Origin of the sequence: methanotrophic endosymbiont of Bathymodiolus puteoserpentis (Logatchev) (assembly GCF_900128525.1) — a bacterium.
In the GTDB taxonomy this organism is placed as follows: domain Bacteria; phylum Pseudomonadota; class Gammaproteobacteria; order Methylococcales; family Methylomonadaceae; genus Methyloprofundus.
Genome location: NZ_FQTQ01000049.1, coordinates 1 through 44,087, shown reverse-complemented (window position 1 = coordinate 44,087; position 44,087 = coordinate 1). Strand labels below are relative to the sequence as shown.

The following is a 44,087-nucleotide window of genomic DNA, read 5'->3' as shown; positions in this document are numbered from 1 at the left end:
AGATTACCAAACAAGCTTGGCGGTTCTTAAAAAACAATTTCCTAAAGAAAAGCGCCACATGGCTCTTTGAGCGCAAGCTCCGACCTGTTTTGATGGCATATCTGTAATAAAATGTCGGACACCGTTAATCTAGAATAGGCAGCGAAAGCTATAAACCATAAGTAACTGCTTTGCTAGTTTTAAGTGTAACCTTTATTTATTTTTAAACTGCGCAGCTTTAAGATTATGTCGATCAAGTAGGCGATAAAACTCTGTCCGATTACGTTTTGCTAATTTAGCTGCTTGAGTGACGCTACCATTGGCTAGTTGTAGTAGTTTGACTAAATATTCACGCTCAAAATTCTTTTTCGCATCATTAAAACTAAGTGATAATTTTTGTTTTTCACGCAAAGCTTTTTCAACTAAATTAACGGGAACTATTGGCGTTGTCGCAAAAGTACAAATATGCTCGATGACATTTTTCAATTGCCGGACATTACCTGGCCAATCATAGGCAATTAATTGTTCCATAGCTTCAGTAGAAAAACCTTTAGCCACTGACTCCATCTGGGTATCATTATGCGTAATAAAATAACTTGCCAACAGAGGAATGTCCTCTAGCCTTTCTGTTAGCCGAGGCAGCATTAGAGTCACTACATTAAGCCGGTAGTAAAGATCTAACCGAAATAAATTATTAGCAGTCATGTCTTGCAAGTCTTGATGGCTAGCAGAAATCACTCTAACATCTACTGCTATAGTTTTATTAGCACCAACGGGGCGGATCTCACCTTCTTGCAAAGCACGTAATAACTTCACCTGAAACGCTGCAGACATATCGCCAATTTCATCAAGAAATAAAGTCCCTCTATCAGCTATTTCAAAGAGACCTTTCCGTGCCGCTGATGCCCCAGAAAATGCCCCTTTCTGATGCCCAAAAAGTTCTGACTCAAGTAAGTCTTCAGGTATTGCACTACAGTTTACTGCAACAAATTCTTGGTCTCTACGCGAACCGGCCTTATGAATCGCTTGAGCAATCAGTTCTTTACCTGTGCCACTTTCGCCTTGTATATAGACGCTGACATTGGTTTGGGCAACACGCTCAACTTCATCCAATAGGTTTTCCATCATAACGCTACGAGTGATAATATTTGCTCGCCAAGCTGTCTCTCCCTCTATGCTTCGCCTATGATCGACTCGTATATTTAACGCCAAAGCTTTAGTCACTAATTCAATCAACTCCTCCTTAACAAAGGGTTTAGTAAGAAAACCAAAAACGCCTTGGTGAGTTGCTGCAACCGCCTCTTTAATAGTGCCATGGGCAGTAAGAATAATAACGGGTAAAGCTGGATACTGCTGTTGAATATGACTAAAGAGTGCCATGCCATCCATTTCACCCATTCTTAAATCAGTAATAACCAAGCGAGGACGATAGCTTGGCAATAATGCAACGGCTTCCTCCGCACTTTCAGCTTTTTTTATCTCAAGCCCTAATGAGCGTAAACGTAAAGCCGTTAATTGCAATAAACTGGTGTCATCATCGACGACTAAAACTTTCTGTCCTTGAAAATTATTTTTTATAACTTGGTTCATAGTCTAATTTTTTATTGATACTGCTTTCTATGGCTTTAAGTGCTTGAATTTTTGAACTTAACTCTATTAGTTGGTCCTGTGCTATTGTCATTTGTTCTTGTGTTATTGCCAATTGCTCTTCTGACTTTTTGAGCTTATTACGCAAGCGGCGATTTTGATTGTACTGCTCTTTCATACTCTCCAGTACTTTAATTTGCACTGTATTTAACCATTGCAACTGCAACCCCACACTCTGCTGAGTCTGTATCGCACCCAGTATCGCTATGGCTTCTCTAAGCTGCACGCAACTAAAATCACTATTCAAGGCATAGACCAAAACCCAGGCAACTTGCCAGTCTGGATTCTGGTCATATTCTAACCTTAACTCCTCGCAAGCAAGTGCTTTTTGTTTTTGATTCAATACAAAATATTGCTGAGTACGCTTCAGTAAATCATACACCTGCCCCTGCTTAATTCTTCTCACGGCATCATAGGGTTGCTCTTGGTCAGTAGACACGACTGATTCCGGTGGCTGAAATAAATTCTTAAAATAAGGCTGGCATCCTTGAAGAGTAAAAACAAAACTGAAAAGAATATATTTAGCTAATCGTGACATCACAAGCGTCCTGTTTTTGCGGTAAATGTAAAAGAAATCGCGCGCCACAGTATTCATTACTTGCAGGCAGTAGCTTAACCTCACCCTTATGCGCATCGAGATAGTATTTTACTAAAGAAAGGCCTAGGCCTGTGCCTTTTATTTGCCATATCTGCGGTGAATTCCCTTGATAAAAGTCTTCAAAAATAAAAGGCTCTACCTCCTTAGCTATACCAGGACCTTGATCTTCAATCAGCAATTGAACAACATTATTATGCACAAATAAACTTATACCAATCTTGCCATTTTGAGGAGAAAATTTAAGCGCATTAGAGAAAAGGTTACTAATAATAATTTCTAGCTTGTCATAATCTGCGCATATATGCGTTATACCAAGATGACTTTGTACGTGAATTTTTTTACTCCTTAAAGGCAGCTGATATTCATTAAGACAACGCTCAATCAATTTAGCCACATCAAAAGTCGAAAGATTCAAATCAATTTGAGACACCATCGTTTGTTGATACTCTAATAAATTATCAATTAAATCATTTAGAGTGATATTACTTAAATGCATTAACTGAATAATCTCTTGCTGCTCTGTGTTCAACTCACCAACAACATTTTCAGACAATAAATCTGTTCCTTCTTTTAATGTTGCCAACGGCGTTTTAAGCTCATGCGAAATGGTACGCATAAATTGCAATTTTTCATGCTCCAGCTGATTTAGCCGTTTACGTAACCACTCCAAATGTACGCCTAACTCAGTTAAATCTTTAGGCCCACCAATAGCAATTGGCTGCTCAAACCCTTCTTCTCCTAAATGACGGATTGCAAGTGCTATATTTTTAATGGGCCGAGTTAATAAATAAACAAAAGCAAGAGCAAGCAACAACGCCATGGAAATGCTAACAACCGTTGAAACAATCAAATGCTCATGAACTCTACCGGCAAGATCAGATAAAGCACGCGCCTCAATACCAACTTGCTGTTCGCCTGCTGCAACAAGCTCTCTTGCTTGATTGCTTAGTTGATCAAATTTTTTAAGGTGTACATTTACTAAATTAGCTCGATCCTTAACACTATGTAAGATGTCTTGATTAAGCGCACTCTCTGCTTGTAATAATTCAGCTACCTGAATATTAAAATCCACACCTAAACTCAACTCTTGGAGGATACCTATAAGCTCCAAAAAAGAATGGCGGTGCTGTTGATAAGATTCAAAAATAGTCGCATCATTGAGCACCTCAAACTGCCTGATACTTTGCTCCATTAAGATTAACCGGTTGAGCGTAGTTCGACTAATTTCCGCCGCCTGCACCGTTTGCACCAAAGCCTTCTGGCTTTTTACGGTGTAGTTACTGAGCTCACTCATGGTATAAATAATAGCGACCACTAGCGGCAAAGCGACTATAACAAAACTGATTAAAGCCCACTCCCGCAAAGAGCCATAAATAACGCCTCTACATTTAGCCGGTGCTTTTGCCTCTTTTTTTGAACCCATTTTACTCATAGATATTAGGCTTACTAATCATTATAACCCCCACCCTTTTTAATATAGGGCGCATAAAAACTTTAAGGGCAACTTTATATCATAACAAAATAAAGGTTATAGCAAGACCTCTAATCAAATTTACTGCCAATTTTCTGAGCCCCATTTCAGCCTAAAAGCCTAAGCAATAAACATCCCATAAAACCTGATACTTTAGATGGTTATTGAGTTTTGCTTCCTACGTCAGTCAGTCTCTAGGCAATATCGCTTATAAACAGGTAAAATATACTCTGTTTTTAAATTATATTTACGTGAAAAATATGCGTTTCTCTGCTTACTATAAATTACCATTATTTATTGCATTAAACTTACTGATATCGCCCTTATTCGCTGCTGATATCAGCGTTAATATTGACCGTAACCCTGTTAATTTAAATGAGTCATTTCAAATTATTTTTAGTGCAACCGAACAACCAGATGGCGACCCTGACTTTACGCCATTAGAAAAAGACTTCGAAATTTTAAATCAATCTCAGCAGCAATCGACCCAAATCATTAATCTTAAAATGACTAAGTCTATGCAATGGGTTTTAACAGTAATGGCAAAGCATACTGGAACTCTAATGGTTCCTGCTATTAAATTCGGGCAAGATAGTAGTCAATTTGCCGCTCTCGTCGTCAACGAAGTAGAGGTAACAGCGCGTGCTAATGACGATTTATTCCTGCAAGTAGAAGTCGACAAGACTAAGCCTTATATTCAAGAACAGGTTATTTATACCTTAAAACTATACCGTAAAGTTAATATCTCTCAAGCCACCCTAACTGAGCCTCAATTACCTGATGCGGTGATCGAAAAGCTAGGCGAAGATAAAAGCTATAACAGCCAATATCAAGGTGATAGCTATATAGTTACCGAACGTAAATATGCTATTTTCCCGCAAAAAAGTGAAACGATGTATATTGAACCTCTGACGTTAACTGCTGATGTCATTGTCGCTAGTCAACGGCGCTACAATGGCTTTTTTAACCGGCAAAATACTCGCACTCAGCGAGTTAGCTCTAAAGCGATTACCTTAAAGGTACAAGCTAAACCAGCCGCAGCATCAGGTAAATACTGGCTACCTGCAGAACAAGTTTATTTAGAAGAAAAATGGTCAGCCGATACCGCACAAATAAAAGTAGGTGAGCCGATTACTCGCACACTAAGCTTACTTGTTAAGGGTACAACGCAAAGCGCTCTACCTGAATTATATGTTGATAATATGCCCGCTAATTTAAAAGCCTACCCTGACCAACCTACTTTAAAAGAAACGGCTAAAGACAACAGTATGATTGCCTACAGGGAAGAAAAAATTGCATTGATTCCAAGTATTGCGGGCACTTACACTTTACCAGCGATTGAAATTCCTTGGTGGAATACAGCAACTCAAACAATGGAAGTTGCACGTATTGCTGAACAGACAATGACTGCAATTGCAACTTCTGGCACTAATAATTCTCTAACACCCACGCCAAAAACAGCAACCAAAGTTGCTGCCCCAATAACCGCAGATAAGTCCCCCACAGCAGAAAAAATAACAAATCCAGAGCATAAATCGGTATGGTTTTGGTTAACTATATTTTTTGCTGGGGCGTGGCTAGTGACGTTAATTTACTTTTTACCCAGAAACAGCAAAAAAATGCAAAAAGTTACTCACTTAGCAGCACATGAAGAGGCTGGAGCTATAGATAAAATATTAAAAAAAGCCTGTCAAAATAATGCGCCAGACCAAGCTAAAGAAGCATTAATTCAATGGGGGCGCGAGCAATTCAGCCAATCCAGCTTGACCAAAATAGCTGAACAATGTGCCCCCGCATTACAACGTGAAATTTTAGTCTTGAATGGAGTTTTGTATGGCGGGAAAAACGAGGAATGGCAAGGCGATGCATTGTGGGCAGCTTTTAAAAAAAATCAGCCGAAAACAACCAAACAAACAATAGAAAAAGAGGCTCTTCCTTCTTTATTTAAAATCTAGTAGCCTGCCTATATGAAGCTTGCATAATACGAGATACTCGTATTATGCAAGCTCCCTGAATTGGATTAACGGCTACCGTTTTAACACGGGACATATTAATGACTGAGTGTCTCATCTTAAAATAATAGCCGAATTAATCCTTTAGCTTGCTATTCAGTTTCCGACTTCTGGTCGCGCTGTAATAGATTTTGTACTGCACTTAGGGGAGCTAGGCCATCATATAGTACATGATATGTTTGCTCAGTTATCGGCATATCAATACCATGTTTCTTAGCTAACCTGTAGGTTGCTCTTGCCGCTGCAATACCCTCAACTTCCTGCCCAATATCTTGTATTGCTTGCTCTCGCGTTTTACCTTGGCCTAAAGCCAAGCCAAAACGACGATTACGTGACTGATTATCAGTACAAGTTAGAATTAAATCCCCTAGCCCCGACAAGCCCATTAAAGTTTCCTGCTGCCCACCTAAAACCGTATTAAGCCGAATAATTTCAGCAATCCCCCGCGTAACTAAAGCTGCTCGGGTGTTTGCACCAAAGCCTATGCCATCAGCAATACCAGCGGCAATAGCAAGAACATTTTTTACTGCCCCACCCACTTGGACGCTGATAATATCGGTCGTTGTATAAGTGCGAAAACGAGGACTGTGCATCAATGCTGCAAGCTCATCAGAAAAGGCTTGTTGAGTTGAGGCAATGGTCACGGCCGTAGGTAAATCTGCTGCGACTTCTTTAGCAAAAGAAGGACCTGATAAGACCGCAGCTGGCATTTCAGACGAGAATACATCAGCTACTGTCTGGTGCAATAATTCACCCGTTTCTGGATTAAAACCTTTAGTTGCCCAAGCAATTTTCACAGCCTTAGAAACAAACGGCTTTATTTTAAGTAATGTATCCTTAAATGCATGACTAGGTACCGATATTAAAATAATATCGCTAAATTGCGCAGCTAATTTTAGGTCATCAGTGACCTGTAGTGGATCAGGGAAAGACAAACCAGCAAGATAACGTTTATTTTGTCTATCTCGCGTCAAATCTTGAATATGTTCAGGGTGATGTCCCCAAAGCATTGTTTGATTACCATTTCTAGCCGCTTGAATGGCCAATGCGGTGCCCCAAGATCCGGCGCCAAAAACACTAATTTTGCTGGTCATATTGAATTATTAATTTAAAGTTTTAGAGCCTTCTGCTTGCTGAGCTTGCTGTAAATGTTGTGCATATAAAGCATCAAAATTAACGGGTGCTAATAATAACTGTGGAAAGCCCCCTTTAGCCACTAAATCCGAAACGACTTCACGAACATAAGGGAATAAAATATTAGGACAGAAACTACCCACCATAGGACCCATTTCTGCATCAGTAAAACCCGCTAATGAAAAGATTCCAGCCTGTGTTGCTTCAACTAGGTAAGCAACTGTTTCTCCCGTTTTTACCGTCACCGTCACGGTAATAGATACTTCAAACATTGAGTCTTCTAATGGGGTAGCATTGGTAGCTAAATTGAAATCTACAGCTGGCTCCCATTTTTCAGTAAACAGTTTCGGTGAAGCAGGAGATTCAAAAGAAACATCTTTAGTGTAAATTTTTTGAATGGAAAATTGTTTTTCTTGTGCTTGGTTTTCTTCAGCCATGATCTTTTAAAGTAGTGTATGTGAAAGTTAGGTTTATTTTTTACTAGTGACGACAGGGAGTTTATTTTCTTCCCAAGACTGCATACCGCCTGTCATTAAGAAAACATTTTCAAAGCCTAGTTTTGTTAAGGTCGAGCAAGCTGAAGCAGAGCGCGTACCCGTATGACAAACAACAATGACATCGTCTTTTTTGTATAATTCGATTTTTTTAAGTTGTTTTTCTATGCTGCTAAGCGGGATATGAATCGCCCCCGAAATATGGCCTTTTTTAAATTCATTCGCTTCACGTACATCAATAATAATCGGATTTCCAGAGTTTAACTTGGCCACCGTCAGCATAGGAGAAATAGTTTGATACTTACGCGTGCTGGACTCAATAATATCTTGGATCAAGAAAAAGGTAACAGCAAAAAAAGCGGTGACAAGCATCCAATGGTTGGAAGCAAATTCGATATATTGGTCTATCATGAGTCTTTATTGGGAAGTTAGAATTAAAAATAAGGTCGGCATAGATATTGTACCGATATATTTACTTACATTCAGCACAAAAAATCTCACGCATCATTTCAATAAGTTTAAGCATACGCGGGTCATCTATATAATAGAATACGCGGTTTGCATCTTTTTTAAAGCCTAAAATGTCTTTTTCTCTTAAAATAGAAAGATGCTGTGAAATATTACTTTGACTGGTTCCAACTTTTTCCACAATATCTTGTACACTAATCGCTTCAGTCCCCAGTACACAAAGGATTTTTAAGCGCAGTGGGTGCGACATTGCTTTTAAGCATCGAGCCGCTCGTTCTATATCGGCATCAGCGTATATGTTATGGTTATCTATAGTTTCCATTTAGATATATTTCCTGTTTAACAAATGATGATTTTTATACCCAATAATAGAAAGCTAAGTTAACAGTCCATTAGGGCATACATATGTACTACTATTGTACATTAGAAAACGCTAAACAATAGCAAAATCCACTCTATTCAGCAATGATTATTATTCGTAACAAAAACACAGCACCATTCCCTTACTAAAATTAACTTAATTTAGAGCTTCCGTGGAGATTAACATGATAAAACCAAAACCTCTCATATTATTAATTCTCGATGGCTTTGGCCTAAGAAAAGAGACCGAATATAATGCAATTGCTCAAGCAAACACACCGTGCTGGGACAGCCTACAAAAAAAATTCCCAATGACTCAGCTCGACTGCTCTGGGCGTATTGTTGGCTTACCTAATAAGCAAATGGGTAATTCTGAGGTCGGTCATATGCATATAGGCGCAGGCCGCTATGTGCCACAGGATTTTTCTCGTGTTAGTGATGCCATTGAAGATGGTAGCTTTTTCACCAACCCCGCCCTATGCTTAGCCGTTGATAACGCCTTAACCAACAATAGTACGCTGCATATTCTAGGTCTATTATCCGAAGGTGGTGTGCATAGCCATATCAATCATATTCTGGCAATGCTGGAACTTGCGGCACAAAAAGGCTTAAAAAATGTCGTCATACACGCTATTTTAGACGGCCGTGATGTTGCCCCAAAAAGTGCAGAAACCGCTTTAAAATGCTTGCAAGATAAAATAAATCAATTAGGTGTTGGTCGTATTGCATCCATTATTGGCCGTTTTTATGCAATGGACCGAGACACTCGCTGGGAACGCGTACAAAAAGCTTATAAATTAATTGTTTTGGGCGAAGGAGAATATACCGAAACCTCTGCATTACAAGCTTTACAAGCCAGTTATCAACGCGATGAAAACGATGAGTTTATTGAGCCAACCGTTATTCTTGATGCGCAAGGTAAAGCGACCGTTTTAGCTGAAAATGACTCTATAGTCTTTATGAATTTCCGTGCTGATCGTGCCAGAGAAATTAGTCAAGCAATTACTGATACTGATTTTTCTGGATTTGAGCGCAGGCATGTAGGCCACCAAGGTATTTTTGTCACCTTAACCGAATATCATGAGAAATTTACTTATCCAGTTGCATTTCCATCAGTAGAAATAAAAAACACCCTAGGTGAGGTCTTAGCTCAACAAGGTTTATTGCAATTACGTTTAGCAGAAACTGAAAAATATGCTCACGTTACTTTTTTTATGAACGGTGGTGTTGACCAACCTAATATAGGTGAAGACCGCATTTTAGTACCCTCCCCTAAAGTAAAAACCTATGATTTGCAGCCAGAAATGCATGCTGCCCAAGTAACCGAGCATTTAGTCAATGCCATTACTGAACAAAAATATGATGTGATTATTTGTAATTATGCTAACTGTGATATGGTCGGTCATACGGGTAAATGGGAGGCCGCACTTAAAGCCGTGGAAACTGTAGACCATGCACTTGCCAGCATCGTTACTGCCTTAGAAAAAGTAGGAGGGCAAATGCTACTGACTGCTGATCATGGCAATATCGAGCAAATGCGTGATGCACAAGGTGGCCCACAAACAGCGCATACCACTAATCCCGTCCCTTTAGTTTATGTCGGGGGCAATAAAGCGTTAGCTGATGGTGGCAGTTTAAAAGACTTAGCGCCAACTATGCTGGCGATTTTAGGCATAAAGCAGCCGCCTGAAATGAATGGAAAATCGTTACTTAACTGATGCCTTTAGGTACTACCATTAAGTTCTATAGATATATACTTCGCGCGGTCACGACTGCACGAAGTATAACTCGCACACAATAGATTGAGGGAGGACTTTTAGTCAGTGATTTTTAAAAAAACTATACCTAAAAGTTCTCCTCACAAGTAGTCTTTCTAATTAATCATTCTAAAATAACACCTGTAACTACTGAGTTGACATTAATATATGCACGTGAAAATTATCCTACTTTTATTTTTGCTATATAGCGTTACCTTAAGTAGCGCTGCCAATAACAAAGATAAAGAATTACATCAAGTCCAGAGTAAAATTAAAACAGTTACAGGTCATTTATCACGCTTAAAAAAACAACAGGGCAGTGCAAATAAAGAATTAAAGCGCATAGAAAAACAATATGGGGAAATTTCACGTACTGTTCGACAACTAAACAAACAAGTTAAACAAAAACAACAACGTATTAATAAAATACAAAAAGAATTAAAAACCCAAAATCACTGGCTAAGTACACAAAAATCGCACTTAGCTGGACAAGTGAAAGCTGCCTATGCATTAGGTCGTCAAGAAAAATTAAAGCTTCTGCTGAACCAAAAGGACGGTAGTCGTTCTAACCGTATAATGATGTATTATCAATATTTTAACACTGCGCGACTGGATAAATTGCAGCGTATCAACAATAGCCTAGCGCTTTTAACGGCATTAGAACAAGAAAAACAAAAAGAAATGCAAGAAGTTGAAGATTTAACAAACAAAAACAAACAACAACAAGCTCAGCTAAAAGCAACCTCAAAAAAACGTAAAGCCCTGTTAATTAAAATCAAAAAAGACTACCAGAGCAATGCCTCGCAATTATCCAAATTAAAAAAGAATGAACAGAAATTAAAAAGGCTTATTACGACACTGCAGCAAGACCTACGAGATACCGAGTTACCCGAGCGAAGCAAGCAGCTCTTTCATACCTTAAAAGGGACACTGCCTTGGCCAATAACAGGTAAAATCATTAAATCCTTCGGCAGTCAACGTTCCGATAGTCAATGGGATGGTGTTTTAATCAAAGCAAAAGAAGGAAAACCAGTACAAGCCATTGCTCATGGCCAGGTGATTTTTGCTAATTGGTTCAAAGGCTATGGCTTATTAGCCATCGTTAAACATGATAAAAACTATATGAGCTTATATGCCTTCAATCAAAGCCTGTATAAAGAAAAAGGTGATTGGGTCGAGGCAGGAGACATTCTAGCAACAGTTGGGAAAAGTGGTGGCCGCGAGACTGCTAGCTTATACTTCGAAATACGTAAAAAAGATAAGCCGCTTAACCCTAAAAAGTGGTGTAAAAAGCGCTAAGCTTCTATTATTAAGAGCGTCACTAAAGTTTAAACAAATAAAAACAACAGAATTTTTACATTACTTGTCTTTATATTGATATAAAATATATCGGAACTAGAATTCATTTGGAAGTTATATAACGGAGTTTAAAACGCGTGGTTAATAAAAAAAATATTTTTATATTATTTATAGGTTGTTTTCTAGGCATCTTTCTTTCGACTGCTGGCACAGTATTCGCAGATAAAGATGCTGAGTCACAAACAGTCACTTTACCTTTTGAAGAACTGAGAACATTTACCGAAATTTTCGGACGTATCAAACAAGATTATGTTGAAGAGGTCTCCGATAAAGATTTATTAGAAAATGCCATCCGTGGCATGCTAGTCGGCTTAGATCCGCATTCTAGCTATTTAAATACAGAAGAATACCAAGAATTAAAAGTCGGCACGACAGGCCGCTTTGGTGGTTTAGGCATCCAAGTAACGATGGAAGATGGTTTTGTTAAAGTTATCTCGCCTATAGACGAAACTCCCGCACAGCGTGCTGGCATTCAGTCAGGCGACCTCATTATAAAACTAGATGAAAAGCCAGTAAAAGGTATGACTCTGACCGAAGCTGTCAAAATAATGCGTGGTGAAGTGGGTAGCGACATTATATTAACTATAGTACGTAAAGGTAAGGAAGCGCCTTTTAACGTAACCTTAACTCGAGATATTATCAAAGTAAAAAGTGTCCGCAGCCGCACTTTAGAAGATGGCTTTGGTTATGTGCGTATCAGCAGCTTTCAATCACCGACAGGTGCTGCCGTTAAAAAAGCAATTCAAGAGCTTAAAGCAGCGAATGGCGGCTCCTTAAAAGGTATGGTTCTCGATTTACGTAATAATCCTGGTGGCGTTTTAGATGGCGCAGTCTCAGTTAGCGATACCTTTTTAAATTCAGGTAAAATTGTCTATACAGAGGGGCGTATTAAAAACTCACAAATGGAGTTTAATGCCACCCCAGGTGATGAATTAGATGGCGCTCCCCTAGTTGTGCTTATTAACGCTGGGTCGGCCTCTGCATCTGAGATTGTCGCAGGTGCCTTACAAGACCATAAACGTGCAATTATTATGGGTACTAAATCATTTGGCAAAGGTTCAGTACAAACCATTTTACCTACCGGTAATGGTGGCGCAGTTAAAATCACTACAGCACGCTATTACACGCCATCAGGCCGCTCTATTCAGGCAACCGGCATAGAACCTGATATTGCACTCGATCGTCTTAAATTAGAGGCACTAGAAGCCGCTAAATTTACGCCTGTTAAAGAAGCCGATTTATCGGGCCATTTAGAAAATGGAAATAAAAAGAAAGACGATAAAAAGGCAACTAAGAAAACAGAAAAATCAGAAGATAAGACAGGCGTTGATATTCGCGACTACCCTTTAAACGAGGCACTTAACCTATTAAAAGGGATTGCCATTTTCAAGTAAGTCTTGAGCTATTATTGTTTATGAAAAACTCAGTTAGCCCAATAAAAACTTGTTTCTATTGGGTGCTGAGTTTTTTTATGCTTGCTAGTTTTAATGTGCAGGCTAAAGAACAAGCAAAAATCGCCCTGATTATCGATGATATGGGCATACAAAAAGATCTTAGCTTAAGTGCTCTGCAGTTGCCTGGTGCGGTAACTTACTCATTTTTACCCTTTACGGCACATACCCAGGCTTTAGCTAATGTAGCTCACCAGAAAGGTAAAGAGCTAATGTTACATGTACCTATGCAGGCAATAGAACCCAAAGAGCGAGAAATACACGAACTAAGTTCAAATATGAGCAGTAGAGCATTTGAACGCTTATTTATTAATCAGTTACAAAATATTCCCTATATTGCTGGTATAAATAATCATAAAGGCAGCTTGTTAACCCAAAATTATTCAGCCATGACCCATATAATGCAGCTAATTAAAGTGCAATACGGTACTGCTCTATTTTTTGTGGATAGTAAAACTGCGACCGCAAGCGTTGCTCAAAAAGCAGCCACTGACTTTGGCTTAGCCGCGCTAGGAAGAGATATTTTTTTAGATCACGATGACCCAAGTCAAATAGAAATTAGACGCCAATTTAGAAAGCTAATTGCTCTAGCCTTACGTAATGGCAGTGCTTTAGGCATCGCTCATCCGCGCATCAATACTTTAGCCGTACTGCAAGATGAACTGCATAAAATTGCAGCTTATAATGTGCAGTTAGTTCCGGTTTCTGAGCTAGCATTTACAGCTCGCAAGATAATGCCAACAATTAAGCACACTAAAGCATCTCCGTTAATCAAGCTTAAAGCAGAACCAGCACAACCCGAATTGGGTGAGTACGATATATTCTAAAAATCAATATATAGTAGACCGAACTGTAACTTCTCATTTTTATCAGACACTAAAGCGTGTTGTAGAATGCGCTAAGGAACAAAGCGCATCACATAAACGATGCGCTTTCTATTGTCAGCACATCCTACGCCATGACGTGAATGTCTTAAATACCTGTAGATAATGAGAGGTTACTTTATTACGCGACAGACTCTTGATAATCGACGGAAAAATCCTCCATAGAAGTAATAATTCCTTGCGCATCCTCTTGGTCATTTAACTCAAAACTACTAACGCCAACACGGCTCAGATAAAAGACCTGGTCGCGCATAAAATCACCGCTAACGCGAATATCACCGGTAAAGCCAAAGCGACTGCGTAATAATCGCGCCTGCGTAAAGGCACGCCCATCTGTAAAAACAGGTATATGCAATTCAATCAGCTGAAAATGTTTTAAATCACCAACTATATCTTCAACTGCCGTATCAGACTCTAAACGTAAACCCAGCGCACCTTTTTGACTGATAAGCTTAGCCTTTTCTTTACGCCAACGAGATTGTGAAACAATATTAAAATCTGCATTCAGTGGTGCATCATCAGCGATAAATACCCAACTATCTTGAGTCACTTGTTTGTCTTTAATGAGTTGCATAGACTCTCTCCTTAAATGGATTCATGCCAACACGTCGGTAAGTTGCCAGAAAAGCCTCATCTTCATTAAGACGCTGCTCAAGATACACTTCCAATAGTTTTACTACCACCGGTGTAATCTCTTCTTTTCTAACAGCAGGCCCTAAACGATCACCAATAGCGGCATCATTTTCTGATGAGCCACCTAAAGTGACTTGATACCATTCCTCGCCTTTCTTATCTAACCCTAAAATACCGATATGTCCTACACTTTGATGCGCACAGCCATTCATACAGCCCGAGATATTAATTTTTATTTCGCCTAAATCATGTACATAATCAATAGAATCTAAACTATCATTAATTTCTTGCGCAACACCAATTGAACCTGCTAGCGCTAATGAACAATAATCTAAACCAGGGCAACAAATCATATCCGTCGCCTTGCCGATATTAGGTGTCGCTAACTTCAAGCTGACTAATTTTTGCCATAAAACAAATAAATCTGCCTGCTTAATATCTGCCAAAACTAAATTCTGCCGATGTGTTGTGCGCACCATGCCAAAGCTGTATTCATCCGCTAAAGCGGCAATTGCATCAAGCTGCACATCAGAGCAATCACCTGGTGGATTATCAGGCGCTTTTAAAGAAATATAAACCGCACGGTAGCCGTCTATTTTATGTTCAGCTGTATTATGTTTAATCCACGTAGCAAAACGCTCATCATTCGCCAAATGCTCGGTATAACTCGTATCCTGTGCTGCCTCTGCCTGGTAAGCAGGTAATGCAAACTGTGCTTGCATCGCCATAATTCGCTCGGCAGGAATAGCCAATTTATCTTTAATTAAAGCCCATTCCGCATCCACTTGCTTGCTAAATTCAGCTAATCCAGTTTCTCTGACTAAAATTTTAATTCGCGCTTTATACTTATTATCACGCCGCCCCTTTAAATTATAAACGCGCACAATAGCTTCTAGATAAGAGAGTAAATGCTCTTTTTCCAGAAAAGGCTTAATCATTTGCCCAACCACAGGCGTACGGCCTAAACCGCCACCGACAAATACTTTAAAACCAACAATACCCTGTTCATTTTCGACTAAATGCAAGCCTATATCATGAAATTGTGTTGCTGCACGGTCAAGTTTCGCGCCACTGACTGCAATCTTAAATTTACGCGGTAAATAAGCAAACTCTGGATGCAAAATAGTCCATTGACGGATAATTTCGCAATAAGGCCGCGGATCCTCTATTTCATCTTTACAGACACCCGCTAACTGATCCGAGGTGGTATTCCTTAGGCAGTTACCACTGGTTTGAATAGCATGCATTTGTACACTTGCTAACTCTTCAAGAATATCCGGCACTCTTTCTAATTCAGGCCAGTTAAATTGAATATTTTGGCGGGTTGTGAAATGGCAATAGCCTTTATCATAATCACGCGCAATAGACGCTAGTTTTCTAACTTGCTGACTAGACAGTAAGCCATAAGGGCCAGCGACACGTAATAAGGGCGCATGCGTTTGAATATAAACACCATTCATTAAACGTAATGCACGGTATTTATCCTCAGGAATTTCACCTTTTAAAAAACGCTCAGTTTGATCACGAAACTGAGTAACGCGTTCATCAATGATCGTTTGATCTTTATCGGTATATTGATACATAGATATATAGGCGGGTTGAGCTGAAACTTTTATGATATACCGCCAGCGATTAAATGACAAAGTTAATTGGTTAATGATATTATTGGCGGTTGAGTTTCACCATACTTAAAAAATCATAAAAATAATTTAAAATTAAGGGCTAGGGGGTCGTTTTGTTACGCTTATTATTCATTTTTGCAGCGCTGTTAGGCATGCCACAGTTAGCAATGGCCGAAGAAGCTATTACTAACTTAGGGTTAACCGGAACCGAGCGCGGTATTTATACTGTTCTGATCTTTATCATCGCCTATGGCTTTGTTATGGCAGAAGAATTCACGGGGTTACGTAAATCTAAGCCCGTTATTATTGCTGCAGCCGTTATTTGGGCGCACGCGGCTGTTTTAGCCGCTGAAGCAGGCGTTTCTACTGAAGCGTTACACGAAGCATTTGAGTTCAACCTAAAAGAATATGCAGCATTAATGCTATTCTTATTAGTGGCCATGACTTATATCAACGCTATGGCCGAACGTAATGTATTCGAAGCTTTACGTTCGTGGATGGTTAGAAAACAATTCGGTTATAGACAGTTGTTTTTAATTACCGGGATCGTTACCTTCTTCTTATCTGCGATTGCCGATAACTTAACAGCGGCTTTATTAGTGGGTGCGGTAGTCTTAGCGGTTGGTAAAGACAACGAAAAATTTATTGCCATTGGCTTTGTTAACTTAGTTGTTGCAGCTAATGCTGGTGGTGCTTTCAGCCCATTTGGCGATATTACGACGCTGATGGTGTGGCAAGCAGGCTATGCAGAATTCTTTGATTTCTTTAATTTATTTATTCCATCTGTTGTTAACTATGCAGTACCTGCTGCCATTATGTACCTTGCCGTACCTGATGAGCAACCACCGGTAACAAATGAAGCAGCCGTGGTATTAAAGCCCGGTGCTGTGCAAATCTGTATCCTGTTCGTATTAACAATTGTTACTGCCGTTAGCTTTAAACAAGTACTACATTTGCCACCTTTTATGGGCATGATGGCTGGCTTAGGTGTTCTGATGGTTTATGGCTATAGACTACAAACACTTTATAAATCAAATACAGATGATGACCAACATAGTTCTTTTGATATTTTTGATAAAGTTCGTGATGCCGAGTGGGATACTTTGTTCTTCTTCTTCGGTGTGGTTTTTGCGGTCGGTGGTTTAGGTTATATCGGCTACCTAGAACTATTATCTGAAGGTATGTATGGTGGACTAGGACAAACAACAGCGAACATCCTTGTCGGGGTAATGTCTGCTATTGTTGATAATATCCCAGTCATGTTTGCGGTATTAAGCATGAACTTAGATATGGACCTATATCAATGGCTATTAGTGACTTTAACGGCAGGCACAGGTGGGTCTATGTTGTCTGTAGGTTCTGCGGCAGGTGTTGCTTTAATGGGCGCATCTAAGCATAAATATACATTCTTTAGCCACTTAAAATGGACACCTGTTATTGCTATAGGTTATGTCGCCAGTATTTTTGTTCATTACTTAATTAATAGCTAAAAATTAGTGCTAACAGTTTGCAACTGATTGCTTTAACAAAGGGTCGTAGAATGCAAGTTCTACGACCCTTTTTTTATGCCATAATACCTTTGAGAGAGGAACTTTTAACCGAGACATAACTACCTTATACCGCATCTCCCACTAAACCTAGCCTAGTATTTACTAGCCAGTACAGTTTATGTAGAGTATGCACCGCTTACCTTGCACCACCCGAAGGTACAATACATACCTAAAGTGTAAGCCCGAAACTTATAAACAATCTCTGGATATTTATGCCTGAACACAGCTGGAAACAAGCTTTCTCTGCCTATTTACAACCACGCGTACTGGGAATGTCATTCCTTGGCTTTTCTGCCGGCCTGCCTTTTTTATTGGTTTTTTCAACCTTATCCGCTTGGTTACGCGATGCCGGCATCACCTTATCTGTTATCGGTTTTTTTAGCTGGGTAGGTGTCACCTATTCAATCAAAGTAGTCTGGGCACCTGTTGTCGATAGCTTAAAACTCCCTTTCTTGACACATTTGCTGGGTAAGCGTCGCAGTTGGATGCTGCTTGCCCAAGTCGGTATTGCTGCCGGTTTAATGACCTTGGCAGAATTAAACCCCCAAACACAAATTGAATTAATAGCAGGAGTTGCAGTATTTATTGCTTTTTGCTCAGCAACACAAGATATTGTTATTGATGCTTACCGCATTGAAGCCATTCAACCTGAATATCAAGCAGCCATGGCAGCCATGTATGTATTTGGCTATCGCGTTGCACTATTGGCTTCAGGCGCGGGTGCTTTTTATATTGCTGATTTTATTGGCTGGAATGCGGCTTACTCAGCGATGGCTTTGCTGATGTTTATTGGTATTATAACAACCATGCTCATTCGTGAGCCAAAACACAAGCAAGATGCGAAGATAAAGGTGCTAGAACATAAAATTGAGACTAGCTTAGGTATTCACGAGAAAAAAAGCCTACTAGCAAGGTTGGGCAGTTGGTTTTCTGATGCCGTTATCAGCCCTTTTGCAGAGTTTTTTATCCGCAATGGCAAACTAGGTATCTGGATTTTAAGCTTAATTGCGCTATATAAAATGAGCGACATCACTATGGGAGTGATGGCCAACCCCTTCTATTTAGATTTAGGCTTTAGTAAACAAGAAATAGCTAATGTAAGTAAGGTCTTTGGCTTTTTCATGACCATCTTTGGCGCGTCATTAGGTGGGATTTTAGTGATTCGTTATGGCCTTATGAGGCCGCTTTTGCTAGGAGCTATACTAGTCGCTGCCACTAATTTATTATTTGTGCTTTTAGCATTATCAGAACCAAATCTTAAGCTTTTAGCCTTAGTTATCAGCGCTGACAACTTAAGTGGTGGCATTGCAACTTCTGTATTTATAGCTTATTTATCCAGCTTAACTAATAGCGCTTACACAGCCACACAATACGCACTATTTAGCTCGTTAATGACTTTACCCGCCAAATTATTGGGAGGCTTATCTGGCTTGATTGTTGATGGCTATGGCTATGATATGTTTTTTCTCTATGCCTCTTGTGCAGGCTTACCAGCGATCATATTAGTAATACATTTAATGCGCCTGCAGCCTAAACAGGAACAATAAAACGAGAGGTAATTTTTTGTGAGAGAGGCTTTAGCCCGCTAATGCCATGCCCCTACTCTAAAGGCGGGCTGAAGCCACGCCCTACTACATTTATAAGCCACCACTAAAGCACCAGCCTTATTTTATGCGCACCCCTTAATTACAAAGCATAATCATAATCCACAATCAAAGGCGCATGATCAGAAAAGCGTTCATCTTTATAAATAGAAGTACGTAAAACTTTATCTTTAAGCTGCTCACTAATTACATGATAGTCAATCCGCCAACCAACATTTTTAGCCCAAGCCTGACCACGATTTGACCACCAAGTGTACTGTTCGGGCTCTTGATTGACCAACCTAAAAGCATCATACCAGGGCTCCTGCTCAAATAATTGCGTCATCCAAGCGCGTTCCTCAGGTAAAAAACCCGAATTTTTCTGGTTCGCTTTCCAATTTTTTAAATCTATTTCTTTATGCGCTATATTCCAATCCCCACAGATAATATAGTCACGCCCATCGTTAATACGCGCCTGCAAATACCGCAAAAGACGATCCATCACATCGTATTTAAAGACCTGCCGCTCTTCTTTAGAGGTGCCAGAAGGGAGATATAAAGAGATAACGCTCAGATTGCCGATTTGTACTTCCAGGTAGCGACCTTCGCTGTCAATATCATCAAATCCCATGCCTTCAATCACTTTATCAGGCTTATGCTTAGTGTAAATAGCAACCCCGCTGTAGCCTTTTTTCTGTGCACTATGATAATAGCAATAATAGCCTTCTGGATGAAATACATCTGCGGTCAGCTGATCTGGTTGTGCTTTAGTTTCTTGAATACAAACAAAATCTGCGTTTTGCTTGGCGAGCCAAGAGAAAAAACCTTTACGTTCTGCGGCACGTATGCCATTGGTGTTGACGGTAATGATACGCATAAGAAAAATAGAAAATGCGCTCAAGTTGCTTAACTTGAGCACAAGTGGCAAAAAGAGAGATTACTGGATTAGCGTTGCTTGAACAACCTCTAACCAAGCGGCTGTATTAGCAGTTGCGACATGGTACTGTAAAATAACCGAATAAGCATCACCCGTATCACTCACCGTCACCCGGGGGAAAACAACTTGTTGATTACTAGGGTTATAAGTTGCCTGAAATGCATCGGCAATCGCATCCGCACCTAATGCCGCAATATCCGCAACGGAAAAGAGCAAAGGTTGCCCCGCTACGCTAGACCTTAATTCTAAATTAGCACTAAAAAGCTGCTCGCCTATGCGTATTTTGGGTATTTTCAATGTCCGACCAGCAGTACTCAGCGCAGAAGATGATTTTTGTGCTTCTGCTGATAACAAAGGGTTTCTTCCTGTACTTGTTACTTTTATAGTGTACTGGTCATCACTATTAGGTGCAACGACAATATATTCTTCTGTGGTTGTATATGTTTTTGCTTTACCAGGAATAGTGCTAAATGTACCATCACCATTATCTTTAATGGTTGGCGCCTCCGACCCTAATGCTGAACGACCTGCTTTATTCAGCACCACATCACCCACACCACAATCACCCACTCCATCACCTTTTAAAGGCGATGAAATCGCAATAAGATAATCTTGGGGCTTAAGAGGATTACCAGCATTATCTAGAACAGGCGTACCATCTGCATTATTCGGGTTGACTGGTAAGCCCACTTCGACAGTATTTAAACTACCAAAACATGGATCCACAACACCAATAAGAGCGCCATCAAAGAAACCTTTCCTATAAGCCAAATACATATGGTTAGATATTCCAGCCCCTGAGCTTATTATTGTATTCCCTGACAAATCCTCAGTAGTTCCAGTCTCATCAAGCCAACGACTAAATTGATAAACCCTTTCTTCCATAGCCGTAGTCAACAGGCTACTATCAAAAATATATAAAACCCAACTTTTTTGCCCAAAACAGCTACTGCCTTGCGGACAAACTTCAAAAATCAATGATTCATTGCCATTGCTCGGTATTTTATACCAATCTTTATCACTCGATTTGTATAAGTGGCCTTTAATATTTAGCGCAGAATTTAGTGGTGTCGCCTGTGCAGACCGGTTATTAAATTCTATATCAACATTATCAAAAGGAGAATTTTCTGGTTGCTTAAATATAGTATTACCACTACCGTCAACTGGATTACCAATAATCCTCACATTTAAAGCCGAAGAAACGCTATTACCAAGCTTATCAGAATAGCTATAAGTAAACCGGTCGCTAACAAGCTCTCTCGCTTTTAAAGCAATAACCTCAGGAGAGTTACTATCAAGTGCATAAGAAAAGCTACCATCATTATTAAAAATAATATAGCCATACTTACCTACAACGGAGCTAGTCAATGTTGCAAAATCCCCATTACTATCGTTATCTAAAACGTTTCCTGTGACTTCAGGCTCTTTATTTGCAACGATGGTCGCAAAATCTTCTTTTGCAATAAGAGGGGCCGGTGTTTCTTTTACATCAGGTGAAGTCGGTGTCTCTATTACTGCAGGCGACGCATTTCCATTATTACCTCGACCAAGATCAAACAACTTCGAAAAGGCTGGGGGTGAGAGCAGAAAAAGAAGAACACTGTATGCCACAATATTTCTTTTAGGTACCATAGAAAGATCCTTAATTAAGTAGAGATGCTAATGTTTTGATATTAGTTTATTTTTACATATAGTCAAGGATCTGACGACAAGTAATGATGGTTATTAACTTAAACTTAGAACAACTTAACAAATCTCAGAAATTAAATTAAACAGCACCTCACTATTCGTAAATAAATACCTGCATTACAGTCACTAATTTTTCAAAAATTGGGAATAACTCGTTTAATACGTGTTACTATTCAGATAAAAGCATTCATCTCTTGCAGATACTTTATTAAAGAAGTATTATACTCTGTTCAAAATTGTATATTAGTCGAATTTTAGACGTATTAAAGGTCATTATGAAACCAGAAATCCACCCAGAATATAAACAAATCACTGTTACTTGCGGTTGTGGTAACGAGTTTTTAACAGGCTCAGTATTAGGTAAAGATTTACATATTGAGATATGTTCTGCTTGCCACCCATTCTATACGGGAAAACAACGCGTAGTTGATACTGCTGGTCGTGTAGATAAATTCCGTAAGCGTTATAGCAAATAAGCTATATTCTTTGTTGCACAATCAAGCATCAGGAAATAATCAATGACACAAGACACATTCACCATAAAAGATAACTCCACAGGCAAGGAAGCTGATTTTCCTTTACTTAGGGGAACTATTGGTACGCCTGTTGTTGATGTAAGCACGCTAAATAAGAAAATGGGCCTATTTACATTTGATCCCGGCTTTATGTCAACAGCGAGTTGCAAAAGTGCAATTACCTACATTGACGGCGAGCAAGGTGTCTTATTGTATAGGGGCTACCCTATAGACCAATTAGCTGAAAGCTGTTCCTTTCTTGAAGTCGCCTATTTATTAATGAATGGCGAGTTAGGAAACAAAACTGAACAAGCAGAATTTGAACACGAAATTGGGCAGCACGCGATGCTTCATGAAGCAATGCGTAACTTTATTGATGGTTTCCATTATGATGCCCACCCAATGGCTATGATGGTTGGAATTGTTGGCTCTTTATCTGCTTTTTATCATAGTGAATTAAATATGGACGATCCTGAGCATCGTCGTATATCAGCAATGCGCATGCTGGCAAAAATGCCAGTTATTGCTGCTGCTTGTCACCGTCACTCGATTGGTTTTCCTTTTGTTTATCCGCGTGCCGACCTGAGTTATTGCGAAAACTTCCTTAATATGATGTTTTCCCTGCCCTCACAGAAGTATATTGACAAAGATAACTATATTAGCCCCATTGCTGTTAAGGCATTGAACCTTTTATTTATCTTACATGCAGATCACGAACAAAATGCTAGCACCTCTACTGTGCGCTTAGCGAGTAGCACAGGCGCTAACCCTTATGCCTGCATTGCGGCAGGCATTGGCGCTCTCTGGGGGCCGGCTCATGGCGGTGCTAACGAAGCTGTATTAAGCATGCTAGAAGAAATCGGTTCAGTCGATCGGATTCCTGAGTACATAGCAAAAGCTAAAGATAAAAGCGACCCTTTCCGTTTAATGGGTTTCGGACATCGCGTTTATAAAAACTTTGATCCTCGAGCCACCATTATTCGCAAAGCGTGTTATGAAGTTCTTGAACAACTGCCGGGCAATGATCCACTATTTGAACTTGCCTTAGCTCTGGAAGAGTACGCATTAAAAGATGAGTACTTTGTCGAGAAAAAACTCTACCCGAATGTCGATTTCTATTCAGGCATTATTTATAAAGCCTTAAATATTCCGGTTGATATGTTTACAGTAATGTTTACCATTGCCCGTACATCTGGGTGGGTATCTCACTGGCTAGAAATGATGGCAGAACCCGGACAGCGAATTGGCCGGCCAAGGCAAGTTTATACTGGCAAAGAATTTCGTAATTTTGAGCCGCAAAAAGAATAACTCTTATCCTTAAAAAAAGCAGCTTATAGCTGCTTTTTTTATGCCTACCCTTTCTTAAGCACTCCTTACCCAAGAAAACCCCAATGCTCTAAAATAGCACAACAATATAAGTTTTGACTCGATAGAATAAGGTATAATTAATAAGTTTTACAAAAAAATAATAATATTTTACGAGGGGTCTTTAGATATGTGTTGGAGTGGGGAAGCGTCTGGGGTTTTAGCTACTGTTGGACTGGCAACAGCAACTTATGTTGCACTAAAAGGGGAGTCTAAGGAATTATGGATTCCATTAACCTATTTTGCATTAATGGAACTGTTACAAGCAGCGACTTATGTCTACATTGACGACTGTAGTTCCCCGCAAAATCAGATACTGACACTATTTGGCTATCTTCATATAGCCTTTCAGCCGTTCTTTGTCAATATGGTGGCAATGTATTTTATCCCCGAGAGCGTCAAACTAAAAATAAGAACCACAGTTTATACTTTATGCGCCGTTGCCGCTTTAGCAATGATTGTAAAAATGTTCCCTTTCGCATGGGCAGGTTTATGTAATATTGGTCAAGAAGGTTTCTGTGGCGAGCAAATTTGCTCCGTTTCAGGCGCATGGCATATTGCTTGGCAAATGCCACTAAATGGCATTATGTCCGCACCTGTTTCCTGGCTACCTGGATTTGAATGGGGCTTACATGGATTTGTCTATATTTTAATAGCATTTTATTTACCCCTTATTTATGGGTCATGGCGCTTTGTTGGCTTTCATTACTTAATCGGCCCTATGATTGCCGATTTAACAACTGATGATCCTAATGAATTTTCAGCGGTTTGGTGCTTATTTTCTATTGCTTTATGCGTTTCAGTTATTAAATCACCCATCAGAAAATATTTACATGTAAAAAAATGGCCTTACTATCAACGTACAGTCGGTGATGCTTTATAGCTTACGTAAGCATAGTACAAAGCTATTAGGTAAAACTTAATAGTTCTCTAAAGGGCTGAGCAAGTCAAAGCAATCGTTTGACAGTACTCAGCCTTTCGCTTTTAAAGAAATAATTTATTTGAGGTTTGGTATGTGTTGGAGTGGAGAAGCATCCGCAGTTTTAGCAACAATTGGACTAGGAACAGCTGTCTATGTTGCCTCTAAAAGAGAGTCCAAAGAACTTTGGATTCCATTAACTTTTTTTGCGTTAATGGAATTATTACAAGCTGCCACTTATGTTTATATTGATGAATGTAACTCGCCCACCAACCAGGTACTGACGCTCTTTGGTTATCTACACATTGCATTTCAACCCTTTTTCATTAATATGGTGGCAATGTACTTTATCCCTGAAAGCGTTAAGTTAAAAATCAGGACGACAGTATATACTTTGTGTGCAGTTGCTGCATTGGCAATGATTGTTAAAATGATGCCATTTGCATGGGCCGGACTGTGCGTTATTGGTACCGAAGCAGTTTGTGGCACACAAATATGCTCAACTTCTGGCGCATGGCATATTGCATGGCAGATACCGTTAAATGACATTATGTCACCGCCGGTCTCATGGCTACCAGGATTTGAAGGTGGCTTACATGGCTTTGTTTATCTTTGGATCGGCTTTTACATGCCATTCCTTTATGGCTCATATCGCTTTGTTCTGTTCCATCTTCTGGTTGGCCCAATACTTTCAGATGCATTAACAGACGACCCAAATGAGTTTGCAGCCGTTTGGTGTTTATTTTCGATTGCCTTATGCGTATCAATTATTAAATCACCTATAAGACAGTATTTACATGTTAAAAAATGGCCTTTTTATCAACGCACTATTGGTGATTCCTTATAATTATAGGCTTATACATTAAGGCGGAACATTGCGACAGGCTACGCAATGCGTACCTTTCGGTTTAAAGGTGTGCGAGCATACCCTTCATAGCTATTTCCGACTTAAGACCGCTTGCTTTTAAAGCATACTGGCCTTATAGTTTCATAGCTTATTTTGGAACTATTGTACTCGTACAAAACCTGGGCAGCATATTTCACAAAAACACACTGCTCAGGTTCTATTTATATGTCAAATGGCCTATTGCGCTTTATTCTCAATATGCTAAAGTTTCAAGAATTTTCTTTATCAGCGGCCCTCCTCGTCTATGCTTTTTTTATCTCGTAAGCTTCAACTGATTATCCTCTCCACGGCATTAAGCCTGTGTACACTATTTGCTAATGCCAACCCTCTTTCGCAAGCCATAAATACAGAAGCTGCAATGCACACTAGTGCAGTTAAATCTCAGTCTAAAATTAATACCTTAGATGACCGTACGCGTAAAATGTTAGAGCAGTATCGATCAATCACACACAAAACAAAAACCTTACTTACTTACAATGCGTATTTAAAAGACTTACTCGATTCTCAGGAGGCAGAAAAAGCCTCTTTAGAACAACAGCTGCAAGAAATTGAAATTACGCAGCGAGAAATTGTGCCACTGATTTTAAATATGCAAACTAGCCTGGAACAATTTGTCCAACTTGATTTACCCTTTTTACCCAAAGAACGTCAACAACGTATTGCCAGCTTAAAAAGCATGATGACCCGCGCGGACGTAACTAATGCAGAAAAGTTCCGTCGCCTTATTGAAGCTTATCAAATCGAAAATAATTACGGCAATACCATAGAAGCTTACCGCGCCAATATTGAATTAAATGGTGTTATTAGCTCAGTAGACTTCTTACGTCTTGGTCGTATTGCTTTGTATTATCAGCGCCTTGATGCAAGTGAGACTGGTTTTTGGAATAAAACTGAAAAACGCTGGGAACCTTTAGCCAATAAATATCGCAATGCAATACGCTACGGCTTGCGCATTGCACGCAAAGAAGCAGCACCCGACCTATTAACATTACCTGTTTCTGCAGCATCGGAGGCAGTGCAATGAGATTAGCTCTTTATTTTTTCTTGCTTTTTTTACAATCAAACAATACTTGGGCAGAATATCAAAACCTAGATCAGCTCTTACGCGATGTAAAACAAAGCCAATCGATTGAACGCAAAATTAATCGTGCACGTGAAGCCCAGTTTCTTGCCGAGAAAAAAACGCAACAACAGCTATTAGATGCCGCTAAAGCCCAATTAAGCAAACAAGAAAAGCTCAGCATACAATTAAAAGCTCACTTACAAAGCAATGAAGAGTTGCTCAGTAAGCTAGAAACACAACTTAAAGAAAGCAGTGGTGAATTAGGTGAGTTATTCGGTGTTGCTCGCCAAGCTGCAGGTGATTTAAACGTAGATTTATTAAGCTCACTGGTTTCCGCTCAGTATCCAAATCGTACTGAAAAACTAGATAGCATCATCAATAGCAAAGCTCTACCCACGATAGAGCAGTTAGAATCCTTATGGTTTACATTGCAGCATGAAATGACTGAAACTGGTAAAGTTGTTCGTTTTAAACGTACTATTGAGTCTGCAAATGGTAACCGCGAAGAAGCAGAAGTGATTCGGATCGGTGCATTCAACGCATTAGCGCAAGGCAAGTATTTACGTTACTCACCAGAAACAGAAATGCTAGTGACCTTAGCACGCCAACCCGCAAGCAAATACCTTGATTTTGTCATCCCCTTTAGTCAAGCTACTTCAGGTCAAATGCCTATCGCTATCGACCCAACTCGCGGTGTCTTACTTAGTATGCTTATTCAAACCCCTAATACGCAAGAACGCATTGATCAAGGTGGTGTTATCGGCTATATTATTTTGGTTTTAGGTGGGTTAGGCTTTACCTATGCATTAATACGCTTAATTATTTTGATGCTGACTGAGAGTAAAATACAAAAACAAATCAACAATCCTACGGCAAGCAATGACAACCCACTAGGGCGCATTTTAAGTGCCACCGAACAAAGCTCCACACAAGATATAGAGACCCTTGAACTAGTACTTGATGAAGCGATTACCCGAGAAGTTCCTGCGCTAGAAAAAGGCTTATCGCTAATAAAACTTTTGGCTGCTGTCGCACCTTTATTAGGTTTATTAGGCACAGTAACCGGGATGATTGCAACTTTCCAGTCGATTAGCTTATTTGGTACAGGCGATCCAAAATTAATGGCAAGTGGTATCTCCCAAGCCCTAGTTACCACCATGCTAGGTTTGAGTGTCGCTATGCCATTATTATTTATACATAACTTGCTCGCTTCGCGTAGCCGTACTTTAGTACAAATTTTAGACGAGCAAAGTGCTGGTATCATGAGCCGTCGCGCAGGTAAATAATGTCTGAACAACTAGAATTCCTGGAAGACATTAACAATTTCCTGTATTCGGGCGGTGATGTATTATGGCTGATTTTAGCTGTGGCAATTATTTTATGGTGCTTAATTATTGAACGTCTGCTATTTTTTAAGCAACTGTACCCGAAAATACGCGCTCAATGTATTGCAAGCTGGAATCAACGTGAAGACAAAAGCTCAGCACATGCCCTGTTTATTCGTAAAGCTTTAATTTCTGAGGTCCTTATTCGAATGCACAAAGGCGTTCCCCTGATAAAAGTGCTGATTGCTTTATGTCCGATGCTTGGTTTATTAGGGACTGTTGTCGGTATGATTCACGTATTTGATGTTATGTCAGTCACAGGTAATGGCAATGCTCGTGCCATGGCATCAGGCATTTCTAAAGCCACTATTACCACGATGGCAGGCATGGTTATTGCCATATCTGGACTGTATTTCAGTAAGCTTATCGAAGAGCGTGTCAGTGATGAATCGCATCATCTGGCTGATTTATTAAAATATCATTAATTACCTGATACTCATTATGCGCCGTAGAAGTAGCCGTTCCTCCGTTGATCAAAGTGCTGATATCGATATGACACCGATGTTAGATATCGTCTTTATCATGCTAATTTTCTTTATTGTCACAACCTCATTCGTTAAAGAGTCAGGGATAGACGTTAACCGCCCTAGCGCAAAAACGGCAGAGACTAAAGAGCAAGGCAATATTATTGTCGGCATTAAACCCAACGGCGATATCTGGATTGATAAACGTCAAGTTGATATCCGCGCGGTTCGTGCTAATGTTGCCCGCTTACATGCAGAAAACCCTTTAGGTTCTGTTGTTATTGCTGCTGATAGAGAGGCTAAAACCTACGTCTTAGTTCAAGTTATGGATCAAATTCGTTTAGCGGGTATTATGAATGCCTCTATCGCTACACAATCGGAATCACAGTGATTCGTATTGCCTTCTCTTTGCTTTCAGGAGTTATTATTGCGCTTGCACTGTTTTGGGGTATGCAATATATGGTGATGAATAATCAGCAAAGCTTCAAGAAAACCGATAATGTGCACATGACTGAATTTGTCCGCTTAAAACAAGACTCACAAATTCAAACCAAAGAAAGGCGAATACCCAACCCGCCTAAACCTAAAAAACGCCCTGCACCACCAAAGATGCAGGCTTATACCGCCCAAGTGTCTAAAGTGACTGCACTAGATATGGATGTACCAAACCTAGATATTCCCTTGCAAAACAGTAATTTTAGCGGCTCGATACTCAGCGGTCAGAATATAAAAATGGGTGCCGGAGCTATTAGTACGAGTGTGATCCCTCTAGTAAGAATCCCACCAGAATACCCCATGCGAGCAGCAAACCGACGCATCCAGGGCTGGGTAAAAATTGAATTTACGATTACGACAGAAGGAACGGTGAAAGATGCTGTGGTTATTGATGCAAAACCAAGTTCGGTCTTTAATCGAGCTGCATTAAAAGCCATTAAACGCTGGAAATTTAAACCGCTTATTATCGCGGGTGAAGCACAAGAGCAACGTGCGGTACAAACTTTAGAATTTAAGCTGTCCCGATGAGAAACTATATTCATCAAGGCCTAAAGGTCGTGCTTATCATCCTAGGATTACTTACTGTCATACCGGCACAAGCGGCAGACGAAAAAGTCCCACCCATTTCTCCGTGGCTATACAAGCAATTAACTAAAGCCGAAAAGCTAATTAGCAGCCAAGCTTATCCACAAGCACGCAAAAAACTAGAAAAAATAATTCCCGAATTAAAAAATAAAAGCTATGAGCAAGCACTGGCTTTACGTAGTTTGGCCTCTGTTTATGCGTTGGAAAATAATTATATACGGGCAGCTAAATTATTAGAGCAATGCCTTGCTACACAAACTTTACCTGAGCAACAGCAACAGCAAGCCTTACTTAATTTGGGGCAGCTTTACATAGCTAGTGAACAATATCAAAAAGCCATTAAGGTCTTACAGCCCTGGGTACAAAAAAACCCTAAAAGTGTAGATCAACAAATTTTGGTGTTACTGGCTAATGCTTATACGCAATTAAAACAATATCGTACAGCTTTACCTTATATAGAACAAGCCATTAAGCTATCAAAAAAACCACGTGAAAGCTGGTTTCAATTAAATCTTGCTTTGCACTATGAATTAGGAAATTACTCTGCTGCAGCCCGTATTTTAAAAAAGCTAGTCGCTAATTATCCAGATAAAAAAGCTTATTGGCTACAACTCGCAACTGTTTACCAACAATTAAGTCAATTTAAGCAAGCACTTATTATTCAAGACCTCGCTTACAAAAAAGGCTACCTTCAAACTGAAACGCAAATTTTACAGCTGTTTAATTTATATATATACAATAAACAGCCCTATCAAGCAGCAAACTTATTAAGCAAAGAACTGGACAGTCAACGGGTCAAAAAAAGCTCAGCTCATTGGGAACTGTTAGCGAATGCATGGACTAATGCAAGAGAATATAAACAAGCGATTACAGCGCTCGAAAAAGCTTCTGCCTTAAATAAAAAAGGTAGGCTATATTTACAGCTAGCCCGTATTCATGTTGAGCAAGAGCATTGGCATAATGCAATTAAAGCAATCAATAAAGCCCTAAGCAAAGGAGAGTTAAAGAATCCTGGTGAAGCTTATATTTTATTAGGCATGAGTCTTTATGAAACAAAGCAATTGTCTGCAGCTAAAAGCGCATTTCAAAAAGCTAGAAAATACAAAAAAACGAGAAAATCTGCTACCCAGTGGTTAAATTATATGGAAAATAGCAATACTCAGGCATAAACTCGCTTGATTACGCGCGCTCTCTCCTACTTAGTGCAGTTGACTTAAGCCTTCTCTTACTGGAGAGGGTTGGAGAAAACGAATAAAATCATGCGCTTACAACCTCCTCACCCAACCTTCTCCCGCAGGAGAAAGCTTTTAGACTTGTGTCGCTACCTTAGCAATCAGAATTTAATAATATCCCAAAGCACTACCAGTCCTTTGGGGGCTGGCAGTGCTTCATAACCTAAAGTTTCGAAACTTATTGAATGTGCACTCCTTAGCAACACAAAAGACAGCTCTAAGCGCAGCAAATCTTTTTTCAAGAAATTTGACTTATGCCAGCAAAAAAGCACAACTCATACTCACTACACTTCACCATTAGCTCATTATTTATTAGCCTTACGTTAATATTTGGTGCAGCACTCAGCTGGCAACACTACAGCAAAACATCAGAACTTCTTATTGCCGGTGGTGATCTAGTTTTCGAACAAATCAATCGAGAGCTTACTTTCAATTTTGGCGGCTTACTTAAATCAGCCAACCAAAGCATTAGCCTATTAGCGCTATCTCCGATTACTCAAGCAAACTCTTTAGATGAACGACTAAAATCACTACCTTTATTCAGCACGGCATTACACAATGAAGATAAATTATCGGCTATTCAAATTGCTTACCCAAATGGCGATTACTTTATTCTACGCCCGATTAATTCTGACCTTCTACGCCAGACCTTTAATACACCTCAAGACGCAGCTTTTGTGGTGGATAATATCAGTACCAATGCACACGGCCAGCGCAACTTAGTCAGAATTTTCTATACTAGCCAGTTGTTAGAGCTGAGCCGAGACCCAGCGGTTGAAACAAGCTATGATCCACGTATTCGACCGTGTGGTATACACAAGCACTAGAAGAGCCTGCTGCCAGCTCTACTGCCCCGTATTTATTTTATTTTATTCGCCAAGTCGGTACAACGCTAACACTGCAAGCACCCACTAAAGGTATTGTTATTGCTGCAGATGTAACACTAGGCCAACTATCTAACACCCTTAGACAAAATACAATCACACCCAATACCAAAATTGTTGTTTTCGAGAAAAATGGCGATGCACTGGTTTATGGCGATATTAATCGCCTTATTATTGAAACAACAGAGAACAACTTTAAAATAGCTAAACTCGATGAGCTAGGCAGTGATGTGCTTGCCTTTTTGAGTAAAGATTTGCAACTTGTCTCGCAACCGCTTAATTTTATGTTCGATCAGCAAAAGTGGCTCGGAGCGATACGCGAGATGAACATACCAGAAGGGCTTAACCTTTTTGTCTTAATGGTTTCCCCAGAAGATGAATTATTAAGTACAGCGATCAAAATCCGCGATCAATCAATACTTCTAGCAGCCATTATTATCTTAATCGCCATCCCGATTATTTGGCTATTTGCTCGACAAATATCCAATCCTATTCGCTATTTAGCAGGCGAAGCCAGTCTCATTAGCCGTTTTGATTTCAGTAGCCCCATTACAACTCGCTCCGTTATTACTGAAGTAGAAGAGCTTGCTGTCGCGATGACAATGATGAAAAGCACCATCAGCCAATTTCTCTCGCTTATTCACTCACTTGCTGGCGAACAAAACTTAGATGATTTATTACAGAGTACAACGCAACAAACCACCCAAATTAGCCAAGCTGATGCCGCTTTAACTTATCTTTATGACGATCAGAAACACTGCTTAAAACCTAGTTTTATGCACATGGGCACACTGGATGTTAAAAATCTTAACGACCTTCCAGAAATTCCTTTCAGCGAAGACAATGAGCTGGCACAAGCCTTAAAGAAAAAAGAAAGCAGTCAAATAGAGCTGTCAGCAGACCAGCCCAACCCATTAAACCCTTTGCTCGATAAACTAGAGACTGATGCCGTTAAAATCATAGCTCTACCACTACGTAATAGAGATGAAGAAACTATTGGCTTATTATGTCTACTTTACAAAAAGCAGAGTAATAACCAGAACAATGAAGAGCATTTAGCTTTCGTACAGCAACTATCAGACTTTGCCGCAGTTTCTTTAGAAAGCCGGCAATTGCTGATGATGCAAAAAGCCTTGCTCGCTTCATTTATTAAGCTAATTGCCGGTGCCATTGACTCTAAATCACCTTATACCGGTGGTCACTGTGCTAGAGTCCCTGAAATTACCAAATTAATCGCTCAAGCTGCCTGCAATAGCACGACAGGGCCTTATAAAGAATTTGAGCTTGATGCAGATCAGTGGGAATCACTGCATATCGCAAGTTGGTTGCACGATTGTGGAAAAGTGACTACACCAGAATATGTGGTCGATAAATCCACTAAATTAGAAACTATCTATGACCGGATTCATGAGATTAGAATGTGCGTTGAAGTACTAAAAAGAGATGCGGAAATTGACTATTGGCAGCAAATATCTAAAGGAGCTGACCCTGATTCTCTACGTATTAATTTAGAATCTAAATTACAACAGTTAGATGATGATTTCGCCTTTATTGCTGAATGTAATGAAGGTGGAGAATTCATGGCTCCAGAAAAAATTCAACACCTTACAGAGATTGCCGAATACACCTGGGAGAGAACTTTAGATGATCGCCTCGGTGTATCTTGGGAAGAGAGCTAACGTCAGCAAAAAACAGCAGCGAAAACACTCCCTGTACAAGAAAAATTATTAGCTGACAAAGCCGAACATATTATTGAACGTGAGGCAGGCGATAAAATTCCACAGGACAACCCTTGGGGATTCAAGCTTGATGTGCCTGAGTACAAATATAATCGCGGTGAACTGTATAATTTAAGCATTGAAAAAGGCACGCTGACTAAAGAAGAGCGCTTCAAAATCAATGACCATATTGTACAAACGATTATCATGCTGGAAAATCTACCTTACCCTAAGCATTTAGCGGATGTGCCTCTAGTGGCTGGCAGCCATCATGAAAAAATGGATGGCACAGGCTATCCAAAACGCTTAACTACCGCAGATATGCACGCATAATGGCTATCGCTGATATTTTTGAAGCGTTAACGGCTTCTGACCGCCCCTATAAAAAATCCAAACCACTTAGTGCAGCACTTCGCATTATGAGCCACATGGCAAAAGATCAGCATATCGATCCTGAGTTATTTCACTTATTTCTAAGCAGTGGTTGTTACTTAGAATACGCACAGAAGTTCCTTGATCCTGAACAAATTGATAACGTTGATATTAGTGAGTTTGATATAAGTCATTCGTAAAATTAGCGTATGAAATCGCGGCTATAAGCCCCTCCCACAAATATTTCTCATAATGACAGAACCTAAAACCTGATCCAGATACTACTATTTATACTTTTATATCTACGTGTACCATCAACGTCTAATCAGCACTCACTGGAAAGGCTAGGTGCTTATAAGTTCCTTTACGGATATTAAAAAAAGCTAATTCAGGCAAACTCATTAAGATACCCATAGCACTTTTTTTTAAGTTTTCTCCCGCATCAAATGGCCAAATAAAACTGCCATAAATTCCCATGCTAGCCGCGGTAATTAAATTTAACGTACCGAATAGCGGGCGTGACCAGACTTGTTCATTAGTAAAAAGCAGAAAGGGCGCATCGAGTTTATTAAATTTATAATCTTGAGCGCTCAGGGTGTTAAATTCCCGTAGGTAAACGCGTAGATTATTTTCTTGGGCATACATTTTCTCTAATTGTTGCTCTCGAAAAGAGGCCAATATTTGCTGGCTGTGTTGCTCTGCTATATTGGCAAAGGATAAATAGGGAATAAAAGCCGTAGGGTCTGTATTTATACCGTTTAGTAAGTTAACTAACGGCACTGCATTGACTTGAGCGTTCTGGATGGCTGAAAAAATTTCAGTGACGCAGTTGTGCGTAAATAAATCATACGGATAAAGTGTTTGTATTTGCTGAGTAAGATTAGCCTGATAATTTATTATTCTAGTTTTTGCTGTTTCTACTTCTTGAGCGTTTAATTTTGGCAGTAGGTATATGGGCAAAGATGCTGATTTTGAGGGTAATCTTTGTTCGCCGGAGGTTCTGATTTCTTGCCGCTTATTTAATCCACGTTCACGCTCATAGTAGTAATTACTCAATCGTTCAAAATGGCTGTAATCTTTTTCAGTAATAGCTTGTTGGCTAAAAAGTTGCTGTTTTATTTCAGTAATTGAGCTTAAAGCATCTTGCTGCTGGGCTTTAAAAGCGGCTTTATAGGCGCCTACTTCAGCATAAGTAATACTCGGGCTGTTGTCTGCATAAGTATCTAAGAACACCCAGTGACCGGAATTAATCGAATAAGAAAGGCTGATAATTCGTGCATATAATATCAATGCAGCATTGCCTGAATCAGGCCGTTTTGAGTTTAGTAGACTAAACAAGTTATCGATTAAATTAGCCTGTAATTGCGCTAATTTCTCAATTTCTACATCAGATAGTGAAAATAGTTGATGTTTAGGAGAAAAATAGCTGGATTTGTTTAATGGGCTGTTATTTTCTAGAATTTGTAGGAACAATAGTTGGCTAACGGTATCAATATATTGCTGAGCAAATGAATAAGGCACCGATATAAAGGTGTTTTTGCTTAAATGTAAGGCGCTTTCAAGCCAAGGCTGCGGTTTAATTTTAGCTAATTTTTGTTGCAGTTGAATGGTTTTTTGCGTTAAAAATGTACTTCCTAGTCTAGACTTTATCTGTGCATTAATTTCTTGGTTATTAAACAAATCTGTTTTTGTGGTATAAGCATTTTGGCTAAATAACCCCGCGCCACGAATAGCCAATAACGTGCTGAAATCAGTCGATTTTGGCTCTAATAGAGCTAGATTTAACTGGACTTCTTTAAGTAAGCTATTTTGCTGTTTTTGCAGTAAAAAACGCAGATTAAAGTGATCACGTAACTGGGCGTATTGTTTAGGCTCAAGCTCTATGTTGGTTTGATAAAGGGTTCTATTTTCTAAATATCGATATTGGAAGTCAAAACTTGAGCTAGCCTGCTTAACCAAGCGAATGATACCGCCAGGAAAGTGCTGAAAATGGTACGTTTCCTTGCCGAAACGGAGTGCTGTATGACCACCGCTAGCGGTGCCTTCACTGGCGTTAATATAAATATAATTTACCGCTTGGGCATAAAGGTTTTGCGCACAATATAAATTAAGAAGTAGATATAAAAGGGATGGAACAATCAGGGGCGAACGAAAGTCCGCCCGACAGCTGCCCTTACTGCTGATCATAACCTTTTTGGATGATTAGCATTCTGCTTTCCTTAGAGTCTGCTAAACTCTTCTTATAAGTTTCGTAAACACTCCCAGTTAATTTGGCTTTTTTCAATGCACGACCAATACCGATTAGGGTATTTTCATCATCTTCCCAGTTGCTAATGCCCGCTTCGATAGCAATTTCAGAGATCCCTTGAGCATAAGCTGCACGTTCAAACCCTGCTGTTGAGAGATAAGCCGTGGTATAGTCCATAATTTGAATTTGGTAGTCTTTATCTGCATCTTTAGATGACGATGAAGGACTACTAATGATTGAGCTAACAGAATCAGATAGGCTCTTTGAACTATCCGAAAGACTGCCCGAACTAGCGGAAAAAGAGCAGCCTTGTGCCAGGCCAGCCACTACAAAGATAGGGAGTAAGTAAAATTTAATTTGCATAATAAGACCTTAGTTATGGTATTTTGTTCTGCAATATAACGAACTAAAATAATAATAGATACTTTATATTTTTTTGAATACAAAGAGTAATATTTTTTGGCATCTTTCATATATGCTACAAGTAGTTTACACTTTTAGTACTTATTTAATAGGTTAAGTGGGAGTGGCTTTAGCTACGGTAGCTCATACGACTATCGCGGCTAAAGCCACGCCCACTTAACGTGTAAACTGAAAAATGAAAGATGCCGATTTTTTTTGCTAATAAATCGAATGACCTGGTATTTAGCGGCTACGCTATGTCCAGCTTTAAGCTTACGCTAGTTTGCGTAAGCCTATTTTTAAACTAGAGGTATATATGACTAAATCCGCTATTTTATTTGCAGATGCCAAAACTGTTATTCCCGGAGGCGTGAACTCTCCAGTACGGTCTTTTGGTGGCGTAGGTGGAACGCCTGTTTATATTGATCGAGCAAAGGGGGCCTATCTATATGATACTGAAGATAAGCAATATATAGATTATGTTGGCTCATGGGGGCCTATGATTGTTGGTCATGCACATCCAGATGTATTGCATGCGGTCAATGAAACAGCAGCAAAAGGTTTAAGTTTTGGCGCGCCAACCGAACTGGAAACTTTGATGGCGAAAAAAATATGTAAATTAGTACCCTCTATCGAGCAAATACGTATGGTCAGTTCAGGAACTGAGGCAACCATGAGTGCTATTCGCTTGGCACGAGGTCATACCAAGCGAGATAAAATAATAAAATTTGAAGGTTGTTATCACGGTCATTCTGATTCATTATTGGTTAAAGCGGGGTCAGGGGCTTTAACCCTTGGCACTCCAAGCTCTCCAGGAGTGACTGCTGCAGTAGCTAAAGATACGATCACTTTGACTTATAACGATAGTGATGCCGTCAAACAAGCCTTTTCTGAGCTTGGCGAGCAAGTTGCAGCGATTATTGTCGAGCCTGTCGCAGGCAATATGAACTGCATTTTACCCGCCCCAGGTTTTTTAGAAACATTGCGCACTGTGTGTGATCAATATGGTGCATTATTGATTTTTGATGAGGTCATGACTGGCTTTCGCGTGGATAAACACTGTGCGCAAGGGCTATATAATATTAAGCCGGATTTAACGACTTTAGGTAAAGTTATTGGTGGTGGGATGCCGGTTGGTGCTTTTGGTGGTGCGCATGAAATCATGAGTTCTTTGGCACCCGTAGGCCCTGTTTATCAAGCAGGCACTTTATCTGGGAATCCTGTCGCGATGGCAGCAGGTTACAAAACTTTAGAGTTGTTATCAGCATCAAAATTTCACGAGCAATTAAGCGCTAAAACTCGCACTCTAGCGGAAGGTATACAAGCTAAAGCAATTGCCGCAAATATTGGTATGTCAATTAATGTCGTAGGTGGCATGTTTGGCCTATTTTTCACTCAAGAAGATCATATTAGTACCTTTGAGCAGGTTATGCGCTGTGACCAAGAACTATTTAAACAGTTTTTTCATGGCATGTTAAACGAAGGTATCTATTTTGCGCCATCTGCCTTTGAAGCCGGCTTTGTTTCAGGGGCGCATAGTGACGCCAATATTACTGCTACTATTGATGCGGCTGAGCGCGTTCTAAATCAACTATAAGCAAATAGAGGGTGGGTTTATAGCCCACCTTTATCCGTATGCCTAGCTATTTACCTGTAAAACAAGATATTTTTACGCGTTTCTCAGCAACTGAAAATGTGTTAATTCATCAGGCAATTGCCTTAGTCGATCACTTGCCTGATACCGAAACTCAACGACCGCATGGCCTTGATGTTGCATTAAACTTATTGCCACTTAATGTTGATTTAGAAACGATATTAGCAGCAATTTTAAGTGATTGGCGCTTGGTTGATTATGCCATTCAAGAAGAATTCGGTAGCACTGTTGCAAGTTTAGTGGCCAATGTTAAAGAACTTAATCGGCTGAATATTTATTCTAAAAATATTGCCACTAAAACGTCTCAAGTTGAGATACTGAGGCGCATGTTATTGTCTACCGCTGATGATATTCGTGCGATTTTAATCAAGCTTGCCTATCGTTTAGCGCGCTTAAAAAAACTCCCTCAAGAAACTGAAGAAATGCGCCATTTTATTGCGCAAGAAACTTTAGACCTCTATTCACCTATTGCTAACCGCCTCGGAATTGGACAATTAAAATGGGCCTTGGAAGATTATGCATTTCGCTATTTGGAGCCAAGTCATTACCTTTCTGTTGCTAAAGCCTTAGAAAATAAGCGTATCAATAGAGAAGCTTGCATTAATGGGTTTATTTTACTATTACAAGAACGACTAAAATCCTCTGGTATTAAAGCAGATATAAAAGGTCGGCCTAAACATATTTATAGCATTTGGCAAAAAATGCAGCGTAAACAGCTACCTATAAATGAGCTATATGATCTATTAGCAGTACGTGTCATCGTTAATGAAACAACACAATGTTATGAAGTTTTGGGGCTAGTACATCAGCACTGGAAAAGCATTCCTAAAGAGTTTGATGACTATATTGCCAACCCTAAAAATAACGGTTACCAATCTTTACATACCGTTATTTTAACAGAGGATGCAAATCGCATAGAAGTACAAATACGTACTAAAGACATGCATGATTTTGCAGAACTAGGTGTCGCTGCGCATTGGCGCTATAAAGAAGGTAGTAATCAAGATATTGCAACAGAAAAAAGCATCGCTGCACTGCGCCGACTACTAGAGGAAACAGAAAACGACAGCTTACTAACAAATTTTCGTACTGAACTATTTTGTGATCGTGTCTATATATTAACGCCAGCAGGAGAATTAATTGACCTAGTAAAGGGCGCGACACCCTTAGATTTTGCTTACGCGATTCATACTGATATAGGACACCGATGTCGCGGTGCTAAGGTGAATGGGCGTATTGTTCCCTTAACCTATCGTTTGCAAACCGGCGAACAAGTTGAGGTTTTAACAAACCATGATATCGCGCCTAACCCTAATTGGATAGATCCGAATTTAGCTTATTTAAAGACTCCCAGCGCTATTCAAAAAGTTAAAACGTGGATTAGCCAACAAAATAAAGACAAGCATAATTTACTTGGCCAGAAAACATTAGAAAAAGAAGTGAAGCGCTTAGGCTTAAATAAATCTTATTTAAGCTGCTTATTGAAACAGTTTAACTTAACAAATATAGATAAGCTATTTGTTGCTTTAGGCCGTAAAGAAATTACTAGCAAGCAATTAAGTCAGGCGCTGCAAGCCCTTAAAGAGCATCCTAAAAAAGTACCTGCTAAGAAAAAGTCTTCGACTAAAACACATTCAATAGAAATTACCGTTGCTGGATACGATAATATTTTGACTCATTTCGCACGCTGCTGTAACCCAAAGCAAGGCGATGATGTTATCGGCTTTATCACGCATGGACACGGTATCGCGATTCATAAACTCGATTGTTCACATATTTGTGAGCTTAGTGAAGAGCAGAAAAAGCAATTAGTTACCGTTACCTTAAAGGAATCATAGCGCCAATAATTCTTAGGCTTAACCCTGCTTACAAATTTAAATATGTAAGCATTTGAAATATACAAATATTATGAAGAGTATCGGGGTTAATCACTATTTTCGCAGGCTAAGCTAAAAACAAGAGGCATAATCCAGCATAATATCCTGACAGGCGAAAAAAATACGCGGGTAATCATCGCGGATCACTAATTTTAACGCATACTCAAAAAACACGGCAAAAGTCATAAATCGTGCGCCGGCAGCACTAAATCGTGATTTTGTATTAAAGGAATTACGCCATACGCAAAGCGTCCAAAAAATAGCGGGGGTTAACAGAATAAAATGAACTTCATCCCAACTGGATACAGTGAAATTACCTTGCATTGCGAGCCTATCAGTAAAGTATAAACTGACATTAAGCAGAATGAAAAATGGCCAGAAAACGACCCATAATTTTAGCGAACCAAGCCAAGAGTAAAGTAAGTACCTATAGAATGAAAGCCCCTTCAACGCTATACATTCCTGCTCTTTGACGGGCTCTATAATCGGCATCGTTAAATAGACAACAATGTAAACCAGCAAAGCGATTAATAGTAAATCTAGCGGTGTTCCTAATTGTATATAAGCAAAAAAGATCGGTAGTGAATGGATAAACATATTGCTTTACTCCCAAGTATTTTGATCGTTATTGGTGGCGTAATCATCAGCCAGCCTTTCCTCTAGCTCACTTTAGCCTATTTAACAACGCCCAATGGTTTAACCCTGCCCACCACTAAATAATTGATACGCTGGATTATTAGTTTCTTCTGTATAACGAAAACCTAAAGCTTCGAAACATAACTGCAAGGCTATTTTTTGAGGTGCTGCAATCTGTACGCCAATCAATACCCTGCCAAAAGCTGAGCCATGGTTACGATAATGAAATAAGCTAATATTCCACTGACTCCCTAAAGAAGTTAAAAAGCGCAATAAAGCACCCGGACGCTCGGGAAACTGTAAGCTATAAGTAATTTCATTTAACTCACAAGGTGCATGCCCACCAACCATATAGCGAATATGCTCTTTCGCGAGGTCATTGTGCGTCATATCCGTAACAATAAAACCTTGGCCTTCTAATTGACCAATGATATCAACCTTATCATTGATATCACCACTGCTCGTGATGCCAACAAATATTTGTGCGCTACTGTCATCAAAATAACGATAATTAAATTCAGTAATGCTACGCTTGCCTAAAAACTTACAGAAAGCTAAAAAACTACCGGGGCGCTCAGGAATCTTTACCGCCAACAAAATTTCTCTATGCTCACCGACTTGCGCGCGCTCGGCAACATAACGTAAACGATCAAAATTAATATTAGCGCCGCTTTCTATTGCAACTAAAGCTTTATCGCTAATTTTTTCTCGCTCAACATATTTCTTTAATCCTGCAATTGCTAATGCTCCAGCAGGTTCAGGCACAGAGCGTGTATCATCAAAAATATCTTTAATTGCAGCACAAATTTCATCGGTACTGACAGTCATCACTTCATCGACTAAACTTCTCGCCAAACGAAACGGCTCTTTACCAATCTGCCTTACGGCGACACCATCAGCAAACAAACCAACTTGTTTTAGTGTGACCCGTTTACACGCTTTTAATGCTTGTTGTAAGCAATTAGAATCATCTGGCTCAACGCCGATGATTTTAATATCAGGACGTACAAATTTGGCATAAACAGCAATACCTGCAATTAAACCACCACCACCGACAGGAACAAAAATCGCCTCTATAGCATCCGTTTTTTGACGTAAAATTTCCATCGCCACAGTACCTTGTCCAGCAATAACCTCTGGGTCATCATAAGGATGTACAAAGGTCATTTTTTTTTCTTTTGCTAATGTTTTGGCATGAGCATAAGCATCATCAAAAGCATCACCAAATAGAATAACTTTTGCCCCGCGTGCACGGACTGAATTCACTTTAATTTCAGGTGTCGTTTTAGGCATAACAATTAAAGATTTTATGCCTAGTTTTTTAGCCGATAAAGCCACACCTTGCGCATGATTTCCGGCTGATGCCGCAATCACACCATGACTTCTTTCTTGCTCAGTTAAAGAAGCAATTTTGTTATAAGCGCCACGTAATTTAAATGAAAAAACTGGCTGCAAATCTTCGCGCTTCAAAAAAACTTGATTATTAATACGCTCTGATAAGACCAGAGCGAAATCCAAAGGACTTTCTTCAGCAACATCGTAAACTTTAGCGCGTAATATTTTTTCTATGTATTTTAGGGTCATTAGGTAAGATGCTATAATCTATTTATTAGGTATTATCCCATATTCTTTAGGCTTCAAGTTTAATATCATACAGGTCATAGCCAACTATGATCTGTGTCAAACATCAGAGAGTATCCATTAATAATGTGTAACCACACGCCCCTTATGAACAAGAGAGGTAAGCTATTTTTCAACTCGTTTGTTCCTGCATGCTGTTAGTAGAGGCTCTTGATAAAAAACTTCAGAGATGACAATATTTTTATATGCAATTTAGGGAATATGTAAACGGTTACAATAATAAAGCTTAACGCTTGCAAATTTGACACCGTCACTAGCATTAATCAATGATTAAAATATGACTAATACAAAAATAAAGAATATCTCCTGTGTGATAATAGTCAAAAATGCAGAACTAACAATTAAAGACACTTTAGATTCCTTAGCAGATTTCGATGATATTGTTGTCTATAGTAATGGCTGCACTGATAAATCGAATGAAATAGCTAAGAAATACAGCAATGTTAACCTTATTCAGGGGGAGTTTTTAGGTTTCGGAGCAACAAAAAATAAAGCAGCCAATTTATCAAAGCATGATTGGGTTCTTTCACTGGATGCCGATGAGGTGTTATCTGAAGATTTCATAAAAAAACTAAAAAAAATAACGCTAAATACAGATAATATCTACACTATTTTACGCGAGAATTTTTATAAAAATGTTCAAATAAAACATTGCTGGGGAAATGATATTATTACCAGGCTATATAATAAAAATTTGACGGCCTTTACGAATAAAAATGTACACGAAAGTATCATATCAGATGGATTTAATATAATACATTTTAGCGACCCAATAAAACATTACCCCTATTCAACTATTACAGACTTTATTATAAAATTAGATCGCTATTCTACGTTATATGCAAATGATAATGCTGGAAAAAAGAAAAGCTCTCCTTTAAAAGCAATTTTAAATTCAAATTTTGCATTTTTTAAGACATATTTTATAAAAATGGGTTTTTTAGATGGCTATCCTGGCTTGATCATCGCTTTTTCTCATATGGCGACTACTTTTTATAAGCATATGAAGTTATATGAAAAAAATAAAACTGTAAAATAATGAATGTATTAGTAACTCGGCATGACAAAATTGGTGATTTTATTACCGTTTTACCTTTATTAAAAATATTAAAATATAACACTAATAATAGAGTTATCGTTATGGTTTCTAAAATAAACTATGACTTAGCTTGCTCAATAAACTATATAGATGATGTTATTTTATATAGTGATAATTTATATAAAAATATTAGTGAAATTAAGAATAGAAAAATAGATGTTAGTATTTCTTGCTTCATTGATAATAAATTAGGCGTTACTTTATTTTTATCTCATATAAAAACAAGAATTTCACCTGCAACTAAATTAGCTCAATTTTTTTTTAATAAAACAATAAAGCAAAAACGAAGTAAAGTTGAAAAAACTGAGTGGCAGTATAATATCGGGCTATTAAAATTACTTGATCCAGATATAAATTGTTTATTTGATAGACCGTTGCTATTTGTACAGCCAGATAAGGCCGAAATTAAACAAAAAATTATTGCTTTTCATCCTGGTTTTGGCGGCAGTAGTGAAGGGAATTTAAAGCTTGATGATTATTTAAGGCTTGCTAAGTCCATTGCTAAAAAAGAAAATGTAAAAGTGATTTTTACTTTTGGCCCTGATGATGCTGATAGCAAACAATATATAGAAAATAATATTGATTTTACTGCTGAACTAATAGATTCAAAAAGGTCATTAGTAGATTTTTGTAAATTAATCTCTTCTTGTGCTGTCTTTGTTAGTACATCGACTGGACCTATGCACCTTGCTGGTGCTTTAAATATCAAAACATTATCATTTTTTGGGAACACCTTATTTGCTAGCTCAAAAAGATGGGCAACGATTAGTGATAAAGAGAAACAAGCCAATTTTGAAGTACCTAAAAATTACGACGAGACTTTTTACCTTAAAGTAGAAAAACAATTAAATAATATAGTTTCTGAACACAAATAAACCTCAATATACTGATTAGGCAACTCGCTCGCTGAAAATCAGGGAAACGGAGCGATAGCGAAGTGATGATTTTTAGTCCGCAGTAGGCGACAGGGAAATTCGCCAATCCGAAGTGCACTGCGG

At 39.2% G+C, this 44,087-nt stretch carries 38 protein-coding genes and 1 pseudogene; 24 read left to right on the top strand and 15 right to left on the bottom strand.

Annotated elements, in window-relative coordinates; translation table 11 throughout:
- Positions 1 to 192: 192 nt before the first annotated feature.
- From BQ7314_RS03155 to BQ7314_RS03145, 3 genes are read right to left on the bottom strand one after another with little or no spacing between them, the layout of a single operon-like run.
- Positions 193 to 1,569 carry a sigma 54-interacting transcriptional regulator gene (locus BQ7314_RS03155; RefSeq protein WP_174482255.1) on the bottom strand — a complete coding sequence of 459 codons (1,377 nt, stop codon included), beginning with the start codon at positions 1,567 to 1,569 and terminating at the stop codon, positions 193 to 195.
- A complete protein-coding gene (locus tag BQ7314_RS03150; RefSeq protein ID WP_174482254.1) occupies positions 1,547 to 2,164 on the bottom strand; it encodes a hypothetical protein in 618 nt (205 codons plus the stop codon). Before BQ7314_RS03150 ends, BQ7314_RS03155 begins: the two co-directional genes overlap by 23 nt.
- Positions 2,148 to 3,656, bottom strand: coding sequence for a HAMP domain-containing sensor histidine kinase (locus BQ7314_RS03145; RefSeq protein ID WP_217423820.1), 1,509 nt, complete (start codon positions 3,654 to 3,656; stop codon positions 2,148 to 2,150). Before BQ7314_RS03145 ends, BQ7314_RS03150 begins: the two co-directional genes overlap by 17 nt.
- Positions 3,657 to 3,955: 299 nt before the next feature.
- Between BQ7314_RS03145 and BQ7314_RS03140 the strand changes: the two genes are divergently transcribed.
- Complete coding sequence (locus BQ7314_RS03140) at positions 3,956 to 5,650, top strand: BatD family protein (protein WP_174482261.1); 1,695 nt, start codon at positions 3,956 to 3,958, stop codon at positions 5,648 to 5,650.
- Between the two features lie 149 nt (positions 5,651 to 5,799).
- On the opposite strand, the gene BQ7314_RS03135 is transcribed toward BQ7314_RS03140, so the two are convergent.
- From BQ7314_RS03135 to BQ7314_RS03120, 4 genes are all read right to left on the bottom strand, one after another.
- The gene (locus BQ7314_RS03135) at positions 5,800 to 6,801 is read right to left on the bottom strand and encodes an NAD(P)H-dependent glycerol-3-phosphate dehydrogenase (RefSeq protein WP_174482252.1); all 1,002 of its coding nucleotides are present in this window, start codon (positions 6,799 to 6,801) and stop codon (positions 5,800 to 5,802) included.
- A gap of 9 nt (positions 6,802 to 6,810) precedes the next feature.
- On the bottom strand, positions 6,811 to 7,278 hold the full coding sequence (gene secB, locus BQ7314_RS03130; RefSeq protein WP_174482251.1) for a protein-export chaperone SecB: 468 nt from the start codon (positions 7,276 to 7,278) through the stop codon (positions 6,811 to 6,813).
- Positions 7,279 to 7,311: 33 nt separating this feature from the next.
- Positions 7,312 to 7,746 carry a rhodanese-like domain-containing protein gene (locus tag BQ7314_RS03125; RefSeq protein ID WP_342590387.1) on the bottom strand — a complete coding sequence of 145 codons (435 nt, stop codon included), beginning with the start codon at positions 7,744 to 7,746 and terminating at the stop codon, positions 7,312 to 7,314.
- 61 nt (positions 7,747 to 7,807) lie between these two features.
- Positions 7,808 to 8,125 (bottom strand): ArsR/SmtB family transcription factor, encoded by a 318-nt coding sequence (locus tag BQ7314_RS03120; protein ID WP_174482250.1) that lies wholly within the window; start codon positions 8,123 to 8,125, stop codon positions 7,808 to 7,810.
- A gap of 223 nt (positions 8,126 to 8,348) precedes the next feature.
- Between BQ7314_RS03120 and gpmI the strand changes: the two genes are divergently transcribed.
- The 4 genes from gpmI (at position 8,349) to BQ7314_RS03100 (ending at position 13,557) form a co-directional block, all read left to right on the top strand.
- On the top strand, positions 8,349 to 9,881 hold the full coding sequence (gene gpmI, locus BQ7314_RS03115) for a 2,3-bisphosphoglycerate-independent phosphoglycerate mutase (RefSeq protein ID WP_280953857.1): 1,533 nt from the start codon (positions 8,349 to 8,351) through the stop codon (positions 9,879 to 9,881).
- 213 nt (positions 9,882 to 10,094) lie between these two features.
- The gene (locus BQ7314_RS03110) at positions 10,095 to 11,219 is read left to right on the top strand and encodes a murein hydrolase activator EnvC family protein (RefSeq protein ID WP_174482249.1); all 1,125 of its coding nucleotides are present in this window, start codon (positions 10,095 to 10,097) and stop codon (positions 11,217 to 11,219) included.
- 137 nt (positions 11,220 to 11,356) lie between these two features.
- Positions 11,357 to 12,673 (top strand): S41 family peptidase, encoded by a 1,317-nt coding sequence (locus tag BQ7314_RS03105; protein WP_174482248.1) that lies wholly within the window; start codon positions 11,357 to 11,359, stop codon positions 12,671 to 12,673.
- 20 nt (positions 12,674 to 12,693) lie between these two features.
- On the top strand, positions 12,694 to 13,557 hold the full coding sequence (locus tag BQ7314_RS03100) for a divergent polysaccharide deacetylase family protein (protein WP_174482247.1): 864 nt from the start codon (positions 12,694 to 12,696) through the stop codon (positions 13,555 to 13,557).
- A gap of 178 nt (positions 13,558 to 13,735) precedes the next feature.
- Here BQ7314_RS03100 and BQ7314_RS03095 read toward each other — a convergent pair whose 3' ends face one another.
- The gene (locus BQ7314_RS03095) at positions 13,736 to 14,188 is read right to left on the bottom strand and encodes a DUF934 domain-containing protein (protein WP_174482246.1); all 453 of its coding nucleotides are present in this window, start codon (positions 14,186 to 14,188) and stop codon (positions 13,736 to 13,738) included.
- Positions 14,175 to 15,830, bottom strand: a complete 1,656-nt coding sequence (locus BQ7314_RS03090; RefSeq protein ID WP_174482245.1) for a nitrite/sulfite reductase — start codon at positions 15,828 to 15,830, stop codon at positions 14,175 to 14,177. Before BQ7314_RS03090 ends, BQ7314_RS03095 begins: the two co-directional genes overlap by 14 nt.
- 191 nt (positions 15,831 to 16,021) lie before the next feature.
- On the opposite strand from BQ7314_RS03090, the gene nhaD reads away from it, so the two are divergent.
- Both nhaD and BQ7314_RS03080 read left to right on the top strand, forming a co-directional pair.
- A complete protein-coding gene (gene nhaD, locus BQ7314_RS03085; RefSeq protein ID WP_342590388.1) occupies positions 16,022 to 17,359 on the top strand; it encodes a sodium:proton antiporter NhaD in 1,338 nt (445 codons plus the stop codon).
- Positions 17,360 to 17,631: 272 nt separating this feature from the next.
- Entirely contained in the window at positions 17,632 to 18,966 is a 1,335-nt protein-coding gene (locus BQ7314_RS03080) for an AmpG family muropeptide MFS transporter (protein ID WP_245394897.1), read from the top strand.
- Positions 18,967 to 19,105: 139 nt separating this feature from the next.
- Here BQ7314_RS03080 and BQ7314_RS03075 read toward each other — a convergent pair whose 3' ends face one another.
- Together BQ7314_RS03075 and BQ7314_RS03070 are read right to left on the bottom strand one after the other, a co-directional pair.
- Positions 19,106 to 19,879 carry an exodeoxyribonuclease III gene (locus tag BQ7314_RS03075; RefSeq protein ID WP_174482256.1) on the bottom strand — a complete coding sequence of 258 codons (774 nt, stop codon included), beginning with the start codon at positions 19,877 to 19,879 and terminating at the stop codon, positions 19,106 to 19,108.
- A 60-nt stretch (positions 19,880 to 19,939) separates the two neighbouring features.
- The gene (locus BQ7314_RS03070; RefSeq protein WP_174482244.1) at positions 19,940 to 21,571 is read right to left on the bottom strand and encodes a VCBS domain-containing protein; all 1,632 of its coding nucleotides are present in this window, start codon (positions 21,569 to 21,571) and stop codon (positions 19,940 to 19,942) included.
- Positions 21,572 to 21,903: 332 nt separating this feature from the next.
- Between BQ7314_RS03070 and rpmE the strand changes: the two genes are divergently transcribed.
- The 13 genes and pseudogenes from rpmE (at position 21,904) to BQ7314_RS15975 (ending at position 33,732) form a co-directional block, all read left to right on the top strand.
- The gene (gene rpmE / locus BQ7314_RS03065) at positions 21,904 to 22,104 is read left to right on the top strand and encodes a 50S ribosomal protein L31 (protein ID WP_174482243.1); all 201 of its coding nucleotides are present in this window, start codon (positions 21,904 to 21,906) and stop codon (positions 22,102 to 22,104) included.
- Between the two features lie 42 nt (positions 22,105 to 22,146).
- Entirely contained in the window at positions 22,147 to 23,451 is a 1,305-nt protein-coding gene (locus BQ7314_RS03060) for a citrate synthase (RefSeq protein ID WP_174482242.1), read from the top strand.
- Between the two features lie 187 nt (positions 23,452 to 23,638).
- Positions 23,639 to 24,391 (top strand): DUF5765 domain-containing protein, encoded by a 753-nt coding sequence (locus BQ7314_RS03055; RefSeq protein WP_174482241.1) that lies wholly within the window; start codon positions 23,639 to 23,641, stop codon positions 24,389 to 24,391.
- Positions 24,392 to 24,521: 130 nt separating this feature from the next.
- On the top strand, positions 24,522 to 25,274 hold the full coding sequence (locus BQ7314_RS03050; protein ID WP_174482240.1) for a DUF5765 domain-containing protein: 753 nt from the start codon (positions 24,522 to 24,524) through the stop codon (positions 25,272 to 25,274).
- 304 nt (positions 25,275 to 25,578) lie between these two features.
- Positions 25,579 to 26,358: a DUF3450 domain-containing protein gene (locus tag BQ7314_RS03045; protein ID WP_174482239.1), complete on the top strand. Its 780-nt coding sequence runs from the start codon at positions 25,579 to 25,581 to the stop codon at positions 26,356 to 26,358.
- Positions 26,355 to 27,683 (top strand): MotA/TolQ/ExbB proton channel family protein, encoded by a 1,329-nt coding sequence (locus tag BQ7314_RS03040; RefSeq protein WP_174482238.1) that lies wholly within the window; start codon positions 26,355 to 26,357, stop codon positions 27,681 to 27,683. The genes BQ7314_RS03045 and BQ7314_RS03040 overlap by 4 nt, the downstream gene beginning before the upstream one ends.
- Positions 27,683 to 28,207, top strand: a complete 525-nt coding sequence (locus tag BQ7314_RS03035) for a MotA/TolQ/ExbB proton channel family protein (RefSeq protein WP_174482237.1) — start codon at positions 27,683 to 27,685, stop codon at positions 28,205 to 28,207. The genes BQ7314_RS03040 and BQ7314_RS03035 overlap by 1 nt, the downstream gene beginning before the upstream one ends.
- Positions 28,208 to 28,223: 16 nt before the next feature.
- Entirely contained in the window at positions 28,224 to 28,637 is a 414-nt protein-coding gene (locus BQ7314_RS03030; protein ID WP_174482236.1) for an ExbD/TolR family protein, read from the top strand.
- On the top strand, positions 28,634 to 29,269 hold the full coding sequence (locus BQ7314_RS03025) for an energy transducer TonB (RefSeq protein WP_174482235.1): 636 nt from the start codon (positions 28,634 to 28,636) through the stop codon (positions 29,267 to 29,269). Before BQ7314_RS03030 ends, BQ7314_RS03025 begins: the two co-directional genes overlap by 4 nt.
- Positions 29,266 to 30,495, top strand: coding sequence for a tetratricopeptide repeat protein (locus BQ7314_RS03020; protein ID WP_174482234.1), 1,230 nt, complete (start codon positions 29,266 to 29,268; stop codon positions 30,493 to 30,495). Before BQ7314_RS03025 ends, BQ7314_RS03020 begins: the two co-directional genes overlap by 4 nt.
- A 317-nt stretch (positions 30,496 to 30,812) precedes the next feature.
- Positions 30,813 to 31,385: a hypothetical protein gene (locus BQ7314_RS03015; protein ID WP_174482233.1), complete on the top strand. Its 573-nt coding sequence runs from the start codon at positions 30,813 to 30,815 to the stop codon at positions 31,383 to 31,385.
- Positions 31,364 to 33,121 (top strand): GAF domain-containing protein, encoded by a 1,758-nt coding sequence (locus BQ7314_RS03010; protein WP_174482232.1) that lies wholly within the window; start codon positions 31,364 to 31,366, stop codon positions 33,119 to 33,121. Before BQ7314_RS03015 ends, BQ7314_RS03010 begins: the two co-directional genes overlap by 22 nt.
- 69 nt (positions 33,122 to 33,190) lie before the next feature.
- Positions 33,191 to 33,732: pseudogene (locus BQ7314_RS15975) on the top strand (HD-GYP domain-containing protein).
- Positions 33,733 to 33,853: 121 nt separating this feature from the next.
- Here BQ7314_RS15975 and BQ7314_RS02995 read toward each other — a convergent pair.
- Both BQ7314_RS02995 and BQ7314_RS02990 read right to left on the bottom strand, forming a co-directional pair.
- A complete protein-coding gene (locus BQ7314_RS02995) occupies positions 33,854 to 35,719 on the bottom strand; it encodes a hypothetical protein (protein ID WP_174482229.1) in 1,866 nt (621 codons plus the stop codon).
- On the bottom strand, positions 35,706 to 36,143 hold the full coding sequence (locus BQ7314_RS02990; RefSeq protein ID WP_174482228.1) for a putative lipoprotein: 438 nt from the start codon (positions 36,141 to 36,143) through the stop codon (positions 35,706 to 35,708). Before BQ7314_RS02990 ends, BQ7314_RS02995 begins: the two co-directional genes overlap by 14 nt.
- A gap of 355 nt (positions 36,144 to 36,498) precedes the next feature.
- Here BQ7314_RS02990 and hemL point away from each other — a divergent pair, with 355 nt between their 5' ends.
- Positions 36,499 to 37,779, top strand: a complete 1,281-nt coding sequence (hemL, locus tag BQ7314_RS02985) for a glutamate-1-semialdehyde 2,1-aminomutase (protein WP_174482227.1) — start codon at positions 36,499 to 36,501, stop codon at positions 37,777 to 37,779.
- Between the two features lie 38 nt (positions 37,780 to 37,817).
- Complete coding sequence (locus BQ7314_RS02980; protein WP_174482226.1) at positions 37,818 to 39,674, top strand: RelA/SpoT family protein; 1,857 nt, start codon at positions 37,818 to 37,820, stop codon at positions 39,672 to 39,674.
- Positions 39,675 to 39,785: 111 nt separating this feature from the next.
- On the opposite strand, the gene BQ7314_RS02975 is transcribed toward BQ7314_RS02980, so the two are convergent.
- Both BQ7314_RS02975 and ilvA read right to left on the bottom strand, forming a co-directional pair.
- The gene (locus BQ7314_RS02975) at positions 39,786 to 40,310 is read right to left on the bottom strand and encodes a hypothetical protein (RefSeq protein ID WP_174482225.1); all 525 of its coding nucleotides are present in this window, start codon (positions 40,308 to 40,310) and stop codon (positions 39,786 to 39,788) included.
- Between the two features lie 99 nt (positions 40,311 to 40,409).
- Positions 40,410 to 41,933, bottom strand: coding sequence for a threonine ammonia-lyase, biosynthetic (ilvA, locus tag BQ7314_RS02970; protein WP_174482224.1), 1,524 nt, complete (start codon positions 41,931 to 41,933; stop codon positions 40,410 to 40,412).
- A 334-nt stretch (positions 41,934 to 42,267) separates the two neighbouring features.
- Here ilvA and BQ7314_RS02965 point away from each other — a divergent pair, with 334 nt between their 5' ends.
- Together BQ7314_RS02965 and BQ7314_RS02960 are read left to right on the top strand one after the other, a co-directional pair.
- Positions 42,268 to 43,029, top strand: a complete 762-nt coding sequence (locus BQ7314_RS02965) for a glycosyltransferase family 2 protein (RefSeq protein WP_174482223.1) — start codon at positions 42,268 to 42,270, stop codon at positions 43,027 to 43,029.
- Positions 43,029 to 43,964, top strand: a complete 936-nt coding sequence (locus tag BQ7314_RS02960; RefSeq protein WP_174482222.1) for a glycosyltransferase family 9 protein — start codon at positions 43,029 to 43,031, stop codon at positions 43,962 to 43,964. Before BQ7314_RS02965 ends, BQ7314_RS02960 begins: the two co-directional genes overlap by 1 nt.
- The last annotated feature ends 123 nt before the right edge of the window (positions 43,965 to 44,087 follow it).

Coding starts and splice junctions, on each gene's coding strand:
- BQ7314_RS03135 (WP_174482252.1), bottom strand. CDS start 6,801: ATGACCAGCAAAATTAGTGTTTTTGGCGCCGGATCTTGGGGCACCGCA.
- BQ7314_RS03145 (WP_217423820.1), bottom strand. CDS start 3,656: ATGAGTAAAATGGGTTCAAAAAAAGAGGCAAAAGCACCGGCTAAATGT.
- BQ7314_RS03155 (WP_174482255.1), bottom strand. CDS start 1,569: ATGAACCAAGTTATAAAAAATAATTTTCAAGGACAGAAAGTTTTAGTC.
- BQ7314_RS03040 (WP_174482238.1), top strand. CDS start 26,355: ATGAGATTAGCTCTTTATTTTTTCTTGCTTTTTTTACAATCAAACAAT.
- BQ7314_RS03030 (WP_174482236.1), top strand. CDS start 28,224: ATGCGCCGTAGAAGTAGCCGTTCCTCCGTTGATCAAAGTGCTGATATC.
- BQ7314_RS02960 (WP_174482222.1), top strand. CDS start 43,029: ATGAATGTATTAGTAACTCGGCATGACAAAATTGGTGATTTTATTACC.
- gpmI (WP_280953857.1), top strand. CDS start 8,349: ATGATAAAACCAAAACCTCTCATATTATTAATTCTCGATGGCTTTGGC.
- BQ7314_RS03120 (WP_174482250.1), bottom strand. CDS start 8,125: ATGGAAACTATAGATAACCATAACATATACGCTGATGCCGATATAGAA.
- BQ7314_RS02975 (WP_174482225.1), bottom strand. CDS start 40,310: ATGTTTATCCATTCACTACCGATCTTTTTTGCTTATATACAATTAGGA.
- BQ7314_RS03020 (WP_174482234.1), top strand. CDS start 29,266: ATGAGAAACTATATTCATCAAGGCCTAAAGGTCGTGCTTATCATCCTA.
- BQ7314_RS03080 (WP_245394897.1), top strand. CDS start 17,632: ATGCCTGAACACAGCTGGAAACAAGCTTTCTCTGCCTATTTACAACCA.
- BQ7314_RS03070 (WP_174482244.1), bottom strand. CDS start 21,571: ATGGTACCTAAAAGAAATATTGTGGCATACAGTGTTCTTCTTTTTCTG.
- hemL (WP_174482227.1), top strand. CDS start 36,499: ATGACTAAATCCGCTATTTTATTTGCAGATGCCAAAACTGTTATTCCC.
- rpmE (WP_174482243.1), top strand. CDS start 21,904: ATGAAACCAGAAATCCACCCAGAATATAAACAAATCACTGTTACTTGC.
- BQ7314_RS03125 (WP_342590387.1), bottom strand. CDS start 7,746: ATGATAGACCAATATATCGAATTTGCTTCCAACCATTGGATGCTTGTC.
- secB (WP_174482251.1), bottom strand. CDS start 7,278: ATGGCTGAAGAAAACCAAGCACAAGAAAAACAATTTTCCATTCAAAAA.
- BQ7314_RS03050 (WP_174482240.1), top strand. CDS start 24,522: ATGTGTTGGAGTGGAGAAGCATCCGCAGTTTTAGCAACAATTGGACTA.
- BQ7314_RS03045 (WP_174482239.1), top strand. CDS start 25,579: ATGCTTTTTTTATCTCGTAAGCTTCAACTGATTATCCTCTCCACGGCA.
- BQ7314_RS02965 (WP_174482223.1), top strand. CDS start 42,268: ATGACTAATACAAAAATAAAGAATATCTCCTGTGTGATAATAGTCAAA.
- nhaD (WP_342590388.1), top strand. CDS start 16,022: ATGCCACAGTTAGCAATGGCCGAAGAAGCTATTACTAACTTAGGGTTA.
- ilvA (WP_174482224.1), bottom strand. CDS start 41,933: ATGACCCTAAAATACATAGAAAAAATATTACGCGCTAAAGTTTACGAT.
- BQ7314_RS03100 (WP_174482247.1), top strand. CDS start 12,694: ATGAAAAACTCAGTTAGCCCAATAAAAACTTGTTTCTATTGGGTGCTG.
- BQ7314_RS03090 (WP_174482245.1), bottom strand. CDS start 15,830: ATGTATCAATATACCGATAAAGATCAAACGATCATTGATGAACGCGTT.
- BQ7314_RS03055 (WP_174482241.1), top strand. CDS start 23,639: ATGTGTTGGAGTGGGGAAGCGTCTGGGGTTTTAGCTACTGTTGGACTG.
- BQ7314_RS02995 (WP_174482229.1), bottom strand. CDS start 35,719: ATGATCAGCAGTAAGGGCAGCTGTCGGGCGGACTTTCGTTCGCCCCTG.
- BQ7314_RS03060 (WP_174482242.1), top strand. CDS start 22,147: ATGACACAAGACACATTCACCATAAAAGATAACTCCACAGGCAAGGAA.
- BQ7314_RS03075 (WP_174482256.1), bottom strand. CDS start 19,879: ATGCGTATCATTACCGTCAACACCAATGGCATACGTGCCGCAGAACGT.
- BQ7314_RS02980 (WP_174482226.1), top strand. CDS start 37,818: ATGCCTAGCTATTTACCTGTAAAACAAGATATTTTTACGCGTTTCTCA.
- BQ7314_RS02990 (WP_174482228.1), bottom strand. CDS start 36,143: ATGCAAATTAAATTTTACTTACTCCCTATCTTTGTAGTGGCTGGCCTG.
- BQ7314_RS03095 (WP_174482246.1), bottom strand. CDS start 14,188: ATGCAACTCATTAAAGACAAACAAGTGACTCAAGATAGTTGGGTATTT.
- BQ7314_RS03035 (WP_174482237.1), top strand. CDS start 27,683: ATGTCTGAACAACTAGAATTCCTGGAAGACATTAACAATTTCCTGTAT.
- BQ7314_RS03015 (WP_174482233.1), top strand. CDS start 30,813: ATGCCAGCAAAAAAGCACAACTCATACTCACTACACTTCACCATTAGC.
- BQ7314_RS03140 (WP_174482261.1), top strand. CDS start 3,956: ATGCGTTTCTCTGCTTACTATAAATTACCATTATTTATTGCATTAAAC.
- BQ7314_RS03150 (WP_174482254.1), bottom strand. CDS start 2,164: ATGTCACGATTAGCTAAATATATTCTTTTCAGTTTTGTTTTTACTCTT.